The 57,197-nt window shown below is 62.9% G+C and carries 52 protein-coding genes and 1 pseudogene (1 of these 53 running past the window's edge); 45 read left to right on the forward strand and 8 right to left on the reverse strand.

Going from position 1 to position 57,197, the window contains the following annotated elements:
• The 19 genes and pseudogenes from EV674_RS13665 to EV674_RS13755 all read left to right on the forward strand — a co-directional run.
• Positions 1-86 (forward strand): annotated as a pseudogene (locus tag EV674_RS13665) (IS5/IS1182 family transposase); the annotation flags it as partial.
• Between the two features lie 22 nt (positions 87-108).
• The gene (locus EV674_RS13670) at positions 109-1,188 is read left to right on the forward strand and encodes a pilus assembly protein PilM (protein ID WP_119014046.1); all 1,080 of its coding nucleotides are present in this window, start codon (positions 109-111) and stop codon (positions 1,186-1,188) included.
• The gene (locus EV674_RS13675) at positions 1,185-1,814 is read left to right on the forward strand and encodes a PilN domain-containing protein (protein WP_119014045.1); all 630 of its coding nucleotides are present in this window, start codon (positions 1,185-1,187) and stop codon (positions 1,812-1,814) included. The genes EV674_RS13670 and EV674_RS13675 overlap by 4 nt, the downstream gene beginning before the upstream one ends.
• Positions 1,815-1,817: 3 nt before the next feature.
• Entirely contained in the window at positions 1,818-2,492 is a 675-nt protein-coding gene (locus EV674_RS13680) for a type IV pilus inner membrane component PilO (RefSeq protein ID WP_119014044.1), read from the forward strand.
• Positions 2,493-2,512: 20 nt separating this feature from the next.
• Positions 2,513-3,034 carry a pilus assembly protein PilP gene (locus EV674_RS13685; RefSeq protein WP_241524985.1) on the forward strand — a complete coding sequence of 174 codons (522 nt, stop codon included), beginning with the start codon at positions 2,513-2,515 and terminating at the stop codon, positions 3,032-3,034.
• Positions 3,031-5,175: a type IV pilus secretin PilQ gene (locus tag EV674_RS13690; RefSeq protein ID WP_119014042.1), complete on the forward strand. Its 2,145-nt coding sequence runs from the start codon at positions 3,031-3,033 to the stop codon at positions 5,173-5,175. Before EV674_RS13685 ends, EV674_RS13690 begins: the two co-directional genes overlap by 4 nt.
• 26 nt (positions 5,176-5,201) lie before the next feature.
• Positions 5,202-7,655: an Ig-like domain-containing protein gene (locus tag EV674_RS13695; RefSeq protein WP_119014041.1), complete on the forward strand. Its 2,454-nt coding sequence runs from the start codon at positions 5,202-5,204 to the stop codon at positions 7,653-7,655.
• 40 nt (positions 7,656-7,695) lie between these two features.
• Positions 7,696-8,244, forward strand: a complete 549-nt coding sequence (locus EV674_RS13700) for a shikimate kinase (protein WP_119014040.1) — start codon at positions 7,696-7,698, stop codon at positions 8,242-8,244.
• 41 nt (positions 8,245-8,285) lie between these two features.
• Positions 8,286-9,422 carry a 3-dehydroquinate synthase gene (gene aroB / locus EV674_RS13705; RefSeq protein WP_119014039.1) on the forward strand — a complete coding sequence of 379 codons (1,137 nt, stop codon included), beginning with the start codon at positions 8,286-8,288 and terminating at the stop codon, positions 9,420-9,422.
• A gap of 115 nt (positions 9,423-9,537) precedes the next feature.
• Positions 9,538-10,716, forward strand: a complete 1,179-nt coding sequence (locus EV674_RS13710; protein WP_241524984.1) for a deoxyguanosinetriphosphate triphosphohydrolase — start codon at positions 9,538-9,540, stop codon at positions 10,714-10,716.
• A 271-nt stretch (positions 10,717-10,987) separates the two neighbouring features.
• Positions 10,988-11,542, forward strand: coding sequence for a DUF1415 domain-containing protein (locus EV674_RS13715; protein ID WP_119014053.1), 555 nt, complete (start codon positions 10,988-10,990; stop codon positions 11,540-11,542).
• Entirely contained in the window at positions 11,539-12,441 is a 903-nt protein-coding gene (locus EV674_RS13720) for a class I SAM-dependent methyltransferase (RefSeq protein ID WP_119014038.1), read from the forward strand. The genes EV674_RS13715 and EV674_RS13720 overlap by 4 nt, the downstream gene beginning before the upstream one ends.
• A gap of 172 nt (positions 12,442-12,613) precedes the next feature.
• On the forward strand, positions 12,614-13,816 hold the full coding sequence (locus tag EV674_RS13725) for a glycoside hydrolase family 3 N-terminal domain-containing protein (RefSeq protein ID WP_119014037.1): 1,203 nt from the start codon (positions 12,614-12,616) through the stop codon (positions 13,814-13,816).
• Between the two features lie 177 nt (positions 13,817-13,993).
• Entirely contained in the window at positions 13,994-14,695 is a 702-nt protein-coding gene (locus EV674_RS13730) for an REP-associated tyrosine transposase (protein ID WP_119014036.1), read from the forward strand.
• A 180-nt stretch (positions 14,696-14,875) separates the two neighbouring features.
• Entirely contained in the window at positions 14,876-19,609 is a 4,734-nt protein-coding gene (locus tag EV674_RS13735) for a glutamate synthase-related protein (protein WP_119014035.1), read from the forward strand.
• Positions 19,610-19,664: 55 nt separating this feature from the next.
• Positions 19,665-21,149: a glutamate synthase subunit beta gene (locus EV674_RS13740; RefSeq protein ID WP_119014034.1), complete on the forward strand. Its 1,485-nt coding sequence runs from the start codon at positions 19,665-19,667 to the stop codon at positions 21,147-21,149.
• Positions 21,150-21,337: 188 nt separating this feature from the next.
• Entirely contained in the window at positions 21,338-22,138 is an 801-nt protein-coding gene (locus EV674_RS13745) for an amino acid ABC transporter substrate-binding protein (RefSeq protein ID WP_119014033.1), read from the forward strand.
• Positions 22,139-22,220: 82 nt separating this feature from the next.
• Positions 22,221-22,874: an amino acid ABC transporter permease gene (locus EV674_RS13750; protein ID WP_119014032.1), complete on the forward strand. Its 654-nt coding sequence runs from the start codon at positions 22,221-22,223 to the stop codon at positions 22,872-22,874.
• The gene (locus EV674_RS13755) at positions 22,855-23,652 is read left to right on the forward strand and encodes an amino acid ABC transporter ATP-binding protein (RefSeq protein WP_277749428.1); all 798 of its coding nucleotides are present in this window, start codon (positions 22,855-22,857) and stop codon (positions 23,650-23,652) included. Before EV674_RS13750 ends, EV674_RS13755 begins: the two co-directional genes overlap by 20 nt.
• A gap of 93 nt (positions 23,653-23,745) precedes the next feature.
• Here the strand turns inward: EV674_RS13755 and speD are convergent, their stop codons facing one another.
• A complete protein-coding gene (speD, locus tag EV674_RS13760; RefSeq protein WP_119014031.1) occupies positions 23,746-24,156 on the reverse strand; it encodes an adenosylmethionine decarboxylase in 411 nt (136 codons plus the stop codon).
• Positions 24,157-24,241: 85 nt separating this feature from the next.
• Here speD and EV674_RS13765 point away from each other — a divergent pair, with 85 nt between their 5' ends.
• The 17 genes from EV674_RS13765 to hisA all read left to right on the forward strand — a co-directional run bounded on the left by EV674_RS13765 (position 24,242) and on the right by hisA (position 37,350).
• On the forward strand, positions 24,242-25,078 hold the full coding sequence (locus EV674_RS13765; protein ID WP_119014030.1) for an ABC transporter ATP-binding protein: 837 nt from the start codon (positions 24,242-24,244) through the stop codon (positions 25,076-25,078).
• Positions 25,075-25,857 (forward strand): lipid asymmetry maintenance ABC transporter permease subunit MlaE, encoded by a 783-nt coding sequence (gene mlaE, locus EV674_RS13770; RefSeq protein ID WP_119014029.1) that lies wholly within the window; start codon positions 25,075-25,077, stop codon positions 25,855-25,857. Before EV674_RS13765 ends, mlaE begins: the two co-directional genes overlap by 4 nt.
• Before the next feature lie 38 nt (positions 25,858-25,895).
• Positions 25,896-26,381 (forward strand): outer membrane lipid asymmetry maintenance protein MlaD, encoded by a 486-nt coding sequence (gene mlaD / locus EV674_RS13775; RefSeq protein ID WP_119014028.1) that lies wholly within the window; start codon positions 25,896-25,898, stop codon positions 26,379-26,381.
• On the forward strand, positions 26,378-27,178 hold the full coding sequence (locus EV674_RS13780) for an MlaA family lipoprotein (protein ID WP_119014027.1): 801 nt from the start codon (positions 26,378-26,380) through the stop codon (positions 27,176-27,178). Before mlaD ends, EV674_RS13780 begins: the two co-directional genes overlap by 4 nt.
• A gap of 28 nt (positions 27,179-27,206) precedes the next feature.
• Entirely contained in the window at positions 27,207-27,851 is a 645-nt protein-coding gene (locus EV674_RS13785) for an MlaC/ttg2D family ABC transporter substrate-binding protein (protein WP_119014026.1), read from the forward strand.
• A gap of 22 nt (positions 27,852-27,873) precedes the next feature.
• Complete coding sequence (locus tag EV674_RS13790; protein WP_119014051.1) at positions 27,874-28,149, forward strand: STAS domain-containing protein; 276 nt, start codon at positions 27,874-27,876, stop codon at positions 28,147-28,149.
• A 39-nt stretch (positions 28,150-28,188) separates the two neighbouring features.
• On the forward strand, positions 28,189-29,109 hold the full coding sequence (locus EV674_RS13795) for an ABC transporter ATP-binding protein (RefSeq protein WP_119014025.1): 921 nt from the start codon (positions 28,189-28,191) through the stop codon (positions 29,107-29,109).
• The gene (locus EV674_RS13800; RefSeq protein WP_119014024.1) at positions 29,106-29,861 is read left to right on the forward strand and encodes an ABC transporter permease; all 756 of its coding nucleotides are present in this window, start codon (positions 29,106-29,108) and stop codon (positions 29,859-29,861) included. The genes EV674_RS13795 and EV674_RS13800 overlap by 4 nt, the downstream gene beginning before the upstream one ends.
• 51 nt (positions 29,862-29,912) lie before the next feature.
• Complete coding sequence (locus EV674_RS13805) at positions 29,913-30,158, forward strand: BolA family protein (protein WP_119014023.1); 246 nt, start codon at positions 29,913-29,915, stop codon at positions 30,156-30,158.
• Positions 30,159-30,267: 109 nt separating this feature from the next.
• Entirely contained in the window at positions 30,268-31,551 is a 1,284-nt protein-coding gene (gene murA / locus EV674_RS13810) for a UDP-N-acetylglucosamine 1-carboxyvinyltransferase (RefSeq protein WP_119014022.1), read from the forward strand.
• Positions 31,552-32,241 (forward strand): ATP phosphoribosyltransferase, encoded by a 690-nt coding sequence (gene hisG / locus EV674_RS13815; RefSeq protein ID WP_119014021.1) that lies wholly within the window; start codon positions 31,552-31,554, stop codon positions 32,239-32,241.
• Between the two features lie 23 nt (positions 32,242-32,264).
• Entirely contained in the window at positions 32,265-32,711 is a 447-nt protein-coding gene (locus EV674_RS13820) for a hypothetical protein (RefSeq protein ID WP_241524983.1), read from the forward strand.
• Between the two features lie 33 nt (positions 32,712-32,744).
• The gene (gene hisD / locus EV674_RS13825; protein WP_119014019.1) at positions 32,745-34,061 is read left to right on the forward strand and encodes a histidinol dehydrogenase; all 1,317 of its coding nucleotides are present in this window, start codon (positions 32,745-32,747) and stop codon (positions 34,059-34,061) included.
• 1 nt (position 34,062) lies between these two features.
• Positions 34,063-35,178: a pyridoxal phosphate-dependent aminotransferase gene (locus EV674_RS13830; RefSeq protein WP_119014018.1), complete on the forward strand. Its 1,116-nt coding sequence runs from the start codon at positions 34,063-34,065 to the stop codon at positions 35,176-35,178.
• Complete coding sequence (hisB, locus tag EV674_RS13835) at positions 35,175-35,798, forward strand: imidazoleglycerol-phosphate dehydratase HisB (protein ID WP_119014017.1); 624 nt, start codon at positions 35,175-35,177, stop codon at positions 35,796-35,798. Before EV674_RS13830 ends, hisB begins: the two co-directional genes overlap by 4 nt.
• Positions 35,799-35,847: 49 nt before the next feature.
• The gene (hisH, locus tag EV674_RS13840; RefSeq protein WP_119014016.1) at positions 35,848-36,516 is read left to right on the forward strand and encodes an imidazole glycerol phosphate synthase subunit HisH; all 669 of its coding nucleotides are present in this window, start codon (positions 35,848-35,850) and stop codon (positions 36,514-36,516) included.
• A 93-nt stretch (positions 36,517-36,609) separates the two neighbouring features.
• Positions 36,610-37,350, forward strand: a complete 741-nt coding sequence (gene hisA, locus EV674_RS13845; RefSeq protein ID WP_119014015.1) for a 1-(5-phosphoribosyl)-5-[(5-phosphoribosylamino)methylideneamino]imidazole-4-carboxamide isomerase — start codon at positions 36,610-36,612, stop codon at positions 37,348-37,350.
• Positions 37,351-37,419: 69 nt separating this feature from the next.
• Here hisA and bcsG read toward each other — a convergent pair whose 3' ends face one another.
• The 7 genes from bcsG to bcsB all read right to left on the reverse strand — a co-directional run bounded on the left by bcsG (position 37,420) and on the right by bcsB (position 51,881).
• Entirely contained in the window at positions 37,420-39,012 is a 1,593-nt protein-coding gene (bcsG, locus tag EV674_RS13850; protein ID WP_119014014.1) for a cellulose biosynthesis protein BcsG, read from the reverse strand.
• Between the two features lie 11 nt (positions 39,013-39,023).
• A complete protein-coding gene (gene bcsA / locus EV674_RS13855; RefSeq protein ID WP_241524982.1) occupies positions 39,024-41,477 on the reverse strand; it encodes a UDP-forming cellulose synthase catalytic subunit in 2,454 nt (817 codons plus the stop codon).
• Between the two features lie 11 nt (positions 41,478-41,488).
• Complete coding sequence (bcsQ, locus tag EV674_RS13860; RefSeq protein ID WP_157983701.1) at positions 41,489-42,295, reverse strand: cellulose biosynthesis protein BcsQ; 807 nt, start codon at positions 42,293-42,295, stop codon at positions 41,489-41,491.
• A 177-nt stretch (positions 42,296-42,472) separates the two neighbouring features.
• On the reverse strand, positions 42,473-44,188 hold the full coding sequence (gene bcsE, locus EV674_RS13865; RefSeq protein ID WP_157983700.1) for a cellulose biosynthesis protein BcsE: 1,716 nt from the start codon (positions 44,186-44,188) through the stop codon (positions 42,473-42,475).
• Positions 44,189-44,318: 130 nt separating this feature from the next.
• Positions 44,319-48,362, reverse strand: coding sequence for a cellulose synthase subunit BcsC-related outer membrane protein (locus EV674_RS13870; RefSeq protein WP_132750458.1), 4,044 nt, complete (start codon positions 48,360-48,362; stop codon positions 44,319-44,321).
• Complete coding sequence (gene bcsZ / locus EV674_RS13875) at positions 48,362-49,573, reverse strand: cellulose synthase complex periplasmic endoglucanase BcsZ (RefSeq protein WP_241524981.1); 1,212 nt, start codon at positions 49,571-49,573, stop codon at positions 48,362-48,364. The genes EV674_RS13870 and bcsZ overlap by 1 nt, the downstream gene beginning before the upstream one ends.
• Entirely contained in the window at positions 49,566-51,881 is a 2,316-nt protein-coding gene (gene bcsB, locus EV674_RS13880) for a cellulose biosynthesis cyclic di-GMP-binding regulatory protein BcsB (protein ID WP_241524980.1), read from the reverse strand. The genes bcsZ and bcsB overlap by 8 nt, the downstream gene beginning before the upstream one ends.
• A gap of 294 nt (positions 51,882-52,175) precedes the next feature.
• Between bcsB and hisF the strand changes: the two genes are divergently transcribed.
• The 9 genes from hisF to tatC form a co-directional block, all read left to right on the forward strand.
• Entirely contained in the window at positions 52,176-52,976 is an 801-nt protein-coding gene (gene hisF / locus EV674_RS13885; RefSeq protein ID WP_119014050.1) for an imidazole glycerol phosphate synthase subunit HisF, read from the forward strand.
• A gap of 141 nt (positions 52,977-53,117) precedes the next feature.
• On the forward strand, positions 53,118-53,516 hold the full coding sequence (gene hisI, locus EV674_RS13890; RefSeq protein ID WP_119014048.1) for a phosphoribosyl-AMP cyclohydrolase: 399 nt from the start codon (positions 53,118-53,120) through the stop codon (positions 53,514-53,516).
• Between the two features lie 5 nt (positions 53,517-53,521).
• On the forward strand, positions 53,522-53,929 hold the full coding sequence (locus tag EV674_RS13895; protein ID WP_119014049.1) for a phosphoribosyl-ATP diphosphatase: 408 nt from the start codon (positions 53,522-53,524) through the stop codon (positions 53,927-53,929).
• Complete coding sequence (locus tag EV674_RS13900) at positions 53,926-54,312, forward strand: DUF4870 family protein (RefSeq protein WP_119014007.1); 387 nt, start codon at positions 53,926-53,928, stop codon at positions 54,310-54,312. The genes EV674_RS13895 and EV674_RS13900 overlap by 4 nt, the downstream gene beginning before the upstream one ends.
• Positions 54,305-55,333 (forward strand): patatin-like phospholipase family protein, encoded by a 1,029-nt coding sequence (locus EV674_RS13905; protein WP_119014006.1) that lies wholly within the window; start codon positions 54,305-54,307, stop codon positions 55,331-55,333. The genes EV674_RS13900 and EV674_RS13905 overlap by 8 nt, the downstream gene beginning before the upstream one ends.
• Before the next feature lie 15 nt (positions 55,334-55,348).
• Positions 55,349-55,705: a histidine triad nucleotide-binding protein gene (locus EV674_RS13910; protein WP_119014005.1), complete on the forward strand. Its 357-nt coding sequence runs from the start codon at positions 55,349-55,351 to the stop codon at positions 55,703-55,705.
• An 81-nt stretch (positions 55,706-55,786) separates the two neighbouring features.
• Positions 55,787-56,026, forward strand: coding sequence for a Sec-independent protein translocase subunit TatA (tatA, locus tag EV674_RS13915; protein ID WP_119014004.1), 240 nt, complete (start codon positions 55,787-55,789; stop codon positions 56,024-56,026).
• A 22-nt stretch (positions 56,027-56,048) separates the two neighbouring features.
• A complete protein-coding gene (gene tatB, locus EV674_RS13920) occupies positions 56,049-56,519 on the forward strand; it encodes a Sec-independent protein translocase protein TatB (protein ID WP_119014003.1) in 471 nt (156 codons plus the stop codon).
• A gap of 53 nt (positions 56,520-56,572) precedes the next feature.
• A protein-coding gene (gene tatC / locus EV674_RS13925) for a twin-arginine translocase subunit TatC (RefSeq protein ID WP_119014002.1) crosses the window boundary here: on the forward strand, positions 56,573-57,197 show its 5' portion. The gene runs 170 nt beyond the window's last position; only the first 625 of its 795 coding nucleotides appear in the window; it begins with the start codon at positions 56,573-56,575; its stop codon lies beyond the right edge, outside the window.

Raw genomic sequence — 57,197 nt, forward strand, 5'->3', positions numbered from 1 at the left:
TGTGGAAGAACTGCGAGCGTTGGCTCAATACCAGTTTGCAATTCATCCATCTAGCATTCTTGGCGCTAATGCTCAAAAGACTTTGAACACGTTCTAAGGGGAGTCATCTTGATTTCTGTGGGAACTTTGTTCAGCCGCCAGTCCGCGCCGTTGGTGGGCATTGACATCAGTTCCTCCAGTGTCAAGCTGGTCGAACTGGCACACGACAAGGCCGGAAACTTGGTTCTTGAGCGCTGCGCCATCGAGCCCTTGGAGCGGGGCTGGATTACGGACGGTAACATCGAAAAATTTGATGAAGTCGCTGAAGCCTTGCGTCGTCTCATCAAGAAAAGTGGCACACGCACCAAAAACGTGGCGCTTGCACTGCCCCCTTCCGCAGTTATCACCAAAAAGATCAGCCTGCCTGCTGGCATGACCGATCAGGAACTGGAGGTGCAGGTAGAGTCGGAGGCCAACCAGTACATCCCGTTCTCCCTGGACGAAGTGAGTCTGGATTTCTGTGTCATTGGCCCGAACAAAGGCTCTCCTGGTGATGTGGATGTGTTGATTGCTGCCTCGCGCCGTGAGAAGGTGCAAGACCGTCAGGGGCTTGCAGAGGCTGCGGGACTGAAGGCGGTGATTGTGGACATTGAGTCCCATGCTGCCCGCCTGGGTGCGAGTCGCTTGATTGCTGCGTTGCCCAACCAAGGGGTAGACGCCGTGGTCGCCCTCTTTGAGGTGGGCGCACTGACCACCAGCATGCAGGTCATTCGCAATGATGAAGTGCTTTATGACCGCGACCAAGCCTTTGGTGGCGCCCAATTGACACAGTTGATCGTGCGGCAATATGGTTTTTCAGTAGAGGAAGCGGAAACCAAAAAACGCAATGGCGACTTGCCCGATGATTACTCTTCTGCGGTGCTCAAGCCTTTCGTGGAGGTGATGGCCCAAGAAATTGGACGTGCCCTGCAGTTCTTTTTCACCAGTACGCCACACAACCGGGTTGACCACATATTGCTTGCGGGCGGCTCTGCGCCTTTGCCTGGTTTGACAGAGGCGGTCACCCAGCATGCAGGTTCTGCCTGTAGCGTTGTGAATCCTTTTGATGGCATGGAAATTGGAAATGCCGTACGCATGAAGAAAATGGTGCGCGAAGCGCCTTCTTACCTCACTTCATGCGGTCTTGCCATGCGGAGGTTTCTACAGTGATTCTTATCAACCTGCTTCCACACCGGGAGGCCGCCCGCAAGCGCAGGCGTGAAGTTTTTCAGGCGACGATGTTTGCATCGTTACTGATTGGTTTGTTGATCGCTGGCGGCGTTTATTGGTGGCTTCAAAGCATGATCAATGCGCAACAAGAAAAGAATAATTTCTTGTTGCAAGAAACCAAAGTTCTGGAAAACCAGATCAAGGAAATTGCCACCATTGAAGAAGAGATTGCGGCGCTGCGTGCACGCCAAAAAGCCGTAGAAGACTTGCAGTCTGACCGCAATCTGCCAGTGCACTTGCTCAGTGAGCTGGTCAAGCAGTTGCCTGATGGTGTCTATATCACGAGCCTCAAGCAAGCGGACAGGGTGGTAACCATGCAGGGCATGGCCCAGTCCAATGAACGTGTCTCAGAAATGCTGCGTAATCTTGCCAACAACACCCCTTGGTTGTCCAAGCCCGAGTTGGTGGAGATTGTTGCCAATAACGTGGCACTTACACCGCGTGACCAGCGGCGTGTGTCTGCGTTTAATTTGCGTTTTCAGTTGATGCGCTCCAGCGATGTGCAAAAAGCCATGGAAGCAGCCAGTGCGGCGGCACAGGGCGCAGCTACCCAGGCGGGAAAGTGACGCATGGCAAAAAAACAAGCTCCCAAAATTGACCTGGCGGCCCTACAACAAGACCTCCAACGCCAATTCACCAACCTCGATTCCAAAGACCCGTCACTGTGGCCCATACTGCCACGCACGCTGTTGTGCGTTGCCATCGCTGTTGGCGTAGCTGTGTTTTTGTGGTTCATCAAGCTCACAGATTACGAAGCCGAATTGGAGGCAGCACGGGCGCAAGAAGTGACTTTGCGCGAGGATTACCAACGAAAGCTCCTGAAAGCGGTCAGTCTTGACGCTCTCAAGAAGCAGCGAGAGCAGATTCAGCAGTATGTGCTTCAGTTGGAAAAGCAGTTGCCTAGCAAGGCCGAGATGGCGGCGTTGTTGTCTGATATCAACCAAGCAGGGCTTGGGCGTAGTTTGCAGTTTGAGCTGTTTCGGCCAGGGCAAGTGGTTGTGAGGGACTACTACGCTGAATTACCCATCGCCGTGCGTGTAACAGGCAAGTACCACGACATAGGCGCTTTTGCAGCAGACATCGCGCACCTCTCGCGCATTGTCACCATGGACAACCTGTCCATCGTCCCGGGAACCAAAGACAGTGCCAGCCTCAGCATGGATGCCACCGCACGTACCTATCGTTACTTGGATCCTGAAGAAGTTCAGGCGCAGCGCAAGGCGACAGGGGGGGCAAAGAAATGAAGCCCATACAGACTATTGCCATGGCCTTGTGCATTCTGCCGTTGCTGGGCTGTGGCTCGTCTGGTGAAGACGAGCTGCGCGAGTGGATGGCGCAAGAGCGGGCACAAACCAAGCCACGTGTAACTCCACTGACCGAGCCTAAGCAATTTCAGCCGCAACCCTATACCGCAGATGCGGGCTTGGAGCCCTTTGATCGACTTAAATTGCTCCAGGCGCTGCGGCGTGATTCTGCGCAGGTTGCCGCTAACGCAGGGCTGATTGCGCCGGAGTTGGCGCGGCGAAAAGAACCTCTGGAGGCCTTCCCGTTAGACACCATGGCCATGGTGGGTAGCCTCAACAAGGTAGGAAAACCCACTGCTTTGCTCAAGGTGGATCAACTTTTGTACCAGGTTCAGGTTGGAAATTATTTGGGACAGAACTATGGCCGCATCACCGCTATTACGGAAACTGCCATTCAATTGCGTGAAATAGTGCAGGATGCCACGGGCGACTGGATAGAACGAACTGCATCGCTGGAACTGCAAGAGGGAGCGAAAAAATGAAACAGAAAAACGTCGCAATCGTGAAAGCACTCCGGCATGCTGCAGCCACTACAGTGGCTGTGTTGGTTTCCACCGCTGCCTGGGCACAAGGTGCCATTGAGGCCGTGACCGGCACCTTGCAAGGTGGCATGGAGGTGGTTCGTATTGATTTGACCGAGCCGTTGGCTGCTGTCCCGACCGGTTTTGCTACGCAGTCTCCCGCGCGCATCGCGCTGGACTTTCCTGGCACTGAAAACGCCACGGGCCGTTCTCTCGTCGAGGTGAACCAAGGCAATCTGAAATCTGTCAATGTGGTACAGGCCCAGGGCCGTTCCCGCGTGGTTCTCAACCTCAAGCAAGCCACCGCTTACCGTGCTGAAATCCAGGGAAAGAGCCTGTTGGTGATGCTGGAATCGGTTCCTGCGCAACAGGGTGCCGCCCCGGCAGTTCAGAAGACTGTGTTTGCCGAGAGCTATAACCCTGACATCCTGCCCATCAAGGATGTGGATTTCCGCCGCGGTGCCGATGGGGCCGGGCGCATCATTGTCGGCTTGGCCAGTAACCAAGTGGGCGTGGATTTGCGCCAGCAGGGCAAGGGCCTGACGATTGACTTTTTGCGCTCTTCCCTGCCAGAGGGCTTGCGCCGCCGCCTGGATGTGGCTGACTTCGGTACTCCCGTGCAGCTCATCACCAGCACCGAGCAAGGCGAACGTGTGCGCATGGTGATTGAGCCTATTGGTGAGTGGGAGCACAGCGCCTATCAGAGTGACAATCAGTTCGTCATTGAAGTGCGCCAAAAAAAGGTGGACTTGAGCAAGCTCACGCAAGGCCCCGGTTACAGCGGCGAAAAGCTTTCCCTGAATTTCCAGAACATTGAAGTGCGCTCACTGCTCCAGGTGATTGCCGACTTCACGAACTTCAATATCGTCACATCCGATACTGTCACTGGTGCACTGACCTTGCGTCTGAAGGATGTTCCTTGGGATCAGGCCTTGCAAATCATCATGGACGCCAAAGGACTTGGCATGCGCAAAACGGGCAGTGTGCTGTGGATTGCCCCCAAAGACGAGATTGACGACCGTACCAAGAAAGACTACGAAGCTGCCTTGGCTATCCAGAAGCTGGAGCCTCTGCGCACCCAGGCTTTCCAGCTGAACTACGCCAAGGCCGATGCCATCGTAGACCAATTGACCAAGTCCAGCAGCGGTGGCGCTGCTGGTGGAAGCAGTACACGTTTTCTGTCGGAGCGCGGCAGCGCTATCTCCGAACCCCGTACCAACCAGATTTTTGTCTCTGACACCCAAGCCAAACTCGAGGAGGTGCGGGAATTGCTGGCACGTCTGGATGTGGCTGTACGCCAAGTGATGATTGAGGCGCGCATTGTGGAGGCATCTGACACCTTTGGTCGCTCCCTGGGTGTGCGTTTGGGAGGCACCGATTTGCGCGCCAACCGGGGCGGTGACGGTGGCTATGCTCTGGGCGGCAATAACCGCGTGGGGTTTGGCACCAGCTATGGCAATGCGGTAGCTACCAGTGGCGCCGGAGGCCCGGTCAATAACCTGGGCCAATTTATCAATCTTCCTGCGCAAGCACTGGGCGGTTATGACCCTTCCAGCTTTGCCATTTCCATTTTCAACACCGCTGCAAACCGGTTCTTGAATCTGGAGATTTCGGCACTGGAAGCCGATGGGAAGGGCAAAGTAGTATCCAGCCCGCGTGTGGTAACAGCAGACCAGACCAAAGCCCTGATTGAGCAGGGTACTGAATATCCCTATCCGGTCACTGCACCCAATGGTGCCACCACGATTGCATTCAAAAAGGCGGTATTAAAGCTGGAAGTAATTCCACAAATAACACCTGAAGGCAACATCATTCTCGATCTGGACGTGAACAAAGACAGCCGTGGCGAGGGTACGACACAAGGTGTGGCGATCAATACCAAGCACATCAAGACACAGGTTTTGGTGGAGAACGGCGGCACCGTAGTGATTGGCGGTATCTTCGAATTGGAAGAAAAAACCGACGAAACCAAAACACCGTTTCTGGGGGATGTACCTGTGCTGGGTAATTTGTTCAAGACAAGAACCAAAGACTCCAGAAAAACGGAAATGCTGGTTTTCATTACCCCCAAGGTCATTACTGACCGGGCTGGGCAACGTTAAGAATTTGTCATCGATAGGATAGGAAAATGCAAAAAATATTCAGGGTATTAATGCTGATGCTGACAACAGCATTGCTGGCTTGTGGAGGGGGCGGTGGGTCTTCGGGTGGTAATCCCAACCAATCTACATTGGTTACTACTGCTGGTTCTGAGGTCATTCTTCCTGTCGGTGCTGCTCGCAGTTACCAGATCAGTGGCGGTATCCCACCCTACCGTATCGGCAATACCGACCAAGCGATTGCGATTGGTCAAATCACTGACAACACGTTGACTATCGGCACAGTATCTGCTGGTGCCACCAAGATCAACGTGCTGGACAACAGCGGTGCAACTATCTCGATTGAAGTCAAGGTGGGCTCCAGCATTCCGCTGTACACCACAGCACCTAGCGAACTCACCGTGGGTGTGGGCCCTGACGTGGCACGCACTTTCTGGGTGGGTGGTGGTGGAGCTCCTTACACCGTCGAGGGCGGCGATAGCAATGTTGCGTTGGTGCAAATGCTGGGTGCTACCCAATGGCGTGTGACCGGCGTTGCGATTGGCTCGACCACTATCAAGATCCGTGATGCTGCGGGCGAGGAAATCTCCATCGATTTGGAGGTTGGTTCACCCGAGTTACGTATCTCTCCTGATACGCTGGCCATGCCCGTAGGCTTGGATGCTGTAGCCAAGATCTCCGGTGGCCAGCCACCTTACCGTGTTGCGGGCGGTATCCCCGCTGCTATCACCGCCACTATTGTTGGCGATGAGTTGCGCATCAAGGGTAATTTGGCTTCTAAGCTGGATGTCACCGTAGCCGACAGTGCAGGAAAAACCGTGAAGGTGGAGGTGGAAATTAATACTGCGACCACTTCTATCCGCTTGTCTCCGAGCGCTGTCTCTATCTCTGAAAGCGATACCCAGCCCATACAGTTCGGCATTTTTGGTGCTGTGGGCGCTACGTGTGTGTTTACGTCTGATCCCTCCTTCTTGCTACCAAGGGTGCCGGGCTGTGCTACTCGTAATACCGTGACACTAGACACTGGTACTCGTGGCAGTCGCTGTGTGAATGGCACTACTGTCGTGGCGTTGACCGTCGTGGACGAGAACAAATCGGTGGGTACCGCAGAAATTACGATCGTGGACAACGGTAGTTGCGGCAACCTGACGCTCTTGCCTGCCACTGCTCAAGTGCGCGTGGGCGCCACAATGCAACTGGCAATTGCTGGTGGTTCGGGCCAATACATTGTGTCTTCCGACAATCCTGCCGTGGCTACAGCCACGGCCTCGGGTGTGGTGATGGTGGTCACTGCGGGTAGCCGTACCGGCAGTGCCATCATTACGCTGCGCGATCAGTCTGACACCTCCAAGGTAGTGACTCTGCCGGTGACCGTAGTCACTGACACCACGCCGGGTGTGCCAGCACTAGTAGCGTCGCCTCAATCCCTGAACCTTGGTTCGGGTGCTTCTGCCGATGTACTGCTCAGTGGTGGTTCGGGTAAGTTCGACTACGCTGTGAGCAACTCGGCGGTTGCCACAGCGGTTCTGGCTGGCAATAAGATGACTGTGACGGCGGGTGCAACCACAGGTGCAGCTACGGTGACGGTACGTGACCAAGCGGATGCGACCCGCACAGTGGTAATTCCTGTGACGGTGACAGCGGGTACTGCACCAGTCAAACCCATGACGGCATCGCCTTCGGCAGCGACGGGTTCGGTGCAGGAAACCTTGCAGTTCCTGTTGCAGAACGGAACGGCACCTTACAGCGTGGTGGTATCCAACCCCAGTGTGGCCTCGGTCACGCTGCCTGTGGTTGCCAATCTGATCAATGTCAAACTGTTGCAAGCTGGCCAAACCACCTTGGTCGTGACCGATGCCAATAGCCAAACTCTGAATATCGAGGTGACTGCCAACCAAACACAGCAGGCTTCGCTGCGTTTTGCTCCAAGCGCATTTGAAATTGGCGAAGACTCTCTGTTGCCAGTTACGCTGACGGTATTTGGTGGTACGCCGCCGTACCGTGCCGTGACCAGCGACCTGACGCTTTCTGGTGTTCAAGTGAACAGCAATGAGTACACAGTCGGTTTGGGTACCCAGGGCAATCGTTGTATCAATCCTGTGGACTCCAGTGGTAAATACATTCCCAGTGGCTCCTATCCTGTGACACTGACAGTGATCGATTCCGGTGGTGCTTTTGCCACCAGCGTCATGACTATCCGTGATAACGGTTCCGGCATGCCTGGCGTTTGTCCAACTGGTTCTGTTTTCACCACTACAGCCGGTCCTGCAACGTCCGTGTTGCTCGGTAGCTCGCGTACCTACTCCATCAGTGGCGGCACTCAACCTTACACGGTGGCGTCCAGCAACCCCGCTGTGGCAGCTGCGGCTTTGTCCAGTCAGAATGGTTTCAGCATCACTGGTTTGACGGTTGGCAACGCTACGGTCACTATCCGTGATGCTGCTGCAGGAACCGTCACTATTGCTGTAACGGTCAGCCCGTAATGCCAACTCCCCTCCCATGCCCAGCAGGGGATGAGGGCTGATGCAAATCACCCTCATCGGCATGCCGGGTTGCGGCAAATCCACCGTCGGGCGGCAACTCGCCCGGCGGCTGGGGATAGCCTTTATCGACTCTGATCAGGTGATAGAGCGGCGCATCGGTTGCTCTATCCGTTTCTTTTTTGACCGCGAGGGCGAAGACGCTTTTCGTGACATCGAAGAGGCGGTTCTGGATGAACTTACCGCCGGCACTACGCCGGCGGTTCTGTCTACGGGTGGTGGCGCAGTGCTGCGTTCCGCCAACCGCCTGCGTTTGCGTGACCGAGGCCGGGTGATTTACCTGCACGCTGCGCCTGAAGATATTTACCGACGCCTGCGCCACGACACCACGCGCCCGCTGTTGCAGGTGCAAGACCCGTTGCAGCGGCTGCGTAGCCTGTATGTACAGCGCGATCCGCTCTACCGAGAGACGGCGCATTACGTTATTGAAACTGGCCGCCCTTCTGTAGCTACCCTGGTCAATATGGTGACCATGCAGCTGGAATTAGCGGGCGCACCTGTTGTTTTCGCCGCTCGTTCGGCGGCTCCTTGACCGGGGTGCAGCCGCGCTGCACCGCTCCTGTTTTTTACACCATGCAGACTGAACTGACTTCTTCCTCGTCTTTTGGGGCGCTCGGTGCTCAAACTGTCACTATCGACCTGGCCGAGCGCAGCTACCCCATCGTGATTGGTACCGATCTGCTGCCAGCCGCCGCGCTGTATGCGCATCTGCCCAAGGCTATGGCGGCGCTCATCGTGACCAACACCATGGTGGCGCCCTTGTACGCGCAGGCACTGCAAGGCGCGCTGGCGGGCCAATACGCCCAGGTGCACACCGTGGTGCTGCCCGATGGCGAGGAGCACAAAACTTGGCAGACCCTGAACCTGATTTTTGATGCCCTGTTACAGCATGGCTGTGACCGCAAAACCGTGTTGTTTGCCTTGGGCGGCGGCGTGGTAGGTGACATGACCGGCTTTGCCGCCGCCAGTTACATGCGCGGCGTGCCGTTTGTGCAGGTGCCGACCACGCTGTTGGCCCAGGTCGATTCGTCGGTGGGCGGCAAAACTGCCATCAACCACCCGCTGGGCAAAAACATGATTGGCGCTTTCTACCAGCCCCAGCTGGTGGTGTGTGACCTGGCCACGCTCGACACCCTGGCACCGCGCGAACTCAGCGCCGGGCTGGCAGAAATCATCAAATACGGGCCGATTGCCGACATGGCCTTCATGGACTGGCTGGAGGCGAACATGGATGCCCTGCTGGCGCGCGATCGCACTGCGCTGGCCCACGCCGTGCGCCGCAGCTGTGAGATCAAAGCCTGGGTGGTGGGCCAGGACGAGCGTGAATCGGGCCTGCGCGCCATCCTGAACTTTGGCCACACCTTTGGCCACGCCATCGAGGCCGGCATGGGCTATGGCGCCTGGCTGCACGGCGAGGGCGTGGGCGCTGGCATGGTGATGGCCACCGAGCTCTCGCGCCGTCTGGGCCTGGTCGATGGCGCGTTTGCCGCGCGCCTGCAAGCGCTGGTGCAGCGCGCCGGGTTGCCGGTGCGCGGCCCGGTGCTCGATGCCCAGGACAACGCAGGCCGCTATTTGGAGCTGATGCGTGTCGATAAAAAAGCCGAGGGCGGTGAAATCCGCTTTGTCGTCATCGACGGCCCCGGTCAGGCTGCCGTGCGCGCTGCCCCCGATGCGCTGGTGCGTGAAGTCATCGACGCCTGCTGCACCTGAGCTGCGTGCGGGGCAGGGCGCACTGGGCCGCCGTGCTGTAGATTGGTGGGATGTGCTTTTATTGCTATTTTAATGATAGCTGTTAGCGCCCGCTGTACGGGCTCTGGAGGCTAATTTGACCCAAAATATCGCTGCCCTGGCCCCCTGGGCCTGCGACCCGGCCCACACCCGGGGTCGGCGCCACCCCGAGCCGCCCGCGCCCACGCGAACCGACTTCCAGCGCGACCGCGACCGCATCGTGCATTCCTCGGCGTTTAGGCGGCTGGTGTACAAAACCCAGGTGTTTCTGAACCACGAGGGTGACATGTTCCGCACGCGGCTGACGCACTCGCTGGAGGTGGCGCAGCTGGCGCGCTCCATCGCTCGCTCGCTGCGCATCAACGAGGATCTGGTCGAGGCCATCTCGCTGGCACACGATCTGGGCCATACCCCCTTTGGCCACGCCGGGCAGGATGCGCTCAACGCCTGCATGGCCGACTACGGCGGCTTTGAGCACAACCTGCAAAGCCTGCGCGTGGTCGATGCGCTGGAAGAGCGCTACCCGCAGTACGACGGCCTGAACCTGACTTTCGAGACGCGCGAAGGCATCCTCAAGCACTGCGCGCGCGCCAACGCGCTCATCCTGGAAGCGCAAGAGCCCGGCGGCGTGGGCCAGCGCTTTGTGCTGCGCCAGCAGCCCAGCCTGGAGGCGCAGCTGTGCAACCTGGCCGATGCCATCGCCTACAACGCGCACGACATTGACGACGGCGTGCGCTCGGGCCTGATCACGCTGGCGCAGCTGGGCGAGGTGCCACTGTTCGAGCGCTACCGCGCCAGCGCCCAGGCCGAATACCCGCATCTGGCCGAACCTGCTGCACAACGGCGCCTGCTGTACGAGGCCATCCGCCGCATGTTGAGCGACCAGGTGTATGACGTGATTGCCGCCACCAGTGCCGCGCTGGAGCGTGTGCAGCCGCGCAGCGTGCAGGACGTGCGCTGCGCCCCGGCGCTGGTGGAGTTCAGCGATGGCATGCGGGCGCAATCGCAGCAGCTGCAACGGTTTTTGTTCCAGAACCTGTACCGCCACCCGCAGGTGGTGGAGCTGACTGGCCGGGCGCAGCAGGTGGTGCGCGACCTGTTTGCCGCCTACCTGGCCCAGCCGCAGGAGATGAAACCTGGCTTTGCCGCGCGCGCCCAGCAGGCCCCGCACGCAGCCCAGGCCGCGCGCGCCGTGGCCGATTTCATCGCCGGCATGACCGACCGCTACGCCGCCCGCGAGCACGAGCGCCTGACCGGCCAGCGCTTGCTGGGCTGAGCAGGTGCTGGGGCAGGGCAGGGACGTTTTGATGGTCAAATCGGTCTCCAGCGCCCGCCCATAAAGCGCAAGCAGCTATTGAAAAAATAGCAAAACTGACCCCGCGATAAAATCGCGCCCCTTTGTTCACCCGCCCGCACTGCCCATGTCCAGCTCCACCACCGCCGCCTCCGCCGCGCCGCACAGCGCCGACCTGCCTGCCCCATCCGCCCGTCTGGATACCCCCACCGCCGCTGCCGATGCCGCTACCGACGCCATCGTGGTGCAAGACATGGTGCGCTGGCTGGAGCGCGCCGTCATCGGCCTGAACCTGTGCCCGTTTGCCAAGGGGGTACACACCAAGGGGCAAATCCACTATGCCGTCAGCGCCGCCACCGATGGCCGCGAGCTGCTGCAAGACCTGCAACGCGAGCTGGAAGCGCTGGCCGAGGCATCGCCCGAGAAGCGCGACACCACGCTGCTCATCGCCCCCCGGTGCATGGAATATTTTCTGGATTTCAACGATTTCCTGGAGCTGGCCGACGAAATGCTGGATGTGCTGGACTTGGGCGGCATCCTGCAAATTGCCAGCTTTCACCCGCAATTCCAGTTTGATGGCACCGAGGTGGACGACATCACCAACGCCACCAACCGCGCGCCGTACCCCACGCTGCACCTGATCCGCGAAGAGAGTCTGGATGCCGCCGTCGAGGCCTTTCCCGAGGCAGAAATGATCTACGAGCGCAACATGGAAGTGCTGCGTGAGCTGGGCGCGGTGGGCTGGCAGGCGCTGGACGTGGGCGCGCGCTGCCCGCACCACCCCAAACCCACGGAGGAGGGCGCGTGAGCCGCAAACCTGTCCCGGCCAGCGCCCGCACGGCGCCCGACGCCGCGCTGCTGGCCGAGCTGCGCCCTGGCCAGTCGGTGGAGCTGCTCAAGGCGCTGCACATCCTCACGCGCGAGGGCAAGCTCAACCAGGACTCGCGGCGCAAGCTCAAGCAGGTGTACCACCTGTTCCAGTTCATGGAGCCGCTGCTGCAAACGCTGTCGCAAGACGGCCACGCGCCCACGCTGGCCGACCACGGCGCGGGCAAGTCCTACTTGGGCTTCATCCTGTACGACCTGTATTTCAAGGCGCTGGGGCGGGGCCACATCTACGGCATCGAGTGGCGCGCCGAGTTGGTCGAAAAGTCCCGCCAGCTGGCCCAGGAGCTGGGGTTTGACCGCATGTCGTTCCTCAACCTGTCGGTGGCCGACAGTGCCGACGCCGCCGAGCTGCCCGAGCGCATCGACATGGTGACGGCCTTGCACGCCTGCGACACCGCCACCGACGATGCCATTGCCTTTGGTCTGCAAAAGCGTGCCCGCGCCATGGTGCTGGTGCCCTGCTGCCAGGCTGAAGTGGCTGCCTGCCTGCGCCAAGGCAAAGCGCTGCAACTGGCGCGCACACCGCTGGCCGAGCTGTGGCGCCACCCGCTGCACACGCGCGAGATGGGCAGCCAGATCACCAACGTGTTGCGCTGTCTGCACCTGGAGGCCAGCGGCTACCAGGTCACGGTGACGGAGCTGGTCGGCTGGGAGCACAGCATGAAAAACGAGCTGATCATCGCCCAGTACACCGGTCAGAAAAAACGCAGCGCACAAGAGCGTCTGCGCGCCATCCTGCAAGAGTTTGGTCTGGAGCAGGCGCTGGGCGCGCGCTTTGGGTTGGCGCCGGTGGGGTTGCAGGAGCCGCCGCCACTGTAGGCGTGGCAGGCCGCTGCTGCGGCCACAGGTGTTGGCAGAGTCGGTGGGCAGGGTCGGTGGCTGCGCCGATACTGCCCACTGCGCTTGGGGCAGCGCGCACACCGTGCTGGGAAAAACACGCCAATCCCGCTAGCATGCGCCGCCACGATCCGTGGTGACCCGGAGACTCCCCATGCGCCCCACACCACCCGGCACAGCCCCCTGCACACCGCACCGCCACCTGATCAAAACCGCTGGCGCCAGTGCCGTGCTGGCACTGCTGGCCGCTTGCGGCGGCAGCGATGCCCCGCCATCGCAGCAACTGACGCTGGAGCAGAAAGTGGGCCAGATGGTGATGATGGGCGTGGACGGCACCAGCGCCGACGCGCCCGGCGTGCAACAGGCGCTGGCGCAGGTGCGCGCAGGCCAGCTCGGCGGTGTGATCCTGTACCGCTACAACATCACTGACCCCACCCAGGTGCGTGCCCTCACGGGGGCCTTGCAGCAGGCCAACCCGCTGGAGCTGCCGCTCTTGATCGCGCTGGACCAAGAGGGCGGGCTGGTGCAGCGCCTGCGCGCCTCCAATGGCTTTGCCGACACCCCCTCGCACGAAGAAGTGGCCGCCACGCAAACCCCCGAGCAGGCCCGCGCCACCTACCGCACCATGGCGCAGATGGTGGCGGGCGCGGGCTTCAACTTCAACTTTGGCCCGGTGGTGGATTTGCGCGGCGACCCGCTCGACCCTGAGCACCGCGCCGTCTCGCCGGTCATCGGCCAGCTCAAACGCAGCTTCTCTGATGATCCGGCGCGCGTGGTGTTGTATGCCAGCCAATTCATCCTGGCCCACCGCGAGGCGGGCGTGCTCACCGCCCTCAAACACTACCCCGGCCACGGCCTGGCCACCAGCGACAGCCACCTCGGGCTGGTCGATGTGACCCGCACCGCGCAGCCCATAGAGCAGTGGCCCTTCCAGCAGCTGGTGGCCGGTGGCATGGCCGACGCCATCATGACCGCGCACCTGGTCAACCGCAACGTCGATCCCGACTGGCCGGTCACGCTGTCGGAGAAGTTCATTGGCCCGCAATTGCGCACGCGCGACGGCTTTGACGGCGTGGTCGTCACCGACGACCTGCACATGGGCGCCATCCAGCAGCACCACAGCCTGCGTGAATCGGTGGTGCGCGCCATCGTGGCGGGCAACGATGTGCTGGTGTTTTCCAACAACCCCGGCGCTGCCAAAAACGCCCCCGGCTTTGTGCCGCGCTACGACATGGGCCAGCACGCTGCCACCCTGGTGCGCGAGGCCATCGCCCGTGGCGAACTGACCACCGAGCAGGTGGACGCCGCCTGGCAGCGGCTGGCGCGGCTGCGTGGCAAGCTGGCAGCTGCCCACTGAGCTGGTGGGGAGCATCCAATTTGATAGCTGCTGGCGCTTGCTGTGCGGGCGTTAGGGCCGGTTTTCGTTATCAAAAAAGAACGGGCCAACCTGGTGGGGCGCAAAGCTTAATTGGAATCTGACCCCCATTTCCTCATTAAACTGCTCCCCTCCAACGCCACTTTGTATCCCCACCCCATGGCCCGCCTTCCCCGCCTCACGGTGCCCGGCTACCCGCACCACATCATCCAGCGCGGTAACAACCGCCAGGCGATTTTTCTGGACGAGCAGGATTTCACGGCCATGCACGCGCTGCTGGCCGAGAGCGCGCGCAAGTTCGGCGTGGCCGTCCACGCCTATGTGCTGATGGACAACCACTTCCACCTGCTGGCCACGCCGACCACCACCGAGGCACTGCCGCTGATGATGCAGGCCGTGGGGCGCAGCTACGTGCGCAGCTTCAACCGCCGCCATGGCCGCACCGGCACGCTGTGGGAAGGGCGCTACCGGGCCACGCTGATCCAGTCCGAGCGCTACCTGCTGGCCTGCATGGCCTATATCGACCTGAATCCGGTGCGCGCGGGCATGGTCGCGCAAGCGCAAGACTGGCCGTGGTCGGGCGCTGCCTGCGCGCTGGGCCTGCGCCAGGATGCGCTCATCACGCCGCACGCGCTGTACTGGGCGCTGGGCAATACGCCGTTTGCCCGCGAGGCGGCTTACGCTGCGCTGCTCGATACCGGCATCGCCACCGCGCAGCAAACCGCACTGACCGACGCCACCTTGCACGGCTGGGCGCTGGGCGATGCGCAATTTGTGGACGAATTGCAAAAAAAATCCGCCCGCCGATTGCGCCCGGCGCGGCCTGGCAGGCCGGTGGGTAGGCCCAAGAAATCAGACTAAAAGTGGCTCCAAGCCAATCCATACATGCGCTAGTAGCTATTGTTTTTGATTTGTCCCTAAATAATAAATCTGAAATAAATAGGTTATTTAATTGGAATCTGACCCCAATTAAAGTGCTTGCGCGGATTTGCTGCAATGCACTACGCTAGGCGTCCCTGCGAAAACAATGAGGAATGCGCCATGACCACGGCAGCCGAAATCCAGCACCTGCAACAACACGGTTTGTATTCATCGGCCCAGGAGCACGATGCCTGCGGCCTTGGGTTTGTCGCCCACATCAAGGGCGTCAAGCGGCACGACATCGTGACCCAGGCGCTCAAAATCCTCGAAAACATCGACCACCGTGGTGCCGTCGGTGCCGACCCGCTGATGGGTGACGGCGCCGGTCTGCTGATCCAGATTCCTGACCAGCTCTACCGCGAAGAAATGGCCCGCCAGGGCGTGACCCTGCCCGCTGCGGGCGAGTACGGCGTCGGCATGATCTTCCTGCCCAAAGAGCACGCCAGCCGCCTGGCCTGCGAGCAGGAGATGGAGCGCGCCATCAAGGCCGAAGGCCAGGTGCTGCTGGGCTGGCGCGATGTGCCCGTCAACCGCGACATGCCCATGTCGCCCACCGTGCGCGAAAAAGAGCCGCTGCTGCGCCAGATTTTCATTGGCCGGGGCAACGACGTCATCGTGCAGGACGCGCTGGAACGCAAGCTCTACGTCATCCGCAAAACCGCCAGCGCCGCCATCCAGGCCCTGAAGTTGCAGCACAGCAAAGAGTATTACGTGCCCAGCATGAGCAGCCGCACAGTGGTCTACAAGGGCCTGCTGCTGGCCGATCAGGTGGGCAAGTACTACCTTGACCTGCAAGACGAGCGCTGCGTCTCGGCCATCGGCCTGGTGCACCAGCGCTTCTCCACCAACACCTTCCCCGAATGGCCGCTGGCCCACCCGTACCGCTACGTGGCGCACAACGGCGAGATCAACACCGTCAAGGGCAACTACAACTGGATGCGCGCCCGCGAAGGCGTGATGGCGTCCCCGGTGCTCGGCCCCGACCTGCAAAAGCTCTACCCCATCAGCTTTGCCGACCAGTCCGACACCGCCACGTTCGACAACTGCCTGGAACTGCTGACCATGGCCGGCTACCCCATCAGCCAGGCCGTGATGATGATGATTCCCGAGCCCTGGGAGCAGCACGAGTCCATGGACGAGCGCCGCCGCGCCTTCTACGAGTACCACGCCCCCATGCTGGAGCCCTGGGACGGCCCGGCCTCCATCGTCTTTACCGATGGCCGCCAGATTGGCGCCACCCTCGACCGCAACGGCCTGCGCCCCTCGCGCTACTGCGTGACCGATGACGACCTGGTCATCCTGGCGTCCGAGTCGGGCGTGCTGCCTGTGCCCGAAAACCGCATCGTGCGCAAATGGCGCCTGCAGCCGGGCAAGATGCTGCTCATCGACCTGGAACAGGGCCGCATGATCAACGACGACGAGTTGAAGGCCAACATCGTCAACACCAAGCCCTACAAGCAGTGGATCGAAAACCTGCGCGTCAAGCTCGACAGCATCCCTGCTGCCCCCGCTGCCGCCCTCGACCACGCCGACGGCCTGGCGCTGCTGGACCGCCAGCAGGCCTTTGGCTACACCCAGGAAGACATCAAGTTCCTGATGGCCCCCATGGCCAAAAATGGCGAAGAAGCCATTGGCTCCATGGGCAACGACAGCCCGCTGGCCGTCCTCTCCGACAAGAACAAGCCGCTGTACAACTACTTCAAGCAGCTGTTTGCGCAGGTGACCAACCCGCCCATCGACCCGATCCGCGAGGCCATCGTGATGTCGCTGCACAGCTTCATCGGCCCCAAGCCCAACCTGCTGGACATCAACCAGGTCAACCCGCCCATGCGCCTGGAAGTGAGCCAGCCGGTGCTGAACTTTGCCGACATGGCCAAGCTGCGCGGCATTGAGCAGCACACCCAGGGCAAGTTCAAGAGCGTCACCATCGACATCACCTACCCGCTGGCCTGGGGCAAAGAGGGCGTGGAAGCCAAGCTGGCCTCGCTGTGCGCGCAGGCGGTCGATGCCATCAAGGGCGGCGCCAACATCCTCATCATCAGCGACCGCGCTGTGAGCAGCACGCAGGTGGCCATTCCAGCGCTGCTGGCGCTGTCCAGCATCCACCAGCACCTGGTGCGTGGCGGCCTGCGCACCACCGCCGGTCTGGTGGTGGAAACCGGCACGGCCCGTGAAGTCCACCACTTTGCCGTGCTGGCCGGTTACGGCGCCGAGGCCGTCCACCCCTACCTGGCCATGGAAACCCTGGCCGACATGCACAAAGACCTGTCGGGCGACCTGTCGGCAGACAAGGCCATCTACAACTACGTCAAGGCCATTGGCAAGGGCCTGTCCAAGATCATGTCCAAGATGGGCGTGAGCACGTACATGAGCTACTGCGGCGCGCAGTTGTTTGAAGCCATCGGCATCAACACCAGCACCATTGAGCAGTATTTCACTGGCACGGCCAGCCGCGTGGGTGGCATTGGCGTGTTCGAGATTGCCGACGAGGCCATCCGCATGCACAAGGCGGCCTTCAGCAACGACCCCGTGCTGGCCACCATGCTGGACACCGGCGGCGAGTACGCCTGGCGCGCCCGTGGCGAAGAGCACATGTGGACGCCCGACACCATCGCCAAGCTGCAACACAGCACCCGCGCCAACAACTGGAACACGTACAAGGAATACGCCCAGCTGGTCAACGACCAAAGCCGTCGCCACATGACGCTGCGCGGCCTGTTCGAGTTCAAGATCGACCCGGCCAAAGCGATCGCGCTGGAAGAAGTCGAGCCCGCCAAAGACATCGTCAAGCGCTTTGCCACCGGCGCCATGTCGCTGGGTTCGATTTCCACCGAAGCCCACGCCACGCTGGCCGTAGCCATGAACCGCATTGGCGGCAAGAGCAACACCGGCGAGGGCGGCGAAGACGCAGCGCGCTACCGCAACGAGCTCAAAGGCATCCCGATCAAGCAGGGCGACACGCTCAAGAGCGTGATTGGCGCGGCCAACGTCGAAGTCGATATGCCACTGCAAGATGGCGACTCGCTGCGCTCCAAAATCAAGCAGGTGGCCTCGGGGCGCTTTGGCGTCACGGCCGAATATTTGTCCAGCGCCGACCAGATCCAGATCAAGATGGCCCAGGGTGCCAAGCCCGGCGAGGGCGGCCAGCTGCCCGGCGGCAAGGTGTCCAACTACATCGGCAAGCTGCGCCACAGCGTGCCTGGCGTGGGCCTGATTTCGCCACCGCCGCACCACGACATCTACTCCATTGAAGACCTGGCCCAGCTCATCCACGACCTGAAAAACGTGGCGCCGCACGCAGGCATCAGCGTCAAGCTGGTGTCGGAAGTGGGCGTGGGCACGATTGCTGCGGGCGTGGCCAAGTGCAAGAGCGACCACGTCGTGATCGCCGGGCACGACGGCGGCACGGGCGCTTCGCCCTGGTCGTCCATCAAGCACTGCGGCGGCCCCTGGGAAATCGGTCTGGCCGAAACCCAGCAAACGCTGGTCTTGAACCGCCTGCGTGGCCGCATCCGCGTGCAGGCCGACGGCCAGATGAAGACTGGCCGCGACGTGGCCATTGGCGCGCTGCTGGGTGCCGACGAGTTCGGCTTTGCCACCGCGCCGCTGGTGGTCGAGGGCTGCATCATGATGCGCAAGTGCCACCTCAACACCTGCCCGGTGGGCGTGGCCACGCAAGACCCGGTGCTGCGCCAGAAGTTCTCGGGCAAGCCCGAGCATGTCGTCAACTACTTCTTCTTTGTTGCGGAAGAAGTGCGCCACATCATGGCCCAGCTGGGTATCCGCAAGTTTGACGATCTGGTGGGCCGCACCGACCTGCTCGACATGCGCGCTGGCATCCAGCATTGGAAGGCCAGCGGCCTGGACTTTGGCCGCCTGTTTGCCCAGGTGCCCGTGGGCCCTGAAGTGCCACGCTTCCACGTCGAAGAGCAAGACCACAACCTGGGTCACACCCTCGACCGCAAGCTCATCGAGCGCTGCCAGCCCGCCATTGAAAAGGGCGAGCGCGTGCAGATCATGGAAGTGGCGCGCAACGTCAACCGCACCGTGGGCGCCATGCTCTCGGGCGCTGTCACCCGCGCCCACCCCGATGGCCTGCCCGATGACACCATCCGTATCCAGTTCGAAGGTACGGGCGGGCAGTCGTTTGGCGCATTCCTGTGCAACGGCATCACGCTGAGCCTGATTGGCGATGCCAACGACTACACCGGCAAGGGCCTGTCGGGTGGCCGCATCGTGGTGCGCCCCAGCCTGGACTTCCGGGGCGAGGCCGTGCGCAACACCATCGTGGGCAACACCGTGATGTACGGCGCCACCAGCGGCGAGGCTTTCTTCAGCGGCGTGGCCGGTGAGCGCTTTGCCGTGCGCCTGTCGGGTGCCACGGCAGTGGTGGAAGGCACCGGCGACCATGGCTGCGAGTACATGACCGGCGGCACCGCCGTGGTGCTGGGTGCCACGGGCCGCAACTTTGCGGCGGGCATGAGCGGCGGCGTGGCCTACGTCTATGACGAAGACGGCCTGTTTGAAACCCGCTGCAACATGTCCATGGTCAAGTTGGAGCGCATCCTGCCCGCCGATGAGCAAGAGGCCACCGTGCCGCGCGCCATCTGGCACCGGGGCCAGACCGACGAGGCGCAGCTGAAAAAGCTGCTCGAAGACCACAACCGCTGGACGGGCAGCAAGCGCGCCCGCGAGCTGCTGGACCACTGGGCCGCTTCGCGCGCCAAGTTCGTCAAGGTCTTCCCGACCGAGTACAAACGTGCGTTGTCTGAGATTCATGAGCAAAAACTGCTTGAAGAGCCCAGCACACCTGCGGTAGTAGCTATCAAAAAAGAAGCGAAGGCCGTCCGGTAAGGCCCGATCAGGCCCGCCGCGCAGTTACCGCACACCAATCCACGAGAGAAATACCATGGGAAAAACCACCGGCTTCATGGAATACGGGCGCCTCGAAGAGGGCTACAAGTCTGTGCCCGAGCGCCTCAAGCACTACCGCGAATTCGTCATCGGCCTCGATGGCGCGCAGGCCAAAGTGCAGGCCGCGCGCTGCATGGACTGCGGCACGCCGTTTTGCAACAACGGCTGCCCGGTCAACAACATCATTCCGGACTTCAACGATCTGGTGTACCAGAGCGACTGGAAGAGCGCGTTCACCGTGCTCAGCTCGACCAACAACTTCCCCGAGTTCACGGGCCGTATCTGCCCCGCGCCCTGCGAGGCCGCCTGCGTGCTCAACGTCAACGACGACGCTGTGGGCATCAAGAGCATCGAGCACGCCATCATCGACAAGGCCTGGGAAAACGACTGGGTGCAACCCCAGCCCGCCGCCCAGCAGACGGGCAAAAAAGTGGCCGTGGTGGGCGCAGGCCCCGCAGGCCTGGCAGCGGCCCAGCAACTGGCGCGCGCAGGCCACAGCGTGACCGTGTTCGAGAAGAACGACCGCGTGGGCGGCCTGCTGCGCTACGGCATTCCTGACTTCAAGATGGAAAAGTCGCACATCGACCGCCGTGTGGCGCAGATGCAGGCCGAGGGCGTGAGCTTCCGCACCGGCGTGCTGGTGGCGGCCAAGGATGGCCTGGGCGCCAACTCCAAGGTCACCAACTGGGCCAAGGAAACCGTCACGCCCGAGCAGCTCAGCGCCGAGTTCGATGCCGTGCTGCTGTCGGGCGGCGCCGAGCAATCGCGCGACCTGCCCGTGCCGGGGCGCGACCTGGACGGTGTTCACTTTGCGATGGAGTTTCTGCCGCAACAAAACAAGGTCAACGCAGGCGACAAGCTCAAGAGCCAGCTGCGCGCCGATGGCAAGCACGTCATCGTCATTGGCGGCGGCGACACCGGCAGCGACTGCGTGGGCACCAGCAACCGCCACGGCGCCGCCAGCGTCACGCAGTTTGAGCTGATGCCCCAGCCGCCCGAAGTGGAAGACCGCCCGCTGACCTGGCCGTACTGGCCCATCAAGCTGCGCACCAGCTCCAGCCACGACGAGGGCTGCACCCGCGAGTTCGCCATTGCCACCAAAGAGTTCATCGCTGGCACGGGCAAGAACAAGGGCCGCGTGGTGGGCGTCAAAACCGTGCGCCTGCAATGGGAAGGCGGCAAGATGACCGAGGTGCCCGGCTCCGAGCAAACCTTGCAAGCCGACCTGGTGCTGCTGGCCATGGGCTTTGTCAGCCCCGTAGCGCCGGTGCTGGATGCGTTTGGTGTGGACAAAGACGCCCGGGGCAACGCCCGCGCCAGCACCGACGAGGGCGGCTACGCCACCAACGTGGCCAAGGTGTTTGCCGCTGGTGACATGCGCCGGGGCCAGTCGCTGGTGGTGTGGGCCATTCGCGAAGGCCGCCAGGCCGCGCGCGCCATCGACCAGTTCTTGATGGGCAGTTCCGAACTGCCGCGTTAAAGCCTGCGCCGGGCACGGCCATGGGTGCCGGCCCGGGTTAATGGTAAAAATAGCTGCTAACGCCCGCCAAATGGGCGCAAGCAGCTATTTTTTTAGTAGCATTTTGGCCGGGCGCAGGGTTGCGCTGTCGCCACTGGCGCGCGGTCGGGGACAATACGCCCCTTCTTTGTGATTCTGGAAACTTCCCCATGAAAAAACGCACCGTTGTTTTGCTCTTGTCCTTGGGCGCTGTGCTGGCGGGCTGCGGCAAGCAAGAACCTGCACCCCAGGCGGCGGCACCTGCACCCGCACCTGTCGCCATCACCAAAATCGTGGTGGGCCTGGACGACAACTTCCCGCCCATGGGCTTTCGGGACGAGAAAAACGAGCTGATCGGCTTTGACATCGACATGGCCCGCGAAGCCAGCAAGCGGCTGGGCGTGGAGGTGGAGTTCAAGCCCATCGACTGGAGCGCCAAAGAGGCGGAACTGTCTGGCAAGCGCGTCGATGTGCTCTGGAACGGTCTGACCATCACCGAAGAGCGCAAGAAGAACATCGACTTCACCGCGCCCTACATGGAAAACCACCAGATCATCGTGGTGGCCGCCAGCTCCCCCATCAAGACCAAGGCCGATCTGGCAGGCAAGGTGGTGGGCGCCCAAGAGGGCTCCAGCGCCGTGGATGCCGTGAAAAAAGACGCCCCTGTTTTTGGCACCTTCAAGGAATTCAAGACCTTTGGCGACAACGTGACCGCGCTGATGGACTTGTCCACCGGTCGCCTCGAAGCCGTGGTGGTCGATGAAGTGGTGGGCCGCTACTACGTGGCCAAAAAGCCCGCCGATTACATTGTTCTGGACGAGCACTTCGGCACCGAAGACTACGGCGTGGGCGTGCGCAAGGGCGACGCCGACCTGCTGGGCAAGCTCGATAAAGCCCTGACCGACATGAAGCAAGACGGCACCGCCGCCAAGATCGCCACGCAGTGGTTTGGCAAGAACATCATCAAATAACCTGCGCAACCTGTTGAGCACACCGGCGTGACCGCTTCGCTGCGGCCAGCCGGTGTTTTGCATTTTTTGATTGCCACTACCCATGGACTACGCGCTTTCCATGCTGGGGCCGCTGTGGCAAGGCGCCACCGTTACCCTCAAGCTTTTCTTCATCACGCTGGCGCTGGCCGTGCCCCTGGGGCTGGTGCTGGCGCTGGCGCGCACCTCGCGCTGGGCGGCGCTGAGCGCGGCCGTGAACGGCTACATCTGGCTCATGCGCGGCACGCCGCTGATGCTGCAAATGCTGTTCATCTACTTTGCGCTGCCGTTTGTGCCGGTGATTGGCGTGCGCCTGCCCGATTTTCCGGCGGCAGTGCTGGCCTTTGCGCTGAACTACGCGGCCTACTTTGCCGAGATTTTTCGCGCGGGCATCCAGTCGATTGACCGGGGCCAGTACGAGGCCGCCAAGGTGCTGGGTATGACCTACGGCCAGACCATGCGCCGCATCGTGCTGCCGCAGATGGTGCGGCGCATTCTGCCGCCCATGAGCAACGAGACCATCACCCTGGTCAAAGACACCTCGCTCATCTACGTGCTGGCCCTGAACGACCTGCTGCGCGCTGCGCGCGGCATCGTGCAGCGCGACTTCACGACCACGCCGTTCATCGTGGCGGCAGCCTTTTACCTGCTGATGACCCTGGTGCTGACCTGGGGCTTCCAGCGCCTGGAGAAACGATATGCCAAACAAGACCAGTGACGCTGGCGACCATGCTGGCGCGCCCATGATTGAAGCGCAGGGCCTGCACAAGCGCTTTGGCGCCACGCCGGTGCTGAAAAACGTCTCGCTCACGCTGCGCCAGGGTGAGGTGGTGGCGGTGATTGGCCCCTCGGGTTCGGGCAAGAGCACCTTTTTGCGCTGCCTCAACCACCTGGAAACCATCGACAGCGGCCGCATCGCCATTGAGGGCGAGGTGCTGGCGCAGACCGATGCCCAGGGCCGCTGCCACTACGCCAGCGAGCGCGAGGTGCGCCGCATCTGCCGCAAGATGGGCATGGTGTTCCAGCACTTCAATCTGTTCCCGCACCTGACGGTGCTGGAGAACGTGATCGAGGCGCCCCTGCGCGTCAAGGGCCTGGCCAGCGCCGACATCACCCCCAAAGCCGAGGCTTTGCTGGCCAAGGTGGGGCTGCTGGACAAGCGCCACAACTACCCGGCGCGCCTGTCGGGTGGGCAAAAGCAGCGCGTGGCCATCGCCCGTGCGCTGGCCATGGAGCCCGACATCATGCTGTTTGACGAGCCCACCTCTGCCCTCGATCCCGAGCTGACGGGCGAGGTGCTGCGCACCATGCGCCAGCTGGCCGACGAGCACATGACCATGCTGGTGGTGACGCACGAAATGGGCTTTGCCCGCGAGGTGGCCAGCAGCGTGGTCTTCATGGACGCGGGCGAGCTGATCGAGGCCCAGCCAGCGCAAGCCTTCTTTGCCAACCCGCAGCACGCGCGCACGCGGGCTTTTCTGAACCACATGCTTTGATCCGCAGGCGGTGCCGTGACCTGTCGGGAACTTCAAAAATGATAGCTGATAGCGCCCACTGTCCGGGCGCTGGAGGCTGTTTTGATACTTGAATTATCCGCGCTCCACGCGCTGCACCTGCGGCTGGGCTGGGGCAAAGGCGGCTTGCAGCTCGGTAAACAGCTGTTCGGCTTTGGGGCGGTTGTTGGCCGAGTAGTTGCATACATACACGTCCAGCGTGACGTAGCCCGCCTCGGGCCAGGTGTGGATGCTCAGGTGCGATTCGGCCAGCACCACCACGCCGGTCACGCCGCTGCCCTCGCCAAAGCGGTGGAACAGGCTGCCCACGGCGGTCAGGCCCGCTGCGGCCACACGGTCTTGGCAAAAATCTTGCAGATGGGTGGCATCGAGCATCAGGCGGGGGTCGCACCGGCAGCCGTGCAAGTCACCGATCAGGTGCAGGCCTGCCGTCTGGCGTGCTATGCCATAAGCGGACGTAGGGGCGCTGTGGTGCGGGTGGTTCATCGTTATGGTTTACCCCATATCATTGCGGGTTGGCGTTGCGCTCCCCCTTTGCTGGTCGCTGGCAAGCGTTGCCGCCTATTCCACCATGCCCTCATCCTCTCCTGCAACTTCTCCTGGCGCGCTGGTCGAGCTGCGCGACGTCCACTTCAGCTACGGCGACAGGCCCGTGCTGCGTGGGCTGTCGCTGGCGGTGCCGCGTGGCAAGGTCACGGCCATCATGGGCGCTTCGGGCGGGGGTAAAACCACCGTGCTGCGCCTGATTGGCGGCCAGCACAAGGCGCAACAGGGCCAGGTGCTGTTCGATGGCCAGGACGTGGGCCGCATGGACATGGCGCAGCTGTATGCCGCGCGCCGGCGCATGGGCATGTTGTTCCAGTTTGGCGCGCTGTTTACCGACATGAGCGTGCTCGACAACGTGGCGTTTCCGCTGCGCGAGCACACCGACCTGCCCGAGGCCCTGGTGCGCGACATCGTGCTGATGAAGCTGCACGCCGTGGGCCTGCGCGGTGCGCGCGACCTGATGCCGGGGCAAATCTCGGGCGGCATGGCCCGGCGCGTGGCGCTGGCGCGCTCGATTGCCCTGGACCCCGAGCTGGTGATGTACGACGAGCCCTTTGCCGGGCTAGACCCGATCTCGCTGGGCACGGCGGCGCAATTGATCCGCCAGCTCAACGATGCCATGGGGCTGACCACCATCTTGGTGTCGCACGACGTGGACGCCACGTTTGCGCTGGCCGACCATGTGATCGTTCTGGGGCCCGGCACCATTGCGGCCCAGGGCACGCCCGAGGCCGTGCGCCACAGCACGGACCCGCTGGTGCACCAGTTTGTCAACGCGCTGCCCACGGGGCCGGTGCCCTTCCATTACCCGGGCCCTGACGTGGCACAAGACTTTGGCCCTGCGCCCGGGGGGCGGCCATGAGCTGGTATCGCCCGGCAGACGTGGGTTTTGCGGTGCGTTGCAAACTGGCAGATGTGGGCCAGGGTGCGCGGCTGTTTGTGCGGCTGCTGTGGCTGTTGGGCGCTGCGCTGCGCCGCCCCGGCCTGGTGCGCGACCAGGTGCATTTTTTGGGCAACTATTCGCTGTCCATCATTGCCGTGTCGGGCCTGTTTGTCGGCTTTGTGCTGGCCTTGCAGGGCTTTTATACGTTGCAGGATTTTGGCTCCACCGAGGCACTGGGCCAGCTGGTGGCGCTGAGCCTGCTGCGCGAGCTGGGGCCAGTGGTCACGGCGCTGTTGTTTGCCGGGCGCGCGGGCACGGCGCTGACAGCCGAGATCGGCCTGATGCGCGCGGGCGAGCAGCTCAGCGCCATGGAAATGATGGCCGTGGACCCGGTGCGCCGCATTCTGGCGCCGCGCTTCTGGGGTGGCGTGATCGCCATGCCCGTGTTGGCAGCGGTGTTCAATGCGGTGGGTGTGATTGGCGGCTGGATCGTGGCCGTGGGCCTGATCGGCGTCGATGCAGGCTCGTTCTGGAGCCAGATGCAGGGCGGCGTCGATGTGTTCAGCGACGTGGGCAATGGCGTCATCAAGAGCGTGGTGTTTGGCTTTGCGGTGACGTTTGTGGCGCTGCTCCAGGGCTACACCGCCCGGCCCACGCCCGAGGGCGTGTCGCGCGCCACCACGCGCACCGTGGTGGTGGCCTCGTTGGCGGTGCTGGGGCTGGACTTTGTCCTCACGGCCCTGATGTTCAGTATCTGACGCTGGCAGCGGCCAGCGCGACACAAGGAAAAATCACAATGCAGCAATCCAAGAACGATGTCTGGGTGGGCCTGTTTGTCTTGATTGGCGCAGCGGCGCTGGTGTTTCTGGCCTTGCAGGCCGCCAATTTGCTGAACCTGAACTTTGAATCGGGCTACCGCATCACGGCCCGCTTTGACAACATTGGCGGCTTGAAGCCCCAGGCGGCAGTGCGCAGCGCCGGGGTGGTAGTGGGCCGCGTCGAATCCATCGAGTTTGATGACAAAACCTACCAGGCCCGCGTGACGCTGGCGTTGCAAGAGCGCTACGTGTTTCCCAAAGACAGCTCGCTCAAAATTCTCACCAGCGGCCTGCTGGGCGAGCAGTACATCGGCATCGAGGCCGGTGCCGACGAAGCCAACCTGGCCAACGGCGATGTGGTCACGGCCACCCAATCTGCCGTGGTGCTGGAAAATCTGATCAGCCAGTTTCTTTTTAGCAAGGCGGCCGAGGCTGAACCGGCTGCTACAGGTAAACCCAAATGACCCACTCCTTACCCGCAGGCCCGGCCTGTAACCGCATGGTGGGCCGCCGCCTCGCGCCCGCGTTGGCGTTGTGCGTCCTGGCCTTGGCAGGCTGTGCCAGTGGCCCCAACGCCGATCCACGCGATCCGCTGGAGCCTTACAACCGCAGCATGACGCGCTTTAACGATGGCGTGGACGCAGCGGTGCTCAAGCCCGTGGCCACCGCCTACCAGCAGGCCGTGCCCGCCATGGCGCGCACTGGCGTGAGCAACTTTTTTGCCAACCTGGGCGATGCCTGGTCGTTTGTCAATAACACCCTGCAACTGCGTGCTGAAGGGGCCTTGGCCAGCTTTTTCCGCTTCAGCACCAACACGTTCTTGGGCCTGGGCGGTGTACTGGACGTGGCCAGCGAGATGGGCATTGAGCGCCACAAACAAGACTTCGGCCTGACCTTGGGGCACTGGGGCGTACCGCCCGGCCCCTACCTGGTGCTGCCCATCCTCGGGCCATCGACGGTGCGCGACACGCTGGCCCTGCCGGTGGACGCCAAGGGCAATTTGCTGCGCGAAGTCACGCCCGACGCCCCGCGCAACGCGTTGTATGTGCTGCGCGCGGTGGATGTGCGCTCGAACCTGCTGCGCGCTGGCGAGGTGCTGGACTCGGCCGCGCTGGACAAATACAGCTTTACCCGCGATGTATTCCTGCAAGTGCGCAGCCAGCGTGCGGCCGGGCCGGGCCGCAGCGGTGACGGCACCGTCCGTGACGACGATGATGCCAGCCGCAGCGACGGCATGCTGCCCCCCGAACCCGCACAGTGACTGGCCCCGCCATCCAAGGACTGAACCGATGAACCGACGTTTTCTGGGCCGCCTGGCGGCCACCCTGGCCGCTGCACTGGCACTGGGCATGGGCACCGCGCTGCCCGCCCACGCTGCCGATGAGGCCCCCGATGTGCTGGTGCAGCGCCTGTCCACCGAAGTGCTGGATGCGCTGCGCGCGGACAAGGCGATCAAGGCGGGCGATATCGACAAAATCATTGTGCTGGTGGACAAAACCATCATGCCCAACGTGAACTTTCGCCGCATGACCGCCGCCGCCGTGGGCCCGGGCTGGCGCCAGGCCAGCACCGAGCAGCAAAAGCGCCTGCAAGACGAGTTCAAAACCCTGCTGGTGCGCACCTACGCGGGCGCGCTGGCCCAGGTCAATGACCAGACCATCATCGTCAAGCCGCTGCGCGCTGCGCCCGAAGACAAAGACGTGCTGGTACGCACCGAAGTGCGTGGCCGTGGCGACCCCATTCAGCTGGACTACCGCCTGGAAAAAACCCCCGGCGTGGGCGCAGGCTGGAAGATTTACAACCTCAACGTGCTCGGCGTGTGGCTGGTCGAGACCTACCGCAGCCAGTTTGCCCAGGAGATCAACGCCAAAGGCATTGACGGCCTGATCAGCACCCTGGCCGCGCGCAACAAAGCCAATGCAGGCCGGGGCTGACGCGCCCTTGCCGCCCCCTGCCATGCTGGTGCTGCCCGCTGAACTCACCCACCGCCAGGCCCGCGCCGTGCTGCAGGTGCTGCGCCGGGGCGTGCTAGCACTGCCGCCCGGCGCCCGCGCTGTGGTCGATGCGCGTGCGCTGACCCAGTTCGATACCTCCGCGCTGGCCGTGCTGCTGGAGTGCCGTCGCACGGCGCTGGAGCGAGGCCAGACCTTTGCCGTGCAGTGCCTGGCCCCTGCGCTGGCCAGCATGGCCGTGCTGTACGGCGTGCAAGACCTGCTGCCCGCCGCCGACTGACTCTCCCGTGCTCCCCTGGCCCTAAAATGGCCCGCTTCCATGCCCGCTATCTCTTTCCAATCTGTCTGCAAGACCTACCAAACGCCCAACGGCCCATTCCATGCGCTCGACCATGTGAGCCTGGACATCGCGCAGGGCGAATTTTTCGGCCTGCTGGGCCCCAACGGTGCGGGTAAGACCACCCTCATCAGCATTTTGGCGGGCCTGACGCGCGCCACCAGTGGCCGCGTGCTGGTACAGGGCAGCGATGTGCAAATCGACTACGCTGCCGCCCGGCGCAAGCTGGGCATCGTGCCGCAAGAGCTGGTGTTCGACCCGTTCTTCAATGTGCGTGAGGCGCTGCGTTTCCAGTCCGGCTACTTTGGCGTGCAGCACAACGACGACTGGATCGACGAACTGCTCGACAGCCTGGGCCTGGCCGACAAGGCGGGCGCCAACATGCGCCAGCTCTCGGGCGGCATGAAGCGGCGCGTGCTGGTGGCGCAGGCGCTGGTACACAAGCCGCCCATCATCGTGCTGGACGAGCCCACCGCAGGCGTCGATGTGGAGCTACGCCAGACGCTGTGGCACTTCATCGCCCGCCTGAACAAAGAAGGCCACACGGTGCTGCTGACCACCCATTACCTGGAAGAGGCCGAGGCACTGTGCGGGCGCATCGCCATGCTCAAAAGTGGCCGCGTGGTGGCGCTGGACGCTACCTCCGAGCTGCTCAAGGCCGCTTCAGGCAACGTGCTGGTGTTCAAAACCGACAGCGTGTTGCCGCCCGCGCTGGCCGCGCAGGCGCGCGTTACCGGGCGCGTGGTGCAGATGGTGGCCCACGACACGCAGGAAATCGAACAGCACCTGGCCGCGCTGCGCCAGGCCGGTGTGGAGGCGCAGGACGTGGAAATCCGCCGCGCTGACCTGGAAGACGTGTTTTTGGGTGTGATGGCTGCGGCCACAGGAGGGCGCGGCGCATGACCGGCTGGCAAATGCTGTTTTACAAAGAGGTGCTGCGCTTCTGGAAGGTGGGCTTCCAGACCGTTGCCGCTCCCGTGCTCACGGCGGCGCTGTACCTGCTGATTTTTGGCCACGTCATGCAAGACCACGTCAAGGTCTATGACCGCATCGACTACGCCACGTTTCTGGTGCCCGGGCTGGTGATGATGAGCGTGCTGCAAAACGCCTTTGCCAACAGCTCGTCCAGCATGGTGCAGAGCAAGATCATGGGCAACCTGGTGTTTTTGCTGCTCACGCCGCTGTCGCACTGGGCCTGGTTTGTGGCCTATGTGGGCTCCTCGGTGGTGCGCGGGCTGGTGGTGGGGTTGGGCGTGTTTCTGGTTACGCTGGGTTTTTCTACGCCCGAATTTGCCGCACCGTTGTGGATTGTGGTGTTTGCCCTGCTGGGCGCGGCGCTCTTGGGCGCGCTGGGGCTGATTGCCGGTCTGTGGGCCGACAAGTTTGACCAGATGGCCGCCTTCCAGAACTTCCTCATCATGCCCATGACGTTTTTGTCGGGCGTGTTCTATTCGATCAACTCGCTGCCCTCGTTCTGGCAGACGCTGAGCCACCTGAACCCGTTTTTCTACATGATCGACGGTTTTCGCTACGGCTTTTTTGGCCAGAGCGATGTCTCGCCCTGGCTGAGTCTGGCCATCGTCGGCACGGCACTGGTGTGCGTCAGTGCACTGGCGCTGCACCTGCTGCGCACGGGTTACAAGATCCGCTCCTGAACATTGCCAGCGCTTTTGCTGTGTTTTTACCGCCTCCCCTGAGCTTTTGACATGAACGCCGAACAACTCCAGCAACTCATCAGCGCGGGCCTGCCCTGTGACCACCTCACCGTCGAAGGCGATGGCCGCCACTGGTATGCCACCATCGTCTCGCCCGCCTTCGAGGGCCTGCGCGCCATCGCGCGCCACCAGCGCGTGTACGCCACCCTGGGCAGCCGCATGCAGACCGACGAAGTCCATGCCCTGTCGATGAAAACCTTCACCCCAGCCGAGTGGGCTGTGCAAGTGCAGGGCTGAGGCCCGCGCAGGGTGGCTAAATTGCTATTAATTTAATAGCTGTAAGCGCCCATCCCGCAAGCCTTGAAGGCCAATTTCTTTCTTTTTTGATATTTCCGGGTTTTCAGCCATGGACAAACTCCTTATCCGCGGTGGCAGGCCCCTGCACGGCGAAGTGCTCGTCTCGGGCGCCAAAAATGCGGCCCTGCCCGAGCTGTGCGCGGCCCTGCTGACGCCCGAGCCGGTGCTGCTGGCCAACGTGCCGCACCTGCAAGACGTGGCCACCATGCTCAAGCTCATTCGCAACATGGGCGTGTCGGCTGAGCGTGCAGACGACGGCAGCGTGCGCATTGATGCCAGCGCGCTGTCCACCCCCGAGGCCCCCTACGACCTGGTCAAGACCATGCGCGCTTCGGTGCTGGCGCTGGGGCCGCTGCTGGCGCGCTTTGGCGAGGCCACGGTGTCGCTGCCCGGCGGCTGCGCGATTGGCTCGCGCCCGGTAGACCAGCACATCAAGGGCCTGCAAGCCATGGGCGCGCACATCGTGGTCGAGCACGGCTACATGATTGCCCGCCTGCCCGAGGGCTGGACGCGGCTCAAGGGCGCGCGCATCACCACCGACATGGTCACCGTCACCGGCACCGAGAACCTGCTCATGGCCGCCACGCTGGCCGAGGGCGAAACCGTGCTGGAAAACGCCGCCCAGGAGCCCGAAATCACCGACCTGGCCGAGATGCTCATCAAGATGGGCGCGCGCATCGAGGGCCACGGCACCAGCCGCATCCGCATCCAGGGCGTGGAACGCTTGCACGGCTGCCAGCACGCCGTGGTGGCCGACCGCATTGAGGCGGGCACCTTTTTGTGCGCCGTGGCAGCCACGGGCGGCGATGTGTTCCTGCGCCATGCCCGTGCCGACCACCTGGACGCCGTCACGGAAAAGCTGCGCGAAGCGGGCGCCGATGTGCAGGCCGAAGACGGCGGCATCCGCGTGCGCAGCGCAGGCGCCAGCCAGCTCAAGGCACAGGGCTTTCGCACCACGGAATACCCCGGTTTCCCCACCGACATGCAGGCGCAGTTCATGGCACTGAACTGCGTGGCCCAGGGCACGGCAGCGGTCACTGAAACCATTTTTGAAAACCGCTTCATGCACGTCAACGAGCTGCTGCGGCTGGGCGCGCGCATCCAGGTGGATGGCCGCGTGGCCGTGGTCGAGGGGCTGGGCGGCGCAGCGGGCGCGGGCCTGTCGGGCGCCGCCGTGATGGCCACCGATTTGCGCGCATCGGCCAGCCTGGTCATTGCGGCCCTGGTGGCCGATGGCCAAACCGTGGTCGATCGCATTTACCACCTCGACCGGGGCTATGACCGCATGGAAGCCAAGCTGCGCGGCATTGGTGCCGACATTGAAAGAATCTAGATGAGCCACACCCCACCTGCTGCCACCATCACGCTGGCCCTGTCCAAGGGTCGCATCTTCGATGAAATCATGCCGCTGCTGGCCGCCGCTGGCATCGAGGTGCTGGAAGACCCGGAAAAGTCCCGCAAGCTCATCCTGCCCACCAACCGCCCTGAAGTGCGCGTGGTGCTGGTGCGCGCCAGCGATGTGCCCACCTATGTGCAGTACGGCGGCGCCGACATGGGCGTGTGCGGCAAAGACACGTTGATCGAGCACAGCGCCGAGTGGGGCGGGGCGGCCCGTTCGGGCCTGTACCTGCCGCTGGATTTGCAGATTGCCAAATGCCGCGTGAGCGTGGCCGTGCGCACCGATTTTGACTATGCCCAGGCGGTCAAGAAGGGCTCGCGTTTGAAGGTGGCCACCAAATACACCGCCATTGCCCGCGAGTTTTTTGCCAGCAAGGGCGTGCACGTTGATTTGATCAAGCTCTACGGCAGCATGGAGCTGGCGCCCCTGACGGGCATGGCCGACGCCATTGTCGATCTGGTCTCCACGGGCAACACGCTCAAGGCCAACCACCTGATGGAGGTCGAGCGCATCATGGACATCAGCTCGCACCTGGTGGTCAACCAGGCCGCGCTCAAGCTCAAGATGGCCCCCCTGCGTCGCATCATTGATGCGTTTGCGTCGGCCATTCCGGCTGCGTCTTGATCTGCTGTGCCCGCTCCCACAGCGTGCTTGCCAGTGTGCCGGGGCAGGAACACAATCGCGCCCGCGCGGATACGGTATCTGCGCGTAACAATTCCTTCGATGGATCAAAGGCACGTATGTTGAAGAAAGCAGTTTTGCTGGGATTTTTGGCCCTGAGCGGTATGTCCCACGCCGCAGACGCGGATTTCACCCTGGTCAACCGCACCGGGTATGCGATCAATGAGGTCTTTATTTCGCCCACGAAAAAAGACAACTGGGGCAAAGACCGCCTGGGCAGCAACCAGTTGCTCAACGGCCAGGCCCGCAAGTTCAAGTTTGGTGATACCAAAAACTGTGTTCAGGACATCCAGGTGGTGTTCGCTGACGATGATTCCGAAGTCGAATGGGAAGGCTTCAACCTGTGCGAACTGAACAAAATCACCCTGCGCTACAACCGCAAGACGCGTGAAGTGTCTGCCGATTCCGAATAAGCCTCCGCCTTTTTCCTACTGCGATAGAAAGCCATGAAAGCCACGCCTGCCCGTTTGCGCACCGACAGCGCCTGTTTTGAAGCCGACTTCCAGGCACGTCTGCATTGGTCGGCCGACCAGGACGCAGCCATCGAGCAGCGCGTGGCCGACATCCTGGCCGATGTGCGAAAGCGGGGCGATGCTGCTGTGCTGGACTACACCGCCCGTTTTGACAACTTGCAGGTGCCCACCCTGCAAGCCCTGGAGTTGACGCAGGCCGAGCTGAAAGCCGCTTTTGACGCTATCCCCTCTGCCCAGCGCGAGGCACTGCAAGCTGCGGCTGCGCGGGTGCGCAGCTACCACGAGGCACAGAAAAAAGCCTGCGGCGAGAGCTGGAGCTACCGTGACGAAGACGGCAGCCTGCTGGGCCAGAAGGTGACGCCACTCGACCGCGTGGGCATCTATGTACCCGGCGGCAAGGCAGCCTACCCCAGCAGCGTGCTGATGAATGCCATCCCCGCACACGTGGCCGGGGTGCCCGAGATCATCATGGTGGTGCCCACACCACGCGGCGAGAAGAACCTGCTGGTGCTGGCCGCCGCCTATGTGGCGGGTGTGACGCGCGCCTTCACCATCGGCGGCGCACAGGCCGTGGCCGCGCTGGCCTATGGCACGCAGACGGTGCCGAAGGTGGACAAAATCACCGGCCCTGGCAACGCTTACGTGGCCAGCGCCAAAAAGCATGTGTTTGGCACCGTGGGCATCGACATGATTGCCGGCCCGAGCGAGATTCTGGTGCTGGCCGACGGCACCACGCCCCCCGACTGGGTGGCCATGGATTTGTTCAGCCAGGCCGAGCACGACGAGCTGGCGCAGTCCATCCTCCTGTGTCCCGACGCCGCCTACATCGATGCCGTGCAGGCCGCCATCGACCGCCTGCTGCCCACCATGCCGCGCGCCGAGATCATCGCCAAGAGCCTCACGGGCCGGGGCGCGCTGATCCACACGCGCAGCATGGAAGAGGCCTGCGCCATCAGCAACCGCATCGCCCCCGAGCACCTGGAAGTGTCCAGCCACGAGCCGCACCGCTGGGAGCCGCTGCTGCGCCATGCGGGCGCCATTTTTCTGGGCGCCTACACCAGCGAATCGCTGGGGGATTACTGCGCGGGCCCCAACCACGTGCTGCCCACCAGCGGCACGGCGCGTTTTTCTTCGCCACTGGGCGTGTACGACTTCCAGAAGCGCAGCAGCATCATCGAAGTGAGCGCGCAGGGCGCGCAGAAACTCGGCCCCATCGCCGCCACCCTGGCCTACGGCGAGGGCTTGCAAGCCCACGCACAGGCCGCTGAAATGCGCTTGAAAGACCGTTGACATGACCGCACCGCTGAACCCTCTGAACCGCATCCGCCCCGACGTGCGCGCCATGCACGCCTACACCGTGCAAAGCGCCGACGGCCTGCTGAAGATGGATGCCATGGAAAACCCCTTCGGCCTGCCGCCGCATTTGCAGGCTGCGCTGGGCCAGCGCCTGGGTGCCCTGGAGCTGAACCGTTACCCCGGCCCCCGCAACGACGATTTGCGCGCCGCGCTGGCGCAGTACGTTGGCCTGCCCGAAGGCTGCGCGCTCATCCTGGGCAATGGCTCTGACGAGCTGATCAGCCTGGTGACGCTGGCCTGCGCGCTGCCGCCCGGTGCCGATGGCCAGCGCCCGGTGGTGCTGGCGCCGGTGCCCGGCTTTGTCATGTACGCCATGAGCGCACAGTTGCAGGGGCTGGATTTTGTCGGCGTGCCGCTCACCCCCGACTTTGCGCTGGATGAGGCCGCCATGCTGGCCGCCATCGCTCAGCACCGCCCAGCCATCACCTACATCGCTTACCCCAACAACCCCACGGCCACGCTGTGGGATGCGGCGGTGGTGCAGCGCACCGTGGATGCCGTGGCGGCAGTGGGTGGCATCGCCGTCATGGACGAGGCCTACCAGCCCTTTGCCAGCCGCACCTGGCTGGACGCCATGCGCGCTGAGCCTGCGCGCAACAGCCATGTGCTGCTCATGCGCACGCTCTCCAAGTTTGGCCTGGCCGGGGTGCGCCTGGGTTATCTCATCGGCCCGGCTGCGCTGGTGGGCGAGATCGACAAGGTGCGCCCACCCTACAACGTGAGCGTGCTCAATTGCGAGGCCGCTTTGTTCGCCCTGGAGCATGCCGACGTGTTTGCCGCCCAGGCCGCCGAGCTGCGCGTCCAGCGCACGCGCCTGATTGCCGCCCTGCGCGCCATGCCCGGCGTGGAGCACGTCTGGGACAGCGAGGCCAACATGGTGCTGGTGCGCGTGCCCGACGCCGCCCGCGCCTTCGCTGGCATGCGCGAGCGCAAGGTTCTCGTCAAGAACGTTTCTACAATGCACCCCTTGCTGGCCCGCTGCCTGCGCCTGACCGTAGGCAGTGACTCCGAGAATGCGCGCATGCTGGACGCGCTCCAGGCTTCGATATGACCTCTTCTGCCCTGATCCCCTCCACCTCCACCGACCGCATCGCTGAAGTCAGCCGCAATACCGCCGAGACGCGCATCACTGTGCGCATCAACCTCGACGGCACGGGCCAGTCCAGCCTGCACACGGGCATTGGTTTTTTTGACCACATGCTGGAGCAAATCGCCCGCCACGGCCTGATTGACCTCGAAGTACACGCTGATGGCGACCTGCACATCGACGGCCACCACACCGTGGAGGACGTGGGCATTACCTTCGGCCAGGCCGTGGCCCGCGCCGTGGGCGACAAAAAGGGCCTGCGCCGCTACGGCCACGCCTATGTGCCGCTGGACGAGGCGCTGACGCGCGTGGTGATCGACCTCTCGGGCCGCCCCGGCCTGGTGCAGAACATCCCGTTCACCAGCGGCATGATTGGCGCCTTCGACACGCAGCTGACGCATGAGTTCTTTCAGGGCTTTGTCAACCACGCGGGCGCCACGCTGCACATTGACAACCTGCGCGGCGTCAACGCCCACCACCAGTGCGAAACCGCTTTCAAGGCCTTTGCCCGCGCCCTGCGCTTTGCCGTGGAGCGCGATGCGCGCGCGGCGGGCACCATTCCCTCGACCAAGGGCTTGCTCTAATTTCAAGCCAAATCGGCCTCAAACGCTTGCCAGGCAAGCGCAACCAGCTATGAATACAGAAGCAAAAATCGTCGCGGTCGTGGACTACGGCATGGGCAATCTGCGCTCGGTGGCACAGGCCGTGATGGCGGCTGCCGAGGGCTCGGGCTGGACGGTGCGCGTCACCGCCCAGCCTGACGAAGTGCGCGCGGCCCACCGCATCGTGCTGCCCGGTCAGGGCGCCATGCCCGACTGCATGCACGAGTTGCAGGCCTCGGGGTTGCGCGAGTCGGTGCTGGAAGCCGCTGCCAGCAAACCATTGTTTGGCGTCTGCGTGGGCATGCAAATGCTGCTCGACCACAGCGCCGAGGGCGATACCCCCGGCCTGGGCCTGATTCCGGGCGAGGTGCTCAAATTCGATCTGGCTTGCAAGCTGCAAAGCGATGGCAGCCGCTACAAGGTGCCGCAAATGGGCTGGAACACCGTGCGCCAGGTGGCACACGGCGGCGCCGTGCACCCGGTCTGGGCCGGGGTGCCGGACAACAGCTATTTCTACTTCGTCCACAGCTTCTACGCCCGGCCACAGGACGCGCGCCACTGCGCGGGCGAGGCCGATTACGGTGGCCCGTTTGCCGCTGCCATCGCCCGTGACAATATTTTTGCCACCCAATTCCACCCGGAAAAAAGTGCGGACCAGGGCCTGGCGCTGTACCGTAACTTTTTGCACTGGAACCCCTGAGCGCTTGCCTTTGTGCCGCTCTGCCGTTACAAAGCCGATTCATCCTGTTCGGGCCCAACCTGTGAAGGCCCTTTTCTCTCCCGTAAATCCACCATGCTGCTCATTCCCGCCATCGACCTCAAGGACGGCCACTGCGTTCGCCTCAAGCAAGGCGATATGGACCAATCGACCACCTTTGGTGAAGACCCGGCCGCCATGGCGCGCAAGTGGGTGGATGCGGGCGCGCGCCGCCTGCACCTGGTCGATTTGAACGGTGCCTTTGCTGGCAAACCCAAAAACTACGCTGCCATCCAGGCCATCCTGAAAGAGGTGGGCGACGATATTCCGGTGCAGCTCGGTGGTGGTATCCGCGACCTGGACACGATCGAGAAATACATCGACGGTGGCCTGCGCTACGTCATCATTGGCACGGCAGCGGTGAAGAACCCCGGCTTCCTCAAAGACGCCTGTACTGCGTTTGGGGGTCACATCATCGTGGGTCTGGACGCCAAGGACGGCAAAGTGGCCACCGACGGCTGGAGCAAGCTCACCGGCCACGAGGTGGCCGACCTGGGCAAGAAGTTCCAGGACTGGGGCGTGGAGTCCATCATCTACACCGACATTGGCCGCGACGGCATGCTCTCGGGCATCAACATCGATGCCACCGTCAAGCTGGCGCAGGCGCTGACCATTCCGGTGATTGCCTCGGGCGGCTTGGGCAGCATGCAAGACATCGAACGGCTCTGCGCCGTCGAGAGCGAGGGTGTGGAAGGTGTGATTTGCGGCCGGGCCATCTATTCGGGCGATCTGGACTTTGCCGCCGCCCAAGCGCGCGCCGACGCCCTGGCGGCCTGATAGCCGCCGGTAAAGCACCACCACCGGTGCCCTGCTTCCCGCCCTTGGCGCGCCACGATGGAGGCGCCGTCAGGGCGCGTATTTGATCCACGGGTCGTTGCCCGACTTCAGAAAGTATTGGCCCGCGTCGTTGCGCAGCGTGACCACGTCCGCGTTTTCGGAAATGAAGCGCGTGCCGGGGAGTTTGGCGATGCGTTCGGCCAGGGTTTGCAGGGGCTGGGGCGCAAAAGGGTTGTCGGTGAACCAGTCGTTCAACAGGGCAAACAGATCCAGGTAGCTCATGGGCTGGTTGACCACCAGCGGCGCGGTGGGCGTGTTGTTGGCCGGTGTGCCGACAGGGGCGGCTGGCAGCGGCAGGCCAATCAGCTTGACGGCGGTGGGCACCACCGTGATGCGCGGGCTGGGGATTTCACGCATCCCTGAAATTTGCATTTTGTCGCCGCGCAAAGCGGCGCCATGCTCGGGCACCAGAATCAGTGCCACGGGGCGTTTGCTCTTTTCAAGATCATTGATGAAGCGGTCGAAGTCGGCCAGCAGCTGTACCAGGCGCGGCTTGTAGGTGTCCAGGCTGCTGCGCGAGGTGATGCCGGGAACCCGGTTGCCATCGTGCAGCGATACGGTGTTGTAGTACAGCGCGGTGGGCGATCGGCCTTGCGCAGTGTGTTTTTTCCACCACTGCGACAGCAGAGCGTAATCGTTGTAGATGGGCGAGCCATCAAAGTTTTGCATGTGGACTGGCGCACTCTGGTTGGGCAGCAGCTTGCCCTGGAGGCCCCCTTTTTGTTCCAGCATGGTGGCAAAATTTTCATACACACCGTCATGGTTCAGCAGGGCGCCGGTTTGGTAGCCTATTTTTTCCAGGCTGGGAAATACATAGCAGGCTGGGTCTTCGCCTTCGTAGATTTGCTGGTGGCGCTGTTGGCCGCAGGTGCCATGCAGCACGCGCAGCGAGGCCGGGCCGCTGTAGCTGGCAGCGCTGTTGAAATCGGTGAACACCACGTCAAAGCGCTGTAGCAGCGGGTGGTCGCGCATTCCGACAAACTCCATGTCGTCCCATGACAGCGAGCACACATGCAGCAAGATGATGTCAAACGGCGGTGGAGTGGTACTGGCGCTGAACTGTATGCGCCGCTGGCTTTGCTCGGCATAAAAGGCCCGCACCAGCTCGTCGGGGGTGCCGGGCTGCTGGGTGGCTGCGCTGGCGTTGGCATCGCCCAGACCGGCCACGCTGGTGTGGGGGTCGGCTGCATCGGTTTGCAGGAACTGCACCATGGGCACGCTCAAAATACCTGCCAGCGCCAGCGTGGCAAAACGGATGCGCCGCGCCAGGAGGCTGTAGCTGCCGATGATGACCACTAGGCCCATCGCCAGTGTGGGGCTGAAGACACGCTGTAGCAACTCCAGCCAGTAGTCGGCACTGAAGCCGAGCAATGCCTTGGCCTGCGAGAGCACGCGCCCTGGCGGGGGCAAATAGGAGTCGCTGTAGAGCAGTGCCAGCGCTGCTGGCCAGGCCAGGACGCTGCGCAACCGACGCCAACGGCCCTGTGGCATGGGCCATGCCAAAGCGGTGCCCAAGGCCAGGTTCAGTACCCAATCAAAGCCCGTGTAGCCGCGATAAAACAGGCCAGTCTTGAGCAAAAAGTAAAGATTCCAGTAGTGCATGGAATCTCGATTCAGAGCGTGCGTGAACGCGGCATGAGGCGTGTGAGAAAGCTGCGCGCATCGGTGGCCAAGGTGTGCCCGAAGGTGCGGTAGCCGCGTACGCCCAGTTCGGCAATCTCTTGCAGGCCTTGCAGTGGGCGGTCGGTGTCATGGCTCTCGTTCCAGTCACGCCACACGTCCTTGCGGGCAAAGGTGCATTGCACCAGGTCGATTTGCTGCTGGGTATCCAGCGGGTCGAATTCCAGACCGACTTCACCGCTGTGGCGTTGCAGTGCCACGGTGGCAGGAAAGACGCATTCCATCTGGCCACGCCATAAACCGAGATGGACTTTTTGTCCTGCAACCAGGGGCGTACCGGCGGCCATGTGCAGGCCCACGCCGGTCATCGAGAAATCCACACATTGGGCGCGCAGCACCTGTCCGTCATCCAGAAACAGGGTGGCGGGCATGCGGGTATTGACCCGGTGCATGCGCCGCACCTGGCGCGACTCGGCTGCCACGCCCAAGGCAGCGCCCAGAATCAGGATGCTGTAGGCCGTCCACAGCAGGTTGAGCAGCACGGTGGCGGTTTCGTGGGTATTCCAGAAGAACAAGCGCCCCAAACCTACGCCAAAAGCCAGGAAGTTCAGTAACACCAGGATGGTGTAGGGGCGTGAAATACCCCAGTCAAAGTACGGCTGCGCCACCAAACCGCCTTTGGCCGTGACGTTGAACGTGCCAATGCGCGGGTTGATCAGTGCCACCGTCGTAGGCCAGGCCACGTACCAGGCCAGCACGGTTTCATACACCTCGGCCCAGAAGCTGTGGCGGTATTCGCCTTGTACGTGGGCGTTGGCAATGTTGGACTGCAAGATGTAGGGAAACACATACAGGGCAATCATGATGGCGCCAGCGTTGATGATGTGCCACTCGAAAAACAGAAACGCCATCGGCGCCGTCAAGAACACCAGGCGCGGTAGTCCGAAGAAAAAGTGCAGCATGGCGTTGCTGTAGCAAATGCGCTGCCACAGCGTCAGCCCCTTGCCCAGAAAGGGGTTGTCGGTGCGGAAAATCTGCGCCATACCGCGCGCCCAGCGAATGCGCTGGCCCACATGGGCCGACAGGCTCTCGGTTGCCAGGCCAGCGGCCAAGGTGCGGTTCATGTAGGCCGTGGTGTAGCCCCGGCGGTGCAGCTTGAGGGCGGTGTGCGCGTCTTCGGTCACGGTTTCGACGGCAATGCCGCCCACTTCCATCAGCGGAGCGCGCCGGATCACGGCACAGGAGCCGCAAAAGAAGGTGGCGTTCCAGAAGTCGTTGCCGTCCTGGATCAGGCCGTAAAAAAGTGCCCCTTCGTTGGGCACGCGCCGGAAGGTGCCCAGGTTGCGCTCGAACGGGTCGGGCGAGAAAAAATGGTGCGGCGTTTGCAGCATGGCGCACTTCGGGTCGTGCTGGAACCAGCCTACGGCGCTGGTCAGAAAAGACTCGGTGGGGATGTGGTCGCAGTCAAAAATGGCGATCAGTTCGCCGTGGGTGATTTCCAGGGCGTGGTTCAGATTGCCTGCTTTGGCATGCCGGTTGTTGGTGCGGGTGATGTGCCGCACGCCCACCGACTCGGCAAACTCTCGAAACTCCTCGCGTTTGCCATCGTCCAGAATGAATACATTGAGTTTGTCGGCGGGCCAGTCGAGTGCCAGCGCTGCCAGCACGGTGGCGCGCACCACGCTCAGGGGTTCGTTGTAGGTGGGAATGAACACATCCACGCTGGGCCATTCTTGTGGCGTGCCGACCAGTGGTGCCGTGGGGCGCTGTAGCGGCCAGGCCGTCTGGATAAAACCAAACACCACCACCAGCCAGGTGTAGGCCTCGGCCAGCAGCAGGCCGTAGCCCAGGAGGTACTCCATGGGCGATTCAAATTCCAGCGAGGACGTCAGGCGCCACCAGGCATACCGGCCCATGGCCAGCAGGCTCAGGGTGGCCAGCATGAGTGTGGGGTACTGCCCCGGCAGGCGCCGCAGCACCATGGCCAGTGCCCACGCCAGCACCATGAACAAGGTCTGGCCAAACCACGTGAAGGGCGTGGTCATGACCAGGATCGCCGCCAAAGTGCCCAGTCCCAGAGCGATCCACCGGGCGCCGGGCAAGGCCAGCACGGGCCCCAGATAGCGATCGGCCAAACGCCCTGACGCGGTAACGTTGATGTGCGGTGCCAGCTTGTCCAGCCAGCGCATGGCCAAACGCACGGGCCAGGCGGCGGCATACAGCAACCTGGCCGTCAGCTTGATGGAGCTGGTCAGCAGCCACGCTACAGCACCCAGCAGGCGGTAGGCGCCGGAGGCCAGACTGGCCCAAATACTGTCGCCCGGCACGGCTGGACGCACCAACAGGCGCCACAGCCACAGTCGCAGGGGCGCATCGCTGGGTACTTCCAGCAAGTGGGCCCACCAGGCTTGCAGGCGGCGCAGGAAACTGGTGGGGGTGGTTGGCAAGGGCGCTGGTGTCATGCGGGTTGCACCAGTGGGGTGTGGGGTGTGGCCTGCGGGGCTGTCGGCAGGTGGTTCATCAGCCACTGGCTGATGCCTTGCAAGTCGTGCGAGGACTGGGCTTGCGGTGCCCAAGCACACACATTGGCAGCCTGCCCGCAGGCCTGGGCGATGTTTTCATCTTCGTGTACGGAGTAGGGCAGCAGCACGTCGCCCCATTGCGCGCGCAGCGTTTGCAGCGCCGTGCGTTGGGAGGGGCGGCGCGGGTCGATGCGATTGATGGCAATGGCGTATGGCACACCGGCCGGTGCTTGCGCCAGAGCCTGCTCCACCAGCGCTTGCGCATGACAAGCGCGGTCCGATGCTTCCAGCACGATCAACACCACACTGGCCACTGCCATGGCCTGACAGGACAGTGGCGCAGGCCAGGTAGGTGTATCTAAAAAGATAGCGCTATCCGCAGGTACATCAAGGTCTTGAAGCCGATTTTGCAACCAATCTGGACTCAGTGCCCATGCGTGCTGCAAAGCGGCCAGTTCCGGCAGGCTGACCGCCCCAAAGGGCAGCCAGCCCACCGCGTCCGAGTTGCTCAGGGCAGCGCCGCCCCACCACTGCCCTTGTGCGGCCAGTGTGGCCCAGCCTGTTTGGTTGCTTTCTGGTGCGCCCAAATGCCGCCCCAGCGTGTTTTGCCTGCACAAGTCAATCGCCAGGCAGGGCCTGCCTTGCATCGCCACCAAGGTGGCCAGATGTGCTGTCAGGGTGGTGCGCCCGGCGCCACCCAGTGGCGAGACGATGGCAATCGGGGCGGCTGTAGTGGCCATCATGGGCTGTGCTCCGGCGGTACTGGGCGCTGTGCAGCGGACGCATAGGGCACGATGCAGCGCAAGGCACGCGTACGTTGGTGCCTGCGCTGCAGCCAGGCGATGCATACCCAGGCCAACGCGGCGCCCACAGTGACAGAAACGAACAAGAGGAAGAAATTCATAACGGGTGTTGGCTGCTCAAGGCGCAGCAAGATCGCGGCGGCGTTGGGCTATGGGCTTGGCGCAGATGCTGGGCCGTTTTGCGGGCGATGCGGTGGGTGTGGGCGCCTGCGTAGAGTCGAGGCTGGAGGGCACGGCTGGCGGCAGCGCGGGCACGGTGGCCATGGATGTTGGGTTGGCAGTGGCCGGTACCGTCGGTGTGGCCAAGCCAGCAGGCGATGTGGGCACCAGTGGTGCGAGCAGGTTGCTGTAGTCGGGCAGGCCCTGGCGTGCGGCGTGGTCTAGCCCCTTGAGCATTTGCAGCATGCCTGTGTGCGAGCAGTCGGTGCTTTGGGCCGTAAAAAGCTGTGCCACGGGCACGTCAAACAGGCGCTCCAGGGCCGATTCAATATCGGGCTCGCGGCAGGCAAACAAAAACACATACACCGCGCTGTGGCTGGCAGTGACCAGGTCGCCATCGCGCGTCATCTTGCACGCGCGCAAAGCGGTGATGTGGGCAATTTGGGGGGCGATGTCCAAACGCACCATGCTGTGGCCCAGGCCAATGCTGTGCGTGCGCTCCAGCATGCCCTGCACCAGACGGCAAAACTCGGGTGCTGGTTGGTAGCCGCGTGCCAGCGCTGGCATGAAGGCGTTCAATGCCTGCGCGTAATCGGGATTGACGGGGCGGTGGTAGCTTTGGCTGCGGATGTCTTGCAGCAATTGCAGCAAACGGGAAAAACCCAGTTCACGGTAAAAAACCGCGTTGGCGCCCAGCTGCAGCAGGGCTTGTTCGTTGTGCGCGCGCAGTTTGCCGGTGCTCTCACGCACCACGATTTTCAGGGTGGGCGGGCGCGTCAAGCGCAAGTGGTGTACCAGGCGCGCACGCTCTTCAAACCCGTCGCTGTTGCCCGCGTCGATCAGTACGGTGGCGCCAATGCTATGGGCAGCGGCCGTTGCCACGCCGTCCAGCGCGTCCACGATTTGCCAGTGCGGTGGCACGCCGTGCTGCTGGGCTACCGCAGCACGGGTGGCAATCACTGCGCGCTGGTCTGGCGCCTCCACCAAGACCTGGCCTCGGCCCTGGGTGCGGCTGCCGTCGTAGCGCAGCTGCTGCGTCTGTGCGTCCAGCGTGAGGCCAAAACCCGTTTGGAAGACGGCACCGCTGTCGCTGTTCCAACGCTCAAAGTGCAAAGTGCTGTGGTCTGCACCGGTACACAGGGTGGCGATGTGCATGGTCATGCCGCACAGTTCGCGCAGCATGGGCAGTACATCGGTCGGTGGTGCCATGGTGGGCGGGCAAAAACCCAAGACAACTGGCTGCTGGCGCTCCAGGCAGCGCAGGCGCAGTTGTTCGCCCACGCGCACCAAGGCCTGCATATCCAGCCCCGTGAACAGGGGCTGGGCATCCATGACGTACACCGCATGCTCAGGCCGCAGGCCAACGCTTTGCAGTTCGGTCCACAGGGGGCGCAGCCCTTGAGTGCGCAATACAGACGGCAGGTTTGGCGCCATCGTCCAGATGACCAGCTGCCCTTGTGCATGGGCAGTGTGCAGTGCGGGGTAGGACAGCAGGCGGTCAATCCATTCCGGGTCGTGTGCCAGCAAAAATACGCTGCCAGCCGACACCGCATCGGTCAGCAGAGCGGGCAGCCACAGTTCTGCACTGGGCATGTCGCGCGCTACCAGCGCTACGGGGGTGCCGTGCGGCAGCCGCCCCATGCCATCGGGCAAGGCGCCGACACCCAGCCCCATGGGCAGGGCCGTGCTTGGCTGGTGTGCAGAGGTGCGTCGCCATGGGCGGGCGAGCGTACGCAGCACACCCCCCCAATTCAGTGGAGGCTTGGATGGGCGGGAAGACCGCAGCATGGAAGACGCAGACATCTCAGAAACTGGAATAGGTTTGCACGGGGCGCGGGCGGTTTTCTGGCGGTACCAGGACGGGGTGAAAGCGGTAGCGGGCGTAAAACAGCAGGCTGGTGGGTGCGTAGTAGGCAGAGCGGTCGAGGTCGAGTTGCGCGCCCAGGGTCAGTTGCTGTGACAGGTCGTATTCGATGGCTGCGCGAAAAGACCGCCCCAGGCCGGTGCTGCGCCCTCCCAGGTAAACAGGCTGTCCCCCCAGGTCGCTGGCCTGGGCTTGCAATGCCGGGTTGGTCGGGAAAAAGTTGGAGTCCCTGCTGGAGCTGCGCGAGGCCGATACGGCGCCGCGCACCAGCCAGGTCAAGGCGCCATTGCGGCCACTCCACTCCAGCGGCAGCGCCAGCGACAGGTAGTTGCGTGGGCTGTAGTAGCCGCCATGCCCCCAACTGAACTCCGACAGATCGTGGCCGTAACGCCAGGCCGACACCGCCAGTGACAAGTTGACGGTGCTGTGGCTGGACTGCCAGACATCGCGGTCTGCCGCCCAGCGCAGTTGCAGGCGCGTATTGCGGCGCACATTTTTGCCGGTGAGCAGGGCGTAGCTGGCACTCAACGAGGTGCTGTACGGGCCGATGTCGGTGGACACCCGGGTGGATAGGCCTGTAGCAACGACGCCTCCCCACACCGCTCCGGTGATGGGGTCGTGCGCGCCAGCGTAGGTCATCAGGTTGCCGGTGAGAGGGCGGCGCGATACGCCAAACCGGTAGTTGAAGCCGTCGGTGCTGTCGCTGTGCGACACGCCGCCCACCAGGTTGGTGACTGGAAAGCCGATGCCCGTCGCCCCAATGTCCCACTCCAGGTTGTCGCCCACAAAGCCAAAACCGACGTTGGTGCCGGTGCTGCGCTGGCGCGTCCCGCCCAGGCGGTAGTCGCCCTCGGGCCATGCCGCGACCTGGCCATAGTTGCGTGCACTGTCCCTTTGCAGCGGCAGCTCACCTGCGTCCAACTGGACTTGGTCGACGTGCAGCACATAGTGCCCGTCGTAGCCCCGGGGCATCCAGGCCACCATCGGGCGTTCCCAGCCGTGCAGGCTGGAGATGCCCTCGGTGGCATTTTTTTCCAGTGTTTGTTGCCCGCCTTCGATCCAGACCTGCCGACGCGCTTCAATGGTGCGTACTTCGGTGGCAATCTTGTCCAGGGCTTCATGGCCGGTGTGGGCCGTGGCGTGGATGGGCGCAGAGGCGTTCAGGGTGTATGTCAGCGCCAGAGGCATGCCCGGTAGTGCGTCAGTCTGGCCAGATGTGTTCGGGGTGGCAGCGGGTGTGCTGGCGGGCAAGGGCCATTGCAGACTGTAGGTCAAGGCCAGTGGCTTGCCCTGCGGTGTATCGGCGGTATCGGGTGTGCCGGGCGTGTTGGCGGTCCCCGTCAGTGCCATGCCGGCGCTGTGCGCTTCCCGTGCCCACGCGCGTTGAAACAGCCCAATGGCCTGTGCGTACTGGCGTCCGGCGCGCTCCAGCCGCGCGGCGTGCAGCAGTACATCGGTATCAGCGGGGGCCGATTGCAGTAGCTGTAGCGACAAAGCCCGTGCCTCTGCCATGTCGCCAGCGCGCTGCCACAGGCGCAGCAGTGCCAGCTGCTGGTTGGTATCGGTGGGGGGCAGGTGCTGCGCCAGCCAGCGCGCTTGTTCCATAGCTTCTTCACTGCGTCCCTGGCGCGACAGGGCGTCGCCCAGCGCCATGCGCAGCGCTGCGTCGTCCGGCAACTCGGCTACCAGTGCTTGCAGCACGGTGGTGGCGTCGGCGTATTCACCGGCGGCGGCCAGCAGCTGTGCCTGCACCCGGCGGCGCTGCTGCTGGGTGGGGGCTGCATGGCTGCGTGTGTGGATGTCTGGCAGCGGGGCGTGTGCCAGTTCGAGCGCTTGACCTGGTTGGCCAGCGGCGCGCTGGCGCTCAATCTGGCGCTCTTGGTGGTTGCCGTACAAGGCCAACAGCTGCGCCTCTTGTGCGCTACTCCATTGCAAATGCGCCAGCAAAAGGGGCAGGCGCTGTGCCACAGCGGCATCGTTTTGTGCACGGTGCAGCAAGGCGGTGTGGTCGAGTTGCACTGGCACAGGCAACGGGCCAGCGCGCTCTTGCAGCCGGTCAAATACCGCCACGCCCGAGTGGGGTTGGCCGCGCTTGAACCAGGCATTGGCCACGGCATACAGCAAGTCGGCATCGTTTTTGGCCAGTGCCTCGGCGCGCTCCAGCAGGCTGTGGGTGTCGGTGTCGCTGGCGGGTGTGGCGCTGTTGGTGGCTTGTGCGATCAGCTGGTTCACTGAAGCGCGTTGCACCAGTTCCTGCATGCCTTCAGTGCGATCAGCGGGAGCGATGTGCGCCATGTCGGCCAATGCGCCAGATTCATCGTCCAGGGCGCTGCGGATCAGCGCCCGCGCATAGCGCATGGGCGCTGCCCCAGGGGCCAGAGCTACGCCTTCGTCCATGGCGTGGAGGGCTTCCTGGGGCAGGCGCAGTCGCACATACAGTTGCGCCAGGCTGTGGCGTACCCAGGGGTTATCTGGCTCCAGTGCTACAGCGGTTTCCAGTGCGCGCAGTGCCGCACCGGGGCGTTGTGCCTGGACAAATGCTTTGGCCTGCTCTTGCAGCAGGTCGGCGCGCGGGCCGGCCAGTTTGCCAGCCAGATCGGCATGGCTGGCAACCGCTTTTTCCAGCAGTGCCAGCCCTTGGTCTGGTTGGCCTTGGCGTGCGTACACACGGGCCAGACCCTTCAGAGCGTCACTGTTGTCAGCGTCGTGTTGCAGGGCCTGCTCATACAGCATTTGTGCTTCGGGCAGCGCGTTTTGCAGGGTGCGGATGCCGGCCAGGGTATTGAGTGCCTCCGGGCTGGCGGGTTGCAGGGCCAGCGCCTTGCGTGCCAGACCCTCAGCGGTATCGATCTCGTTTTGGTCTAACGCCAACTCGGTTTGGCGCAGCAGCCCCCAAAAGCGGGCCGTACTTTGCAGCTTAGCCCATTTCTCCTGGCCCGACAGGGCATAGGCTTGGCCCAACAGTTCCTGCGCTTGGGCGTGCTGTCCTTGGCGCAGACGAATCAGGCCCAGATTGCCAATGCTGTCTGCATCGCGCGGGCGCAATGCCAAAACCAGTTGCAGTTTTTCTTCGGCCAATGCGGCGTTGCCTTGTTCCAGTGCCTGCAAGGCGGCATTGCGCGCCACTTGGGCAGGGTCTTGGGCCCGCTGCTGCACGCGCTCTTGGGCTTGTTGCAGGGCGGCCAGGCGCTCCACCATGGCCGTATCGCCCGGAAAAAGACGCAGGAAGCGCTGCGCTGAACGCGCAGCGGCGGCGTTGTCGCCTTGCTGGGCCAGTGCCCGGCGCCACAGCGCTTGTAGTGCCAAGGTGTCCACATCGGCTTGCCCGGCCAGCGCTTCAATGGCGGACAGCAGCGTGTGTGCCCGCGTGCCTTGCGCCAGTTGCATGTCCAGCAGTGCCAGTTGGTAGCGCGATTCGCCGGTTTGCTGGTAGAGGCGCTGGAGGTGGCGCTGTGCATACGCACCCTGGCCTGTAGCCCCACCGACGATCTGAAAATACTCCAGCGCCAGGCTGCCAATGGTGGGCGGGCCTGCCGGAAACAGTGTGCGCGCCATCTGCGCTGCCTCGTCCATGCGACCAGCGCGTGCCATGAGGCGCATCTGTGCCAGTTTTTCACGCTCAGGCCCGTACACCTGCACCAGCATCTCCAGCTCTTTGGTGAAGGGACTTTGCGGGTGCTGTGCGCGCAAGGTGGCCAAAATGCGCTGTGCTTCTTCGGTCTTGTTTTCACGCAGGGCCAGTTCACCCAAAGAGGCCAAACCAACGGGTGAATAACGGTCGGCCAGCAGCAGTTTTTCGATCAGCTGGCGTGCCAGATCGGCACGGTTTTTGGCCGACCACATCTGCGCTCCCCGCAGCAGCTCGACTTGGGTGCTGGAGGGTGTGGATGCTTTGGTCTGGGCAAGCGCCTGCACCGGCACACTGGCCACGCAGGCCGCCACCACCACGCACCAGCCGTGGCTGGAGAAAGGGGCGCCACGCATCAGCGCTGCCACCGCACCTGGAGCTGTCCAGAGGCCGTGAATTGGTAAAAATTGTCGTCCCAGCCCATGCCAAACAAGGCCAGTGCCTGTTCGTAGTAGGCGTTCTTGCGGACAGGGCGTGCTTGCAGGCGCGTGCGCTGTTCTTGCAGCGCGGTGCTTTCCTGGGTGGCCCGCAAAAAGGGCAGCATGGCCGCCGAAAAGCCCGAGGCAGCTGCGCCGCTGTGCTTTCCACTGAGGATGTCAATGGTTTCTGGCGGGTAGCCGTGCTGGCGGACAAAACGCGCCATGGGTGCCAGCGCGTCCAGCACGGATTGGCGGTCGGGGGCATCGGGGTGCACCATGCCGGCCCATAAATACACGCGAATCGCGTTGTAGCCACCCTGGCCTTTTTCTGCGCCTTCGGTATCTTGCAGGAAGCCTTGTTGGGCGTCGTACAGCGTCCAGTCGGGTGTAAACCCTTTGGGCGACGCGCCAATGATGATGTTGCGCGAGCTGTTGGCCAGCGCACGCCACTCGGGCTGGGGTTGGGTGCGCGCCAGCCACTCCATGACTTGCAGGGGCATGTAGCTGGGGTTCAAGCGCCAACGCTGATCGCCTTGGGTAAAGCCCTTGGGCGCAGGCAGCAGGCTGCGGCCCAGACCGGGCAGATCGGCAGTTTCCTCACGCAGGATGCGCGCCGCCAGCAGGGTTGACAGCGCGCGGTAACGGCGCTCGTTCCACAGACGCCCGGCTTCGCCCAGCGCGTACGCGATCCAGATGTCGGCGTCTGAGGCGGGGTTGCTGTCCATCACGTCCCAGGTGCCATCCGGGCGTTTGCCCCACAGCCAGGCGGGCAAGCGGGTGGTCATGTCGCCTGCGCACAGGTTGTTTTCTGTCCACGCCAGAATTTTCTCGAAAGATGCGCGGTCGTTGGCCACCAGGGCGAAGAACAGGGCATAGGCCTGTGCTTCGGAGTAGGTCTGCCCGGTGCCCTCGGCGCCCGAAAGAATGCGCCCGCCTTCGTTCATGAATTGCGTGCGAAACGACTCCCACGCTGGCCATATTGGTGTGTTGGCTGCCGCTGGGCTGGGTGTCTTGGCGGTGGTGTCGGTTGGCTTGCCCGATGGTGGCGGCACACTGGCGGGCGCTTGGGCTGCCAGACTGGGCAACGGCAGCAACAGGGAGCACAGCCCGGCATACAGCATGTTGCGACGCAGTGATAAATCAGCCATGTTCACCTCTGAGGCGGCGTGCTGCCATGGCGCGCAGTGCACCGTACACGACAAAAGTCACCAACAAGCCAGCGCCAATGCCCAGCAAAGCCAGCAGCAGCGGGTGGCTGTGCAAATGGAACCACAGCCATTGCCACCATGGCAGGCTGCCTACGTAATAAATCGGGTTGATGCGAAAGCTGTCGATCGTTTCAGCGCGCAGCAAAACCAGGTCGCCGCGCATTTGCTGGATTTTTCCTGAGTCGTTCAGTCCGGCGCTGACCCGCTCCATGGCGGCGCTGTCATTGGCCGTCAGGGCCACCACGCTGCGCCCGCTGTGCAGGGGCGACTCAAACCCGACCAGGGCCGCCAAGGCGCCTTCTCCTTCCAGGGTGGTGCGGCCGCCCGAAGGCGAGCGTTCCAGGGCCGGGTCGGGCTGGAACCAGTGGGTCAGGGCGCTCATGGCCCGCTCCAGTGGTGCTACGGAGCGTGTTCCGGCCGCGACCAGTGCGGGCAAGTGCTGCTTCCACTGGGCCAGCAGGCCGTCGCGATCGCCCTGCGCTACCAGCAGAATGTCTGTGTCGCGCGCCTGTTCTACCTGTGCTGCCGACAGCAACTTGAAGCGTGTGCCCGGGTAGCCCGTCGATGCGCTCATGCGACTGATGGCCGTCAAGAACACTTGCACATCGGCCGCCGTCGGCTGGTTGGGCAGCACCACGGAGGTTTGCGCCAGATCAGGCACGCGGGTAAACGGAAAGCCGCTGTTGGCATAGGCCGCCAAACTCGGCATGGCGATGTAGTGGTGAAAGCCCGTCAGGTCAATGGTCGATTGTGGGTCAATGGCGGCGATGCGCTCCACGGGCTGCAACGACCGGCATTGGCCCAGATCGTTGGGTGGAATGTAGAAACCAAACTGCAGCCGGTTGTTGCTGCCCAGCATGAAGGCGGGCACTTTCAAGCCGGCATGGGAAGGCAGGCTGCTTTCGTCAAACAGCGGCAGCAGCACCTTGTTTTTGCTGTCGCTGCGTTCACTGCGCGAAGCCAGCGCATAGCTTTCAATGAACTGGTCGTTGATGGACACGTTCAGTGTGCCGGGGTCAGCGTCGTTGCCGGGGGTGTGGCGGTATTTCAAGTCCAGCGGTATGCCCTTGGCATTCCAGGTGAACAAGTCGGGGGCCATGCGGGTGGAGATGCTGATGGTTTCGTTCAGCACCGTGCCGCGCACTTGCAAATCCCGGGGGTTGGGCACCAGTTCGGCCAAGCGCACCGGGCGCTCGCTGGTAACCCAGTTGGGTGCGTCATAGGGGCGCGTGGGTGGTGGATACTCCAGCGCTGTGATAGCCATGCTGGAGCCCGTCAGGGCGGCCCGGTCAAGGGCCAGGGCGTCGGCGGCAATTTGCAGCTGTGCCGCATCCTGGCCCAGCACCAGCAGCAGCTTGGCGCCGGGGGTGTTGGGGTGGGGCAAGAGGGTCAGCGTCGGCTGCTTCACGGGGGGCAGATCGTGCAAAAACGCCGGGCGCTGGGCGTTGGTGGCAAACACCACGGCGTGGCGCTCTGGCAATTGGTCTTCAAACGCCGTGAAGTCGTTGCCCCGGTAGCCAGCCAACATGCCCAGCCAGCTGGCCACGGAGCCCGATGCCTTCAGCACTGCCATGTCCGGCTGCTTGGGGTACACAAAAGCCAGCTGAACCGGGCGGTTGTCGCGCGCATCAAAAAAGGGTGCGGGCAACAAAGCCAGATCGTCGCGCTGGGGCAGTTGGCGCAGCGACAGCGACAGGGTGCTGTCATTGCTCACGCTGGCCCACAGGCTGCTGTGGTTGGGGTTCTCGCACTCGGTGGTGTAGTGGCCGATGAACTGGAAGCGAAACCGGTTGTAGTCGGTGAAGTAGCGCGGATCAATGTCCAGCTCCACCGTTTGCGGCGTACCCAGTTGTTCTTTGTTCAGTACGACGGTTTGTAACAGTTCGTCGTTCAGCATCACCTTCAGGTGCGACAGCCCCGGCAGCAGGGCGGGCGACAGGGTGAATGTCAGGCGCAGTCTGGCTGCCTCCACCAACTCATCGCGGCGCACGCTCACGCCGATGCTGCCCTCGCTCTCGACGCCGCGCAGCGTCAGGGGGTTGCCCAGTCCCAGCTGCTTGAAGCTGTTTTTCCACTGGCGCAGCGGCAGCCGCTCCTGGGTGGTTTCCTCCACGGCCATAGCCACCGTGGCGGTGTCTTTGTTTCTGGTGGGTTTTTCCTTGGCGCCAGCAAATGGGGTGACGGCTACGCCACAAGCGAAAAGCGCTGCCAGCCAAGGCTTGGCGGTGAATGGGTTACTGGTCGTCACTGGAGGAGTCTTGAAAGACGCATGGAACATAGTCACGCAAATGCAACAAAATGATGCTTGTCGATGTGAGCGTAAATTTTATGGAGGGATTGATTGCTTTCATCTATTACGTTTTGAAAGCAAATAGTCCATTCAAATTCTTGCGTTGGCGCGAAATTTTCCCCTTAATCCTTGTCGCGCAGGGTACCGGTTTTTGTCAGCGCGGGTGTTGCCTGTCTGGTTAGGTCGGCCATGGCGCCGCTGCCTGCGTGGTATCTTGCGGGCCTTCTTTTGAACTGCCAGATTTACAGCGCCATGCTTGCCAAACGCATCATTCCTTGCCTTGACGTGACCGGTGGCCGGGTCGTCAAGGGCGTCAATTTTGTTGAACTGCGCGACGCGGGCGACCCGGTCGAAATCGCGGCGCGCTACAACGCGCAAGGAGCCGACGAGCTCACCTTCCTCGACATCACTGCCACCAGCGACGGGCGCGACCTGATCCTGCACATCATCGAGGCCGTGGCCAGCCAGGTCTTTATTCCGCTCACGGTGGGCGGTGGTGTGCGCACCGTGGAAGACGTGCGCCGCCTGCTCAATGCGGGCGCGGACAAAACCAGCTTCAATTCGGCGGCACTGGCCAATCCCGACATCATCAACGCCGTCTCCAGCAAGTACGGTGCGCAGTGCATTGTGGTGGCCATCGATGCCAAACGCCGCACGCCCGAAGACGCGCAGCGCCTGGGCCCGGATGGCCAGCCCGTGGGTGCTGGCTGGGACGTATACAGCCACGGCGGGCGCAAAAACACCGGCCTGGATGCGGTGCAGTGGGCTGCCAACATGGCGCAGCGCGGCGCGGGCGAGATTTTGCTCACCAGCATGGACCGCGACGGCACCAAGGCCGGGTTTGACCTGGAGCTGACGCGCGCCGTGAGCGACGCGGTGAGCGTGCCCGTGATCGCCTCGGGGGGCGTGGGCAATCTGGATCACCTGGCCGACGGCATACAGCTGGGCGGTGCCGACGCGGTGCTGGCGGCCAGCATCTTTCACTATGGTGAATACACCGTGCAGCAGGCCAAACAGCACATGGCGGCGCGCGGCATTCCGGTGCGTCTGTAAGCACCAGGCGGCGTTTGGCTGCGGTCTGCGGCGGTGTCTTTTTTGAATGAAATTCACCTCAGAAGCCCGCCAGATAAGCGCAAGCAGCTATCATTTTCATATCAACTGCGGGCCATGCCGCAGTGCAGCAAATCACCGACAATGGGCGCCATGAACTGGATTAACCAAGTGAAGTGGGATGCGCAGGGCCTGGTGCCCGTGATTGCGCAAGAGCAGGGCACGGGCGATGTGCTGATGTTTGCCTGGATGGACCGCGAGGCCCTGCAAAAAACAGCCGAACTGGGGCGCGCCGTGTACTTCAGCCGCTCGCGCGGCAAGCTGTGGTTCAAGGGCGAAGAGTCCGGCCATGTGCAAACCGTGCATGAAATCCGCCTCGACTGCGACAACGACGTGGTGCTGCTCAAGGTCACGCAGCAGGGCCACGAGCCGGGCATTGCCTGCCACACGGGGCGCCACAGCTGCTTTTTCAGCGTGCTCAAAGAAGGCGCCTGGCACAGCGTCGATCCGGTCTTGAAAGACCCGCAAACCATCTACAAGTGATGCCCATGAGCACAGCCCCTGACTCCACACCCCACACCGCTGAAGAAGGCGCCCTGGCGCGCCTGGCCGCCATCATTGAAAGCCGCAAAAGCGCCAACGGCGGCGACCCGCAAGCCAGCTACGTGGCGCGCCTGCTGCACAAAGGGCCGGACGCTTTTCTGAAAAAAATCGGCGAAGAGGCCACCGAGGTGGTCATGGCCGCCAAGGACGCTGACCACGGCGGTGATGCTTCCAAGATCATCTATGAAGTGGCCGATTTGTGGTTTCACTCCATGGTGGCGTTGGCGCACTACGGGTTCTCGCCCGCTGACGTGGTGGCAGAACTGGTGCGCCGCGAAGGCACCAGCGGCATCGAAGAAAAAGCGCTGCGCAAAGCGGTTGCGCGCGCCGAGCAGGAGGGCAGTTCCCCATGAGCGACATCATTGACGTCAAAACCGAGGCCGAAAAAGCCGAGGGCCTCAAAGCCTGGGGCTGGGTCAGCTATGTGCTGCACCTGATCGTGGCGGTGGGTGCGGTGGTTCCGGGCGCACAGCCCGGTGCAGCGCTGCTGCTGATCGCTTTGGTGATTGACTTGGTCAAGCGCGGTGATGCCGAGGGTTCCTGGCAGGCCAGCCATTTTTCGTGGCGCATCCGTACTGTGTTGTGGGCGGGTGTGTTGTACCTGGTGACAGCGCCGTTGTGGCTGCTGTTTTTGTTTCCGGGCTGGGTGGCCTGGGCACTGATCTCGCTGTGGTTTCTCTACCGCATCGTGCGTGGCATGGTGGCCATGAACAAAGACCAGGCGCTGGATGTCTGAGCCCGATACCCGGCGCAGCATCAATCTGGCGTTGCAAGGCGGTGGGCCGCACGGTGCGCTCACCTGGGGGGTGCTGGACGCGCTGCTGGAAGACGGGGAGATAGCGTTTGACAGCATCAGCGGCGCCAGCGCAGGCGCCATGAATGCGGTGGCTGTGGCGCACGGGTTTGCCCAAGCCGCGCAGCGGTACCACGATCCCGATGATGTGCGCCAAGCCGGTGCCGATTTGGCGCGGGCCACGCTCACGCGGCTCTGGGAGGGCACTGGTGCCATGGGCAACATGGCCTGGAGTGCGCCGTTGTCACAGGTGTTTCCGGGACTGGCGATGATGACGCCTTGGCTGGCGCCCGCGCAGGTCAATCCGCTGGACATCAACCCGCTGCGCGACTTGCTTGAGCGCGAGGTCGATTTTGACGTGCTGGCCGCTTCCAGCGCCGCCCCCAAGGTGTTTGTCTGTGCCACCAATGTGCGCACCGGGCACGGCGAAATCTTCTCGGGAGCGCGCCTGACGGCAGATGCCGTCATGGCCTCGGCCTGCCTGCCGCTGGTGTTCAAGGCGGTGGAGATCGGCGGCGACGCTTACTGGGATGGCTGCTATTCGGGCAACCCGCCGCTGTACCCGCTGATTTACGCCGCACAAAGCAGCGACATTTTGCTGGTGCAGATCAACCCGGTCGAGCACCTGCGGGTGCCTGCCACCGTTGCCGAAATCACCGACCGCGTCAACGAAATCACCTTCAACGCTGGCTTGCTGGCCGAGCTGCGCTCCATCGAGTTTGTGCGCCGCCTGCGCGATGAAGGCAAGATAGAAATGGACCACTACAAAGAGGTGCGCATGCACCGCATTGATGGTGGCGCAGCGCTGGCAGATTTTGGCGCTGCCAGCAAAACCCGTACCGACCTGGCTTTCATGCGACAGTTGTTTGCGCTGGGCCGTACGGTAGGCCAGCAATGGCTGCAAGCGCACCGCCAGGATGTGGGCGTGCGCTCCAGTTTTAACCTTGCGCACTGCGGTGCGTGAACTTGCGTTCTCACCATGCACGACCCCCACTGCCTTTTCTGCAAAATCATTGTCGGCCAGATTCCGTCCCGCAAAGTCTATGAAGACGACGAGATTTTTGCCTTCCATGACATCCACCCGTGGGCACCAGTCCACTTTCTGATGGTGCCGCGCCTGCACCTGCCATCGCTGGCCCATGCCCAGTCCGAGCATGCGGCCCTGCTGGGGCGCATGATGGCGCTGGCACCGCGCCTGGCGCTGGAGCAAGGCTGCAAGCCCTACCCTGAAGGGGGTTTCCGCGTCGTGGTAAACACCGGGCTTGAAGGTGGCCAGGAAATCCACCACCTGCATGTTCACGTCATGGGCGGGCCGCGCCCCTGGCTTAAGGGCTGACGCTGCGGCCAGCAAGGGGATATGCCCTTGGGGTTGTCATACCCCCCGTCTAAAATCCACCGTATTCCTTAGGAGATATTCATGGGCTCGTTTTCCATTTGGCACTGGCTGATTGTGCTGTTGATCGTTGTCATGGTGTTTGGCACCAAAAAGCTCAAGAACATGGGCTCTGACCTCGGTGGCGCTGTCAAAGGCTTCAAAGACGGCATGAAAGACGGCAGCACGCCCGACAGCGCTGCCACGCCGCCCAATGGCCAGGTGGCCAGCCCCGCAGTGGCCGACAAGACCACCATCGACGTCGAAGCCAAGCACAAGAGCTGAAGCACCTTGAGCGCGTGCAGGCATGATTGACATTGGTTTTTCCAAACTGGCGCTGATCGGCGCGGTGGCGCTCATCGTCATCGGCCCCGAAAAGCTGCCGCGCGTGGCGCGCACCGTGGGCACTTTGTTGGGCAAGGCACAGCGCTATGTGGCCGATGTCAAATCGGAGGTCAACCGCTCCATGGAGCTCGACGAGCTCAAAAAAATGAAAGAGACCATGGAGGGCGCTGCCCGCGACGTGGAGCAGTCCATACAGACCAGCGCCAGCGAGTTCGAAAAAGACTGGGCGCAGGCCACCGATTTCAACACCACCCCTGCGCTGGACGCACCGGCCAGCAGCACGGTGGTGCCAGCCTACCGCCATCCGGGCAAGAACTGGCGTCTCAAACGCGGTGCCATGCCGCAGTGGTACAAGTCGCGCAATGGCGTGCGCACCAAGGCACAGTCGGGCGCCGCACGCATGGCGCGCCACCGGCCTCCCAAATTCCATTGATGCTGCGGCGCATTGCACGGCATCGGCGGGTGTAAAACCCGCAGCACTTCACCATGTCCGACAAATCTTCCCAAGACGACGAACTCGCTGGCACCGAGCAGCCCTTTGTGCAGCACCTCATGGAGTTGCGCGACCGCCTGGTCAAAGCCTTGATTGCCGTGGGCATTGCGGCGGCGCTGCTGTTCTTTTTTCCAGGGCCGGGCACGCTGTACGACTGGCTGGCTGCGCCGCTGGTGGCGCACCTGCCCAAGGGCGCCACGCTGATTGCCACTTCGGTGATCTCGCCTTTCATGGTGCCGCTGAAGATTTTGCTGATGGCCGCCTTTTTGCTGGCCCTGCCGTTTGTGCTCTGGCAGGTGTGGGCCTTTGTGGCGCCGGGCCTGTATTCGCACGAGAAAAAACTGGTGCTGCCGCTGGTGGTGTCCAGCACGTTGCTGTTTTTTGTCGGCGTGTGCTTTTGCTATTTCTTCGTGTTCGGCCAGGTGTTCAGCTTCATCCAGAGCTTTGCCCCCAAAAGCATCACTGCCGCCCCTGACATCGAGGCTTATCTGGGCTTTGTGCTGACCATGTTCCTGGCGTTTGGTCTGGCCTTTGAGGTGCCCATCGTGGTCATCGTGCTGGCGCGCATGGGCATTGTGAGCGTGGCCAAGCTGCGCGAGTTTCGCGGCTATTTCATCG

It is taken from the genome of Simplicispira metamorpha, from assembly GCF_004341365.1.
In the GTDB taxonomy this organism is placed as follows: Bacteria; Pseudomonadota; Gammaproteobacteria; order Burkholderiales; family Burkholderiaceae_C; genus Simplicispira; species Simplicispira metamorpha.

Bases quoted from the DNA above. Each gene is read 5' to 3' on its own strand.
- EV674_RS13715 (WP_119014053.1), top strand. From the start codon at position 10,988: ATGGTGCGCTGGCTGGAGCGCGCCGTCATCGGCCTGAACCTGTGCCCG.
- EV674_RS13830 (WP_119014018.1), top strand. From the start codon at position 34,063: ATGACCGCACCGCTGAACCCTCTGAACCGCATCCGCCCCGACGTGCGC.
- hisB (WP_119014017.1), top strand. From the start codon at position 35,175: ATGACCTCTTCTGCCCTGATCCCCTCCACCTCCACCGACCGCATCGCT.
- tatB (WP_119014003.1), top strand. From the start codon at position 56,049: ATGATTGACATTGGTTTTTCCAAACTGGCGCTGATCGGCGCGGTGGCG.
- mlaE (WP_119014029.1), top strand. From the start codon at position 25,075: ATGAGCTGGTATCGCCCGGCAGACGTGGGTTTTGCGGTGCGTTGCAAA.
- murA (WP_119014022.1), top strand. From the start codon at position 30,268: ATGGACAAACTCCTTATCCGCGGTGGCAGGCCCCTGCACGGCGAAGTG.
- EV674_RS13780 (WP_119014027.1), top strand. From the start codon at position 26,378: ATGACCCACTCCTTACCCGCAGGCCCGGCCTGTAACCGCATGGTGGGC.
- EV674_RS13905 (WP_119014006.1), top strand. From the start codon at position 54,305: ATGTCTGAGCCCGATACCCGGCGCAGCATCAATCTGGCGTTGCAAGGC.
- EV674_RS13740 (WP_119014034.1), top strand. From the start codon at position 19,665: ATGGGAAAAACCACCGGCTTCATGGAATACGGGCGCCTCGAAGAGGGC.
- hisG (WP_119014021.1), top strand. From the start codon at position 31,552: ATGAGCCACACCCCACCTGCTGCCACCATCACGCTGGCCCTGTCCAAG.
- EV674_RS13795 (WP_119014025.1), top strand. From the start codon at position 28,189: ATGCCCGCTATCTCTTTCCAATCTGTCTGCAAGACCTACCAAACGCCC.
- hisD (WP_119014019.1), top strand. From the start codon at position 32,745: ATGAAAGCCACGCCTGCCCGTTTGCGCACCGACAGCGCCTGTTTTGAA.
- EV674_RS13790 (WP_119014051.1), top strand. From the start codon at position 27,874: ATGCTGGTGCTGCCCGCTGAACTCACCCACCGCCAGGCCCGCGCCGTG.
- mlaD (WP_119014028.1), top strand. From the start codon at position 25,896: ATGCAGCAATCCAAGAACGATGTCTGGGTGGGCCTGTTTGTCTTGATT.
- aroB (WP_119014039.1), top strand. From the start codon at position 8,286: ATGCAGACTGAACTGACTTCTTCCTCGTCTTTTGGGGCGCTCGGTGCT.
- EV674_RS13755 (WP_277749428.1), top strand. From the start codon at position 22,855: ATGCCAAACAAGACCAGTGACGCTGGCGACCATGCTGGCGCGCCCATG.
- EV674_RS13785 (WP_119014026.1), top strand. From the start codon at position 27,207: ATGAACCGACGTTTTCTGGGCCGCCTGGCGGCCACCCTGGCCGCTGCA.
- hisA (WP_119014015.1), top strand. From the start codon at position 36,610: ATGCTGCTCATTCCCGCCATCGACCTCAAGGACGGCCACTGCGTTCGC.
- EV674_RS13870 (WP_132750458.1), bottom strand. From the start codon at position 48,362: ATGCGTGGCGCCCCTTTCTCCAGCCACGGCTGGTGCGTGGTGGTGGCG.
- EV674_RS13680 (WP_119014044.1), top strand. From the start codon at position 1,818: ATGGCAAAAAAACAAGCTCCCAAAATTGACCTGGCGGCCCTACAACAA.
- hisF (WP_119014050.1), top strand. From the start codon at position 52,176: ATGCTTGCCAAACGCATCATTCCTTGCCTTGACGTGACCGGTGGCCGG.
- EV674_RS13765 (WP_119014030.1), top strand. From the start codon at position 24,242: ATGCCCTCATCCTCTCCTGCAACTTCTCCTGGCGCGCTGGTCGAGCTG.
- bcsZ (WP_241524981.1), bottom strand. From the start codon at position 49,573: ATGGCTGATTTATCACTGCGTCGCAACATGCTGTATGCCGGGCTGTGC.
- EV674_RS13695 (WP_119014041.1), top strand. From the start codon at position 5,202: ATGCAAAAAATATTCAGGGTATTAATGCTGATGCTGACAACAGCATTG.
- EV674_RS13725 (WP_119014037.1), top strand. From the start codon at position 12,614: ATGCGCCCCACACCACCCGGCACAGCCCCCTGCACACCGCACCGCCAC.
- hisH (WP_119014016.1), top strand. From the start codon at position 35,848: ATGAATACAGAAGCAAAAATCGTCGCGGTCGTGGACTACGGCATGGGC.
- EV674_RS13690 (WP_119014042.1), top strand. From the start codon at position 3,031: ATGAAACAGAAAAACGTCGCAATCGTGAAAGCACTCCGGCATGCTGCA.
- EV674_RS13745 (WP_119014033.1), top strand. From the start codon at position 21,338: ATGAAAAAACGCACCGTTGTTTTGCTCTTGTCCTTGGGCGCTGTGCTG.
- EV674_RS13805 (WP_119014023.1), top strand. From the start codon at position 29,913: ATGAACGCCGAACAACTCCAGCAACTCATCAGCGCGGGCCTGCCCTGT.
- bcsQ (WP_157983701.1), bottom strand. From the start codon at position 42,295: ATGATGGCCACTACAGCCGCCCCGATTGCCATCGTCTCGCCACTGGGT.
- EV674_RS13900 (WP_119014007.1), top strand. From the start codon at position 53,926: ATGAGCGACATCATTGACGTCAAAACCGAGGCCGAAAAAGCCGAGGGC.
- EV674_RS13895 (WP_119014049.1), top strand. From the start codon at position 53,522: ATGAGCACAGCCCCTGACTCCACACCCCACACCGCTGAAGAAGGCGCC.
- EV674_RS13730 (WP_119014036.1), top strand. From the start codon at position 13,994: ATGGCCCGCCTTCCCCGCCTCACGGTGCCCGGCTACCCGCACCACATC.
- bcsG (WP_119014014.1), bottom strand. From the start codon at position 39,012: ATGCACTACTGGAATCTTTACTTTTTGCTCAAGACTGGCCTGTTTTAT.
- tatA (WP_119014004.1), top strand. From the start codon at position 55,787: ATGGGCTCGTTTTCCATTTGGCACTGGCTGATTGTGCTGTTGATCGTT.
- hisI (WP_119014048.1), top strand. From the start codon at position 53,118: ATGGGCGCCATGAACTGGATTAACCAAGTGAAGTGGGATGCGCAGGGC.
- EV674_RS13700 (WP_119014040.1), top strand. From the start codon at position 7,696: ATGCAAATCACCCTCATCGGCATGCCGGGTTGCGGCAAATCCACCGTC.
- EV674_RS13735 (WP_119014035.1), top strand. From the start codon at position 14,876: ATGACCACGGCAGCCGAAATCCAGCACCTGCAACAACACGGTTTGTAT.
- EV674_RS13685 (WP_241524985.1), top strand. From the start codon at position 2,513: ATGGCCTTGTGCATTCTGCCGTTGCTGGGCTGTGGCTCGTCTGGTGAA.
- EV674_RS13750 (WP_119014032.1), top strand. From the start codon at position 22,221: ATGGACTACGCGCTTTCCATGCTGGGGCCGCTGTGGCAAGGCGCCACC.
- speD (WP_119014031.1), bottom strand. From the start codon at position 24,156: ATGAACCACCCGCACCACAGCGCCCCTACGTCCGCTTATGGCATAGCA.
- bcsE (WP_157983700.1), bottom strand. From the start codon at position 44,188: ATGGGGCTGGGTGTCGGCGCCTTGCCCGATGGCATGGGGCGGCTGCCG.
- EV674_RS13910 (WP_119014005.1), top strand. From the start codon at position 55,349: ATGCACGACCCCCACTGCCTTTTCTGCAAAATCATTGTCGGCCAGATT.
- EV674_RS13800 (WP_119014024.1), top strand. From the start codon at position 29,106: ATGACCGGCTGGCAAATGCTGTTTTACAAAGAGGTGCTGCGCTTCTGG.